This is a genomic window from Actinoallomurus iriomotensis (assembly GCF_030269445.1).
Taxonomy (GTDB): Bacteria; Actinomycetota; Actinomycetes; order Streptosporangiales; family Streptosporangiaceae; genus Actinoallomurus; species Actinoallomurus iriomotensis.
The window spans coordinates 168,892-223,202 of sequence record NZ_BSTJ01000017.1 but is presented as its reverse complement, the minus strand read 5'-3'; the positions used below and the strand labels follow the sequence as shown (position 1 = coordinate 223,202).

The following is a 54,311-nucleotide window of genomic DNA, read 5'->3' as shown; positions in this document are numbered from 1 at the left end:
CCGGCGGGCAGCCGAACATCTCGTTGAAGACCAGCAGCGGCAGCACGCGCGCATAGTCGGCGACCAGGTCGCCGGCGCCCCGGCCCGCGAAGCGGCCGATGAGGATCTCGGCGCTCTTCTCGACGTACCCGCGCAGCGCGAACAGGTCGACGCGGTCCAGGCTGTCGGTGACGGCCAGCCGCAGCCGGCTGTGGGCGGCGCCGTCGGCGTGCCGGCAGTTCGGGCGGTACATCATCAGTGGCAGCACCGGGCAGTCCTCCGGCACCGTCTGCTGCCAGCCGCGCGGGTCCTTGCGGAACGTCGTCGGGTCGCGCAGCACCCGCAGGGCCTCGTTGTACCCGGTGACGAGGGACGCGGGCACGCCCGGGGACAGGTCGACCGGCACGATGGGGCCTCGCGCGCGCAGGCGCTCGTACACGGCGGGTGCCTCGTCGGCCAGCTGGTACAGCGGGTACCGGTCGCCGTGCGCGGGGCAGCCCGGCGGCGGGGTGCCGGCCGGTGACGGATCGCCGGTCACGCGGACTCCCGCTTCTTGCTCTCGATCAGGTACTCGACGAGCGAGATCAGCGCCTGGGTCGAGGACGCCGGGTCGCGCGCGTCGCACCTGACGAGGGGCGTGGTCGGCAGCAGGTCGAGTGCGTCGCGCAGCTCTTCCTCCGGGAACATCGGCGCGCCGTCGAACTCGTTGATCGCCACGGCGTACGGCAGGCCGCGCTCCTCCAGGAGCGTCATCACGTCGAAGGATTCCTCGATGCGACGCGTGTCGGCGAGCACCAGCGCGCCGAGGGCGCCGCGTGCCAGATCGTGCCACAGCGCCTTGAAGCGCTCCTGGCCCGGCGCGCCGAACAGGTACAGCACGAGGTCGTCGCTGAGCGTGAGGCGGCCGAAGTCCATGGCGACCGTGGTGGTGGTCTTCTCCGGCACACCGGTCAGGTCGTCGACGGCCTCGCCGACCTGCGTCATCTGCTCCTCGGTGCGCAGCGGTTTGATCTCCGACAGCGCTCCGACGAGCGTGGTCTTGCCGACCGCGAAGTGCCCAACGATCAGGATCTTCACGGAGTGGCGCACGCTCTCGCGCACGTACAGACGGTCAGAGACGAGCGCGGAGCCCATCCAATACCTCCCTGAGCAGATGGTCCGACGGCTCGGCGGGCTCGGCAGCGGACGCGCGGGTCACGATGTGCCCGCTGTCCACGAGGTCGGACAGCAGAACCTTGGTAACGCTGACGGGCAGTGCGAGATGGGCGGCGACCTCGGCGACCGAGAGTGCGCCGCCCTGACACAGCTCCATCACCTTGCGTTTCTCCGGGCTCAGCCCGGCGACCTGGGTACGGCTCGCGATCACGAGAGTGACCAGGTCGAAGATGTTGCGGGTCGGGTGCGCGCGGCCTCCCGTGACGACGTGGGGCCGGACCAGCGCACGGTCGTGCCGCGGCGGGCTCACCGGACGCCGCCCAGATCACCTCTCGGCGGGGTGGTGAGCTCCTTGCCCAGACGCTGCACGAGCTCCTGCAGCCGGAAGGACACGGCCTCCATGTCGACGTTCTCGGTGGCCGAGACGGCCAGGTACGCGCCCGGGCCCGCGGCGACGAGGAAGACGTACCCGTCGTCGAACTCGGTGACCGTCTGCCGCCACGTGGTCTCCGCCTGGCTGCAGAACTCCGCCGTGCTCCGGGCGAGCGACTGCAGGCCCGCCATGCCGGCGGCGTGGCGTTCGGCGTTGTCCACGCTGATCCGCTCGGAGTGGGCCATCAGCAGTCCGTCGGCGGAGAGCAGCACGGCGTGGCGCGTCTCCGGCATCTTCAGGGCATCGTCGAGCATCCAGCCGAGCTTGTTGGTCGCGGCGTCGTTCATTCCGGCGATTTCCCTTCGGAGTCATGCGAGACGGTGGCGCGGCCGGACCTGGTGCCGCGCTGCCAGGCGCCCAGCCCGGCGGCGGTCTGCCGGGCCGGACGGACGGGTTCACCGGGCGGTACCGAACCCGGCTGCGGGGCCGGCCGCCCTGGCGCGGCCGCCGGAGCCGGCGGGGCCGCGTTCGTGTTGTGGTCGGCCGTGGACACGCGGCGCCGGCGCGGCAGGCCGCCCGCGGTCAGCGACGGCTGCTGCTCCACCGGGGCGCCGGAGGGCTCAGGCACCGGCTCACGCCGGGCCGGCGCGGGCGCGGGCGCGGGCGCCGCGACCGCGGCCTTGGGGCGGTCCTCGATGCGGGTCAGCAGCCCCGTGGGCAGGAAGACCACGGCCCGCACGCCGCCGTACGGCGAGCGCGTGTCCACCGAAACGTGGAAGCCGTACCGGGCCGCGAGCACGCCGATGACGGCGAACCCGACCTGCGGCGGGTCGCCGAGCCGGTTGATGTCCACCGTTTCCTGACCGGCGAGGAGGCGTTCGGCCCGCTTCAGCTCCTCGGTGGTCATCGCGACGCCCGCGTCGTCGATGACGATCGCCATCCCGTTGTGCGCCGGCTGGAAGTTCACCTCGACCGGGGTGTTCGGCTGCGAGTGCCGCGCCGCGTTGTCGAGCAGCTCGGCGAGGGCGAGCACGACCGGCTCGACCGCGCGGCTGACGACGGCGTCACTCACCTGGGAGTGGACCTGGACCCGGAGGTAGTCACGGATCCGGGAGGTGGCGCCGCGTACGACGTCGGTGAGCGGTGAGGCGGACCGCTGCAGGCCCGGCCAGGATCCGCAGAGCACGGCGCTGACCTGGGCGCGGCGGCCGAGCTGCGCGTTCATGTGGTCGATCTTGAGCAGGCCCTCGAGCACGTCCGGGTCGTCGTGCTGGGCCTGCATCCGGGAGATCGCCAGTTGCTGTTCGTTGGCCAGGCTCTGCACGCCGCGCATCATCGCCTTCAGCGTGGCCTTGGCGGACTCGTCGGCGCGCGCCTTGGCCCGGCCGCCGGCCTCGGAGAACATCTCGATGACCTTGTCCAGATGCCGCCCGTACGGGACGTCGCGCAGCCGGGGGTTCAGCGGGCCCGGAACGTCGACCGGCCGGCCGTTCAGGGACTGGACCAGGGCGGGCAGGCGCGCGGTGACCAGGTGTGCGATCTCGTTCTCCCGGACGCCCACACCGCTTTCGAGCAGGCCGATCCGGTTGCGCAGGCGCTTGGTGGTCTGCCGCTGGCGTACCAGCATGGCCACGACGACGAATGTGACCACGGCGAGACAACACACCGCTGCCACCAACAGTTGTTGCTCCATCAGATCCTCGCGGGCGGTGAGACTCAAGACAGGAACGGTTGTCGGGCCGGATCGGTTACGGGGTCGCTCCGCCGGTCCGGGTGGGAAGACACCCATGCCGCCCGGTCCGGACGAAAGCGCACTGTTCTGGTCACATCCGCGTGATCTTACGACCCCGGCGAGCAACGTTGGGGCCATTCCGCCCACTTGGGTGGCGTCTCCCCCTATATAGGGAGGTCGGCCCCGGGGCGATGCCGGGTGACGGTCGGCGGCGAATCCGCCGGGGTAAATAGATTCACGTGCACCATCGGGAGGCCGAGAACCTCTTCCGCTCACCGTGGCGACCGGGTCACATGTGGCGATTGACCCCGATCCTGTACATCGTCGCCATCGTGGTGGCCGACGCCCTTCTGCCCGCCAACGTCCACCTCGGCCCGCTGCTGGCGGTGGCCCCGGCCCTGACCGCCATGGTCGCCGGCCCGTGGACGACCGCCTTCTCGGGGCTGCTGGCGCTGCTGGCGCTGCTGTTCGCCGGGCGGCTGCGCGGCGGGCTGAGCACCCTCAACCACCAGGTGCAGATCAGCGCACTCGTGCTGATCACGTGTTTCCTGGTGGTCTACTGCCTGCTCCGCGACCGGCGCCAGCGGGAGCTCGCGCAGGTCCGGTCGGTGTCGGAGGCCGCGCAGCGCGTCGTGCTCCGCCCGATGCCGGCCCGGATCGGGCCGCTGCGCGTCGCCTCGGTCTACATCGCCGCGGCGGCCGAGGCCCGCATCGGCGGAGACCTGTACGCCGTCGCCCGCACCGACGGCGCGAGCCGCCTGCTCATCGGCGACGTACGCGGGAAGGGGCTGGCGGCGATCAGCGACGCCGCGGCCGTGCTGTGCGCGTTCCGCGAGGCCGCGCACCGGTGTGTCGGCCTCCCCGCGCTCGTCGGCAATCTGGAGGAGAGCGTCACCCGCAACCTCGCCGAACTCGGCGGCACGGACTCTCCGCACGCCGTGGAGTTCTTCATCACCGCCGCGGTGGCCGAGGTGCCCGACGACGAGCCGGTGGTACGCCTGATCAGCCGGGGTCACCCGCCACCACTGGTGCTGCGCGGACGGCGGGTGCTCAAACCACGGTTCCAGGACCCCGCACCGCCGCTGGGGATGACCGAGCTGATCGCGAGTGACCACTCCGTGGAGACCCTGCCGTTCCGCCCCGGGGACCTGCTCGTGCTCTACACCGACGGGGTCATCGAGGCCCGGAACCGATCCGGCGCGTTCTACCCGCTCGCGGAGCGTCTCGAGTCATGGCAGGACGGCGATCCGGAGGCACTGGTCCACCACCTCCGCACCGATCTCCTCGCGTACGTGGGCGGCCGCCTGCCCGACGACGCCGCCGTGGTCGTGGTCGAACGCGCCGACCAGACACCGGACGTCGGGCCCTTCCCCGACCTGTCCACCTACTGACCTCCGCCGCCGCGATGAGTTCCGGCCGGGTCGGGAGTCTGTACCGGTGACCGTCCCAGGACGTCGGGCGCCGCCGCCCGGCACGAGACACCACGGAGAACACCATGACGATCACGCCGGACGACCCGACCACCGCGCTGCCCGGCCGCCCGCCCGTCGTCGACCTGGCCACCTGGCAGGCCGCCCGCGACGAGCTCCTGGTCCGCGAGAAGGCCCACACCCGCCAGGGCGACGCCCTGGCGGCGGCCCGCCGCCGGCTGCCGATGGTGGAGTTCGACGGGACGGTGGAGGTCGTCGGGCCCGACGGCCCGGTCCCGTTCCTGGACCTGTTCCAGGGCCGCGACGAACTCGTGGTCTACAAGCACATGTGGCACGACGGCGCGCCGCACCAGGGGCAGTGCGAGGGCTGCACCAACATCGCCTGGCACCTGAAGGACGCGGTCTACCTCAACGCCCGCGGCGTCTCGTTCGCCATCGTGACCACGGGCCGGTGGGAGGAGGTGGCCCCCTACGTCGAGTTCATGGGCTACACCCAGCCCTGGTACTCGGTGCGCGACGTGGACGCGCCGATCGGTGGGGACATGGGATACCTCACCTGCTTCCTGCGCGACGGCGACCGCGCGTTCCTCACCTACTCCACGACGGGCCGGGGCAACGAGGCGGTCGCCGGGTTCTTCAGCCTGCTCGACATGACGCCGTACGGCCGCCGCGAGGCCTGGGAGGACCAGCCCGAGGGACGGCCCGAGGGACGGCACGCGTGCTGGTACTGGCGCTCGGACGCGGACGGGAACGCCACCTGGGGCCCGACCAGCCGCCCCGTCCCCCAGTGGACCCGCCCCGGTGCGACCCCGGTCCAGACCCTCGGCCGGAGCGACCACGACCACTGACGCGACGGCGCGGAAGGGGTCAGGGGCGTTCGGCGCGGAGGGCGGCGAGAGTGTTCCAGGCGCGGGTCGCCAACTGGAGGTTGAAGTACGTGTCCGGGTCGGCCAGGTCGTGGCCGGAGATCTCGCGGATCCGGCGCAGGCGATACTTCAGCGTGCTGCGGTGGATCGCCAGCGCCGACGTCGTCGCCTCGTAGCTGCGCCCGCACTCCAGATAGCGGCTCAGCGTCCCCACCAGCCCCGACCCCTTGCGGGCGTCGTAGTCCAGCAGGTTCCCGAGCCACTCGCGGACGAAGCCCTCGACCGTCGCGGGCTCGCCCACGTCCGCGAGCAGCCGGTACACCCCCAGCCGGTCGAACTCCGTGGCCTGGTGATCGCCCGTGACGGCGGTCTGGAGCCGCAGCGCCAGCCGGGCCTCGTGGTAGGAGCGCGGCAGGTCCAGCGGCCGGTCGTACGCCCCGCCGACGCCGATCCGGCACAGGCCGCCGCCCAGTTCCCGGCGTACGGCCTCGCGGAAGCGCGACCACGGCCGGTCGGTGTCGGACAGCACGACCACCTCCCGGCCCCGTACGGCGAACAGCGAACCGACCCCCGTGTCCCGCATCGCGGCGGCGACGGCGCGCCCGAACCCCTCGTCGGCCGGGCCCACGACGACGATCACCCGGTGCGGCCGCCGCAGGTCGTAGCCGAGGGCGTCGGCGCGGGCCAGCACGGTCTCCTCGCTCGCGCCGGACAGGAGTTCCTCGACCAGGTCACGCCCGAGGCGCAGTTCGGCCTCGGCGACGTTGTGCAGGTGGGCGAGTTCGAGGCCGAGGACGGTCGCGGCGTGCTGGAGGGCGACGCGTTCGGAGCGGCCGGCCGACTCGCCCGGGTCGATCAGGGCGAGCAGGCCGAGAACGTCGTCGCGCGGGCCGGCCGTGACGACGAGACGGTCCTGGCGCCGCAGGGGCCGGGACGAGCGCAGCGCCTCGTTCAGTGTCCGCTCGCGCGACTCCCACGGCTCCTTCGGATACGGGTCGGGGCGGCGCGGCCCGGCCCAGGCCCGCAGGTTCCCGTACCGGTCCTCGACGGCGATCGGGTACCCGGTCAGCTCGTGCAGTGCGATCGCGATGCCCTCGGGCCCCTCGCCCGCCGCCGCGACGCGGGTGAGGCGCTCGTGCACGGTCGTGCTGAACTCCAGTTCGGCGACGGTCTCGGCGAGCGCGGCGTTGGCGGCCCGCAGCCGTTCGGCGTCGGCCCGCTGGCAGGCCCGCTGCCGGGCGCCGGCGATCGCGATCCCCGCCTGCTGGGCCAGCACCCGCAGCAGGAACTGTTCCGCCGAGGACGGTTCGCCGCCGGCGCTCGCCACCAGGTAGCCGAGATGACCGTCGAGGCTGCGCAGTGGGAACGCCCACGCCCACCCGCGTCCGAGCACCGCCACCGGCCCACCGGCCACGCTCAGCACCGCGAACTGCGTCTCCAGATCTCCCCGGGCGTCGGAGGTGGCGTGCACGCCCGGCACCGCCTGCCAGCCGCCGTCGGTGAGGTGGACGCCCTCCAGCCGGCACTGTCCGAGCGAGGGTACGGCCGTGGCCGCCAGCCCGAGGATGTGGTCCTGATCGTCGCTCTCGCTCATCACCATGGACAGGGCGAGGAGTGACCGCATGCCGGACAGTTGATCCTGCGGGGACGGGCCGGGCGGCGACTCCGGGATAATCGGCATCGCGACGCACCCCCCGTCCGTCGCGTGGCGGCGCGGCGGGTCCGGTCGCAACCCCAGAAAGCGCGATGACCAGCCATTTCCCCCCTCTTACCAGCATAGGTACCCAGTTTGTGCACCACCGGCCCCCAGGACCGGGATCACTGATCGTTTCGGCCCTCGGGGACACCCGTCAGGTCGGAGTACGCGGGGGCACGTGACGCCCGGACCGTACGGGCGCGCGGTTTTGGCCCCGCGGTGACCTGTCGGGGCCCTGGGCGCGCACCGGACGCTGAAGCCATGACGGCTACCGTGTCCCGTGATCCGGACCCCGCGGCGAGGACGATGCGCGGCCGGAGGCACGAATGGGCCACGGTGCTCGGGCTGCTGCGGGCGGCGGAGTCCGGGCGGCCGGGAACCCTCCTGGTGGAGGGCGAGCCGGGTACGGGCAAGAGCCTGCTGATGGATCAGGCGGTGCGCGAGGCCGCGTCGCGTGGGCTGATAACGGTCGCCGGCCGGGCACGGGAGTTCGGCTCGCCCGCGCCCGCCGAGCCGCTGCTGGCCGCCTTCGGCGAGCGGTCGCCGCCGGAGCCGTGGATCGAGCGGCTGCGGTCGGCCCTGGACCGGCGTGCCCGCGTGGGTCCCGTGCTGGTGGCGCTCGACGATCTGCAGTGGGCCGACCCGGACACGTTCGCCGCCCTGGAGCCCCTCGCGTCGCGGCGCACCCGGCACGCCGTGGCCTGGCTGCTGGTCCGGTGTACGGGCGCGGGCCCCGACGCCGCGGCCCGCCTGTTCGACCGCAGGGAGCGCGACGGCGCCGAGCGCCGCCGCCTCGGCCCGGTCGGCGACGACGCGGCGACCGAGATCGCGATCGACCTTTTGGGGGCGGTGCCCGACGCCGCACTGCTGGCCTCCGCCGCCGAGGCGGGCGGCAACCCCTTCCTCATCACCGAACTCCTGACCGGCCTTCGCGACGAGGGTGCGATCAGGGTCTCCGGCGGCCGCGCGCGCCTCTCCTCCGCGCGGCTGCCGGATCGAGTCCGCACCGGCGTGGCCCGCCGGGTCGGCGGACTCAGCCCCAGGACGCGCCACCTGCTGACAGTGAGCGCCGTCCTGGGGCGTTCCTTCTGCCCGGAGGACGTGGCCGAGATCCTCGGCACGACCCCGGCGGCGCTCGTACCCGGCCTGGAGGAACTGCTGGAGGCCGGGCTGCTGGCCGCCGCGCCGGCGGTTCTGCGCTTCCGGCACGAGCTGATCCGCCGCGTGGTCGTCGAGACGGTGCCGCCGCCGGTACGGCAGGCCCTGCACCGCCAGATCGGCGAGTTGCTGGCCGGGCGCGAGGACTCGGTGGCCTCGGCCGCCGCCCACCTCATCCGCGGCGTACGGCCGGGAGACGCGCGGGCCCTGGCCCGGCTCGACGAGGTGATCGCCTTCGTACTGCCGAGGTCGCCGAGGAACGCGGCGACGCTCGCCATGCACGCCCTGGAACTCACCGGCCCGGCCGAACCCGCACGGCCCGAGCGCACCCTCACCGCGGTCCGCGCCCTCACCGCCACGGACCGGCTGGATGAGGCCGCCCGGCTCGCGCGTGCCGCGTTCGACCGGCCGATGCCCGCGTCGGCCTGCGCGCGGCTGCACTGCGTGCTGGCGGAGATCCTGAGCCTGCGGGGACGCGACGACGAGGCGGCCGAAGAGGCGTCGGCGGCACTCGCCGAGCCCGGCCTGCCCGGCGGCCTGCGCGACGACGCCGAACTGGCTCTCCTCAACGCCAACGCGGGCTCCGGCACCCGCGAGCGCGCGCAGGCGATCGTCTCCTCCAAGGGCGAGCACGGCGACGCCCTGGTCGCCGGGGCCTTCATCACGCTCGCGCTGACCGAGTGGGACGCGGGCCGGCTGACGTCCGGCCTGGCGCTCGCCGAGGAGGCCGTACGCCGCGCGGTCGCCGCGGACACGCGCCGGGTCCATCCCCGGCTGGTCCTCGCCATGCTTCTCACCGACGCGCAGCGGCACGACACGGCGCGGACCGTCATGACGAGTGCCGGCGACGACACGCTGGGGCCGCTCGCGTGGTCGGCGGCGCCGGCCGTGCTGGCCGCTCGGGCGCACCTGGCGGCGGGCCGGTTCCACGAGGCGATCGCCGCCGCGGAGACGTGCCTGTCCTCGGCGGGCGGCCCGCGGCTGCTCGTGGCGTCCGCGCGGTCGGTGCTCGTCACGGCGTCGCTACGGGCCGGGAACGTGGGCGCCGCCCACGAGCACACGGCGGCGCACCGGACCGCCCGCGCCGCGCCGGGTTATCCGCACACCGCGCTCGCGCTGGCGGCGGCCCAGGTCACCGAGGCGCGGGAGGGAGCGGGACGGCTGGCCGGCGACTTCGGCGCGCTGTGCGAGCAGGTCCTGCGGCACCGCTGGACGCTGGTCGCCGATCCCGCGGCGGCGGCGTGGCTGGTCCGTACGGCGCCCGCCGTGGACGCCCGGCCCGCGGCCGAGGCCGTGGTCACCGCCGTGGAGCGCCTCGCCGCCGACAACCCGGCCTTCCCCGCGATCCGCGCCGCCGCGGACCACGCGCGGGGCCTGCTGGACGGCTCACCGGCGGCGCTGGGACGGGCCGCCGCGGACCACCTGGACCCGTGGGCACGGGCGTCGGCAACGGAGGACCTGGCCGTACTGGTCGCCGCGGACGAGGAGACCGCCGAGGCGAGACGCCGCGCGGTGGCCGCGTTCGACACGGCCCTGTCCGCGTACGAGACGATGGAGGCCGTCCGTGACGCGGCCCGGGTCCGCCGCCGGCTGCGGCGCCTGGGCGTACGCCGCCGGCACTGGAGCAGCACCGACCGCCCGGTCTCCGGCTGGGCGAGCCTCACCGACACCGAACGCGCCGTGTCGGAGCTGGTCGCCCAGGGCCTGACGAACCGTCAGGTGGCCGACCAGCTGTTCATGAGCGCGCACACGGTGGCGTTCCACCTGCGCCACGTGTTCCGCAAGCTGAACATCGGCTCCCGCGTGGAACTGGCCCGCCTCACCCTCCAGCGCAGCGCGTGAGACCTCGTCGTCAGGGCCGGCCTTCGGGGCGTCCCTTGGCGACCAGCACCTGTGCCGGTCGCAGCTGCCGCGCTCCCTCGCCGTACCCCGGCGCCAGCACCCGTACGACCGTGCCGTCCGGCGCGTCGGAGGGCACGACGGTGACCGCGTGGTGGCGCGCCGGATCGAACCGCGCGCCCATGTCCTCCTGGCGGGGGTAGCCGAGGCGGGCGATCACGTCGCGGGCCTGGTCGAGGACCGCGCGGACGCCCTGGATGACGGCGCCGGGCTCGGCGTCGGCGTGGTCGAGGGCGCGTTCGAGGTCGTCCAGGACCGGCAGCCACCGCGCGGTGGTACGGGCGCGTTCGGCGTCGCGTTCCTCCTGCAGGGCACGGACGGTGCGTTTGCGGAAGTTGTCCAGGTCTGCCAGCGCCCGCCGCCACCGGTCCTCCAGCTCGGAGATCTTGGCGGCGTGATCGTCCTGGGCCGGCGCGGCCTCCGGCTCCTCGGGGCCCGGCGTCTCCGTGTCGGGCCCGGCCCGGGCTTCGGGCTCCGATGCGCCGGCCTCCTGCGGCCAGGCGCCCTCCCCGCGGTCGTCGGCCTGCGGCGCGGTCTCGCCGCCCGGGTCACGTGGCCAGGCACGCGGCTCCTCCGGCACCGGCCCGGTGTCCTTCATCGGAGCCATGATCCTGCCTCCCTGACGGCCCGGCGACGACTCTCCTGCAACCGACGCTCGTCGCATGGGCGCGCGGGCACATCCTCAGACCTGGTAGCCCGGCCCTGTCTCAGCCGGTGAGCGCGGCGGCGAGGAGCGCGGCCGGGCCGTCGGTCAGGCCGCCGTGCAGCAGTTCGACGCGGTGGACGAGCCGGGGCACCGGGACCCCGGCCGCCACGCCGTCCAGCGCCGGTTCCGGCAGCAGCGCCAGCCCGTGCCCGGCGAGCGCGAGGGCGATCAGGCCGCGTACGTCGGTGCCCTCGTAGCGCAGTGAGGGCCGGAACCCGTCCGAGCCGCTCGCGGCACGCAGCCGGTCGAGGGGCATCGCGGCCTCGGGGGCGTCGATCCAGCGGGCGTCGGCCAGGTCGGCCAGGCGGAGCCCGCGCCGGCCCTCCAGCGGATGGCCGGGCGGCAGCAGGACGGCCAGCGGAGCCTGGGCCACCGCGACGGCGCTCAGCGGGCCCACGTCCGGCAGGGGCAGCGGGTCGGTCGGGGCCGCGACGCCGTCGACGAGGCCGAGGTCCAGGGTGCCGTCGGCGACCCGCGCCGCGATCTCGGTGCGTTCGAGCACCCGGACGGTCGGGGACACGAGCGGTCGCCGGGACCGTACCGCCGCCAGCGCGCCCGCGAGCCCGCCGCCGAGCGCCAGCGCGGAGGCGCCCACGACGAGGTGTTCGGCGGGCGCGGCGACGAGACGGGTGACGTCGGCGCGCGCGGCGGCGAGACGCAGGAGCAGCGGCTCGGCGTGTTCGAGCAGCCGGGCGCCCGCGTCGGTGAGCGCGACCGGGCGGCGGCGCAGCAGCGGCGTCCGCAGGTCGGTCTCGAGCGCGGCGACGTGCTGGGAGACGGCCGACTGCGTGTAGCCGAGCTCGGTCGCCGCGGCGGTGAACGAGCCGTGCCGGGCCACCGCCACGAACGTGCGGAGCAGGTGCGTGTCCACGCCACATAAGTATCACTGATGACAAGTCACGAGATCATCGTTGGCGCTGAACTCGCTCTCGCGTCCAGGATGACCGCATGGACACCTTCACCCCGCGGATCGCCCTGGTCGGTGACCGCTCCCCGAACGTACGGGCGCACGTCCGGATCCCCACGCTGCTCGCGGCGCTCGCGGAGCGCGACCGCCTGGTCCTGGACGCGTACTGGATCCCGACCGAAGAGGCCGACGGCGCGGTGGACGGCTTCGACGCGATCTGGCTGGTGCCGGGCAGCCCGTACCGCAGCCTGGCCGGCGCGGTCGCCGCCGCCCGTACCGCACGGGAGCGGAACATCCCGTTCCTGGGTACATGCGGGGGTTTCCAGCACGCCCTCCTGGAGTACGCGCGGAACGTCTGCGGGCTCGCCTCGGCCGACCACGCCGAGTACCCGTCCGCCACCGGCGACCCGCTGATCACGCCGCTGGCCTGCTCGCTCGTCGGGCACGAGGGCGTCGTACGGGTGGCGGACGGCTCGCTGGCCCGGCGGATCCTGGGCGCCGAGCACACGGTCGAGCGGTACCACTGCTCGTACGGGCTGAGCCAGGCGTTCCTCGACGTGCTGCGCGAGCGCGGGATGCGGTTCAGCGGCGCCGACGAGAACGGCGAGGTACGGATCGCCGAGCTGCCGGGTCACCCGTTCCATCTGGCCACGCTGTTTCAGCCCGAGCTGGCGGGCGACGGCAGCCGCCCCCACCCGATCATCAGGGCCTTCGCCGCCGCCGCGCACGCCACCCGCACCGTGACGGCCTGACCCGCCGGGCGAACGTGCCGTCCGTTTTCCGCCAGCGGACGTCTTCTCCCTGCCGCACAGTGGAAGGGTGATGACCGACGACAGTGGACGGAACGTGGACGCGGCGGACTGGACGGCGCTCGCCGAGGAGCTGGACACGCACGGCTGCGCGCTCACGCCGCGGCTGCTCACGCCGGAACAGTGCCGCGACATCGCCGCCCTGTACGACCGGGAGGAGCTGTTCCGGACCACGATCGACATGGCCCGGCACCGGTTCGGCTCCGGCGAGTACCGGTACTTCACCCACGACCTGCCGGATCCGATCGCCGGCCTGCGCGAGGCCTTCTACCCTCATCTGCTGCCCATCGCCCGTGACTGGGCGGCCCGCCTCGGCCGTCCCGCGCCCTGGCCCGACGACCTCGCCGAATGGCTGGCGCTGTGCCACGAGGCCGGGCAGGCCCGGTCGGCGCAGATCCTGCTGCGCTATCACGCGGGCGACTGGAACGCCCTGCACCGCGACGTGTTCGGCGACATGTTGTTCCCGCTCCAGGTCGTGATCGGCCTCGACGAACACGGCACCGACTACACCGGCGGCGAGTTCCTCCTGGTCGAACAGCGTCCCCGCGCCCAGTCCCGCGGCACGGTACGGGTCCTCGAACAGGGCCACGGCCTGATCTTCACCACCCGCGACCGCCCCGTCCGCACCAAGCGCGGCTGGTCGGCCGGCGCCGTACGCCACGGCGTCAGCACCGTACGGACGGGCCGCCGCCGCGCCCTCGGCCTGGTCTTCCACGACGCCACCTGACCCATGTCCGCTGCTCGCGTCTACACGTTGATCGCCACGGACGGACGTCCCTACCGCAGCCTCACACCGGGCACGCTCGGCGGCCACCGGCAGCAGCGGATGTACGGGCGGCTGGACTGCCCTTCGGCGCTGAGAGCCATCGCGCGCGGTGGCTATGTCCGGCATCGGGTGTTCTTCGCCGACGAGGCCACCGCCGCCGCGGCCGGCTACCGGCCATGCGCCGTCTGTCTGCCCGAGGAGTACGCGCGATGGAAGGCGAACACATGACTCTCCGGTACGAACGCGGGCCGTCCCGCTCGCCGTTGGTCGCCGCGGCCGAGGTGGCCGCGTACGGTGAACCGTCGCCGCCGTCCCGCCACACCGACGCGGAGCTCGCCGCTCTCATCGGGCTGCTGACGGGGCGGATCCAGACCGTCGTGGTGGGTCACGGCCGCGATGACGCCTCCCGAACGGCCGCCCGGGCCTTCGCCGCCGCCTGGCAGCGGCCGGGCAGGGAGATCATCACCACGGTGGACTGGCCGGAGACGGCCGCGTCCTGGCTGCGGTCCGCCCGGCGGCTGACCGCTCCGGCACCGGACGCGTGGGTGGTGGTCGCCGCCCCGCTCGGCTTCGCCCAGCTGAGCCGCCGCCTGCGGTACAGCACCGGCTGGGACCCGCGGCGAACCTTCGCCTTCGCCTCACTCCACGACGCCCGCCTGCCCGCGCTGGCCGGCCCGGAGACGGTGTGCGGGCTGCGCGGCGCCACCGCCGACGGTGGCTTCTGGGAGATCCGCCCCCGGTGAGCGCACACGCCGCCGGAAATCCGGATGCGCGGCGGCCCCGATCGCGTCCACCATGGAGCATGGGCTGGAACATCACGGGTGATCTGGACGCCTACCTCACCGAGGCCGGCGACTTCCTACGCGCCGACCCGGTGGAGAACACCGTGCCCCTGGGCGTGGTCGAGACCCTGCGGGCGAAAGGCGCGGACGTCTTCGGCGAGGGGCCGCTGTTCGGCTGGTGGCGCCCGGACGCGGGCGTACGGGGCACGCTCCTGCAGACCGGCACCTTCCCGCTGCAGCTGAGCGCGGTGCCGGACCAGGCGGCCGCCGTGCTCGCCGACGCACTGGCCGACCGTGGCGTCGTCCTGCCCGGGGTCAGCGGCCACCCGTCGGCGGCCCGCGCGTTCGCCGACATCTGGGAGAAGCGGACGGATGCGGTCGCGGAGGTGCACATGCGCCAGCGCCTGTTCCGCCTGGATCGGCTGGAGCCGCCGGACCCGCGCCCGGACGGTCTGCCACGCGTCGCCACCGGCGCCGACCACGGCCTCGTGTTCGACTGGTTCAGGGCGTTCGAGGAGGAGGCGTCGGCCGGCGGCCTGACGAACGCCGCGCTGATCGACGACCGCATCGGCTACGACGGGGTGCTCCTGTGGGAGGTGGACGGCCGCCCGGTGACGCTGGCGGCCCGTACGCGCGTGGTGTCGGGGATGGCGCGGATCGGCCCGGTCTACACGCCGCCCGAACACCGCCGGCGCGGGTACGGAGCCGCGGTCACCGCGGCCCTGGCCCGGGCGACGCTGGACGCCGGCGCCTCGCACGTCGTGCTGTTCACCGACCTGGCCAACCCGACGAGCAACGGCGTCTACCAGCGCATCGGCTTCCGCCCGGTCAGCGACCGGCTGATCCTCAACTTCCGCCCGGGAGCCTGAGAACGCCGAAGCCCTCCCCCGCCGGGGCCCCCCATTTCTATTGTCGGGCGCTCGGGTCGGCGGGAGAAAGGTCCTTGGTACGGCCTGTGGATAACCGCCGGAGGGCTATGGTCGGGGTTTCCCCCTCTGAAAGGCCTTCCGATGTTGCGTATCGCCGGAATTCTCCTTGCCGGGACCGGGGCGGCCCACTTCGCCGCTCCGCAGGTGTTCGACCCGATCTCCAAGGCCGCCTTCCCCGACGACACCCGCCAGTGGACCTACCGCAACGGTGCGATCGAGGTCGCGCTCGGGCTGGCCCTGACGACGAAGAGGACGCGGCTCCTGGGCCTGGCGGGCACCGCCGGGTACGCCGGCTGGCTGGCGAGCCGGGTCCGCGCCAACCGCGGCGCGTCACAGTAGGCCGGCCTCGTACACCAGGATCGCCGCCTGGACGCGGTTGGTCAGCCCGAGTTTGGCGAGCGCACGGCTGACGTGCGTCTTCACCGTGGCCTCCCGCATCGTGAGCTCGCGGCCGATCTCGGCGTTGGACAGGTCGCGGGCGACCGCGCGTACGACCTGACGTTCCCGTGTGGTGAGGACGGCGAAGCGTTCGTGGGCCGCCTCGGCGTGTGACGGACCCCGCTCGACGAACGACCCGATCAGCCGCCTGGTCACGGTGGGGGCCAGCATCGCGTTGCCGGCCGCGACCGTGCGGACGGCGGAGGCCAGGTCGCGCGGCGGAGTGTCCTTCAGCAGAAATCCGACGGCGCCGGCCCGCAGTGCCCGGTGTACGTGTTCATCCAGGTCGAACGTGGTGAGCATGATCACCTTGGGCGGGTCGTCCCGGCGCACGATCCGCTCGGCGGCGGTCAGCCCGTCCATGCCGGGCATCCGGACGTCCATCAGCACGACGTCGGCGCGGAGCCGCTCGACCGCGGCCACGGCCTCGGTGCCGTCCCGCGCCTCGCCCACCACGACGATGTCGCCCGCCGCCTCCAGGATCAGGCGCAGTCCGGACCGTACGAGCGCCTCGTCGTCGACGACCAGCACCCTGATCACCCGGCACCTCCCCCGGCCGGCAGCCTGGCGATCATCCCGAACCCGCCGTCCGGCCGCGGGCACGCCTCGAACTCGCCTCCCAGCAGGCCGACGCGCTCCCGCAGTCCGCTCAGGCCCAGGCCCGCGCCGGGGAGCGGCTCTCGCGACCCCTCGCCGGGGCCGTTGCGCACCGCCACCTCGATCTCGTCCGGAAGATAGCGCAGGACGACCTCGGTGGACGCGCCGCCTGCGTGCTTGTGCACGTTGGTCAGGGCCTCCTGGACGACACGGTAGGCGGTCCGCTCGACCAGGTCCGGGAGCGCCCGGACCGTGCCCTCGTCGCGCCGGGTGACGTCGATGCCCAGGCTCCTGGTCTGGTCGAGCAGCCGGTCGAGATCGGTCAGCGTCGGCTGGGGCACCGTGGCCGCACCCGCGTACGGCGAACGGAGCACCCCAAGGACGTTCCGCAGGTCGCTGAGCGCCTCGCGGCCGATGCCGCGGATCAGGGCGGCCGCCTCGGCGGTGCGCTCGTCGCCGGCGCCGACCTCCAGCGCCCCCGCGTGCAGCACCATCAGGGAGACGCGGTGGGCGACGACGTCGTGCATCTCCCGGGCGATCCGCGTCCGTTCCTGCGCCCGCGCCTGCTCGGCGCGGGCGGCCTGCTCACGCTCCAGCCGCCGGGCGCGCTCGCGCAGCGCGTCGACGGCGAGCCGCCGCGCGTTCACCCACAGACCCGTGGCCAGCGGCAGGCACACGAGTACGGCCAGCAGGATCGCGAGGTTGGGGAAGGTCGCGGTCGCGAGATACCGGGGTCCGCCGACCGCGACCCCGGTCCCGATCGACATTCCGGTGACCGCGAGCGTCGCCAGGCCGAAGGGCACCACGCGCGCCCGCCGCAGGTTCGTACCGGCGTAGTACGCGGCGACCATCACCGCGGGCCAGAGCGCCAGCCACACCCAGCCCACCGCCGCCAGCACGAACACGGGCCATCGCCGGCGCCGGGCGAGACCGGCCGCGACTCCGGACGCCACGCAGGTCGCGATGGCCAGGAACCGGACCCACACGGCCGCCGGACCGGCCGCCGCCGGGAAGAGCTCGCCGAGGAAGCCCTCGACCGACACCACGGACAGCAGGCAGACGGCCGCGCCGAGGATCCACGGGAGGGCCGGATCGATCAGGCGGTCGATCCGCCTCAGCCGCTCGATCGTCCGGTGTCGCTCCATGGCCCGAGCGTACGGGCGGCGAGTCGCCCCGACCCACGACGATCGTCGTACCGGCCGCCAACGAAAGTCGTAGCCGGCCGATCAACGACCGGCGGACGTGATCGTCGTCGCATCGGCTGGAGGCTGCGGTCCATGCGGAAATCCATCATCGGCGGCCTGCTGGCCGCCACCCTCCTCACCTGCACCGCCGCCACCCCGGCGGCCGCGGAACCCGAGCTCGGCCTGCCCCGGCCGACCGGCCCTCGCCCGGTCGGCGTCACGACGTTGCAGCTGGTCGACTCCTCGCGTACGGACCCGTGGGTGCCGGTGTCGGGCGCGCGCCGGCTGATGGTGTCGCTCTGGTACCCGGCGTCGGCGGCAGGGGGCACGCGCGCCGCGTACATGACCCCGCAGGAGTCGGCGCTGCTGCTCAAGGGAGAGGGCATCACCACCGTGGCGCCCGACACGCTGAGCCGGACCCGCACCGACGCGTACACCGACGCCACGCCGACCCGCGGCCGGCATCCGCTGGTCGTGCTCTCCCCGGGGTTCTCCCTGCCGCGCTCGTCCCTCACCTCGCTGGGCGAGGACCTGGCGAGCCGGGGCTACGCGGTCGCCGCGGTCGACCACACCTACGAGAACTTCGGTGAGACCTTCCCCGACGGCCACACCACCACGTGTGTCGTGTGCGAGGCCGACCCGACGCCCGCCCTGGCGCGGAAGCTGGCCGCCGGCCGGGCCGCCGACGTGTCGTTCGTCCTCGACCGGCTCACCGGCTCGCACCCCGCGTGGAAGGGCGGCGTCTCCTCCTCGCGGATCGGCATGGCCGGGCACTCCCTCGGCGGAGACTCCACGGCCGTGACCATGGCGGCCGACCGGCGGGTACGGGCCGGGATCGACATGGACGGCACGATCAACACGCCCGTCACCGGGCTGTCCCGCCCGTTCCTGCTCATGGGGACCGCGGCCGGGCACACGCCGTCGTCCAAGGACGCGACCTGGAACGACGCGTGGCGGCACCTGACCGGGTGGCGACGCTGGATCACCGTCGCCGGCACGCAGCACTCCTCCTTCACCGACCTGCATCCGCTCGCCGACGAGCTCGGCCTCGACTTCGGCACGGACATCTCCGGGACCCGCGCGGTGCAGATCACGCGGGCCTACGTCGGGGCCTTCTTCGACCGCCACCTCCGGAACCGGCCCGAGCCCCTGCTGGACGGGCCCTCGCCGGCCTGTCCGGAGGTGACCTTCTGGAACTGACGCGGGAGAGCGGCGGCCCCTCGCGCGGGGGCCGCCGCCGCCGGTCAGCGGCCGAAGACCATCAGCGCGGAGCCGCGGTCGTTCGGGTACGGGGTGAAGGCGTAGCCGGTCTGCGTGTAGAGCAGGCCGTGCGAGACGACCGCGCCGCCGCCGCCGGACAGGGCGCCGCCCCGGCCCGGCAGGCCGTTGACGCCCTGGACGTCCCGCATCGTGTCGTAGCTCCACAGGACCCGGCCGGTGTCCGCCGAGTAGGCGCGCATCTTGCCGTCCATGCCGCCCTCCCAGACGAGGCCGGGCGTCGTGGTCACCGCCGGGGTGAAGCCGCGCTGGCAGATGTCCGGGTACTTCGCCGCACCGCCCGTCGTGCAGCCGTCCGCCGGGCTCGGCGCCTGCCACAGCACGTGCCCGGTGGCCGGGTCCAGCGCGAACAGCGTGCCCGGGTCGGCCATGTACGTCGCGACGTACAGCCGGTGCCCGTCGTAGCTCGAACCCCACTGGATGCCGGACAGGCCGCCGTTCGGCATCGGCGTGGACAGTTGCCGCCGCCAGACCGCCTTGCCCGTACGGGCGTCGAGCACGTGGTACACGCCGACCTTCTGGCCGATGCCGACCAGGCGCCGCCCGCCCATGGTGAACAGGTTCGGCGCGGCGCCGAGGTCGAAGTCCAGCGCGGTGCCGTCCGGGAGGTTCGGGCAGTACTTCTGGTCCGCCGGGTCCTGGCTGCCGCACTCGGCCCGCCAGGTGTCGACGTCGGTCATCTTCCTGGTCCAGCGGGCCCGCCCGGTACGGGTGTCCAGCGCCAGTACGGAGTCGAAGTGCCCGCCGCTGCCGGTGTAGTTCTGGCCGGTGCCGACGTACACGGTGTGCGTCTCCGGGTCGACCGCCGGGCTGCTCCAGACCCCGCCGCCGGACGGCGCGTACCTCGGCAGACCGTTCGGCCAGGTGCCGTCCCGCTTGGGCTTGGGCACGGTGTAGTAGCGCCAGGCGACCTTCCCGGTACGGGCGTCGAGGGCGTCGAGGTGCCCCCGGAAGGTGCAGCAGGCGTGGTCCTTACCGGCGACGTTCTCGCCGCTGGACACCCCGACGTACACCCGGCCGTCGAAGACGATCGGCGAGCTGGTGACGACCGCGCCGGGTGTCGCGTCGAGCCGCGTCACCCAGTCGAGCCGCCCGCTGCGCCGGTCCACCGCGTACAGGTAGCCGCGGATGTCGCCGAAGTAGACCCGGCCGCCGGAGACCGCCGGGCCGTCCTGTACCTGCGTGCCGCCGGTGCCGACCGTGGTCAGGTCGAAGGTCCACCGCGCGCCGCCGGTACGGGCGTCGCGGGCGTACATCTTGCCGTCCGGGCCGCCGAAGTAGACCGTGCCGCCGGAGACCGCGGGCTGGCTGCGTGGCGTGCCGGCCTCCTTCGGGTACGCGAAGGCCCACCTCAACTTCAGCCCGCCGACATTGGCCGGCGTGATGGCGTGTTCGGCCGAATTGAACCGCGACCCGAGCCGGTCGCCCTGCCAGGTCGGCCAGTCGCCGTTCGCCCGCGGCACGGCGGCGCCCGCCGGCGGCACCATCGCGGTCAACGGCATGACAAGAGACACCACGATCGGTATCGCCATTCGCCGGCGCCCTCGCGCTCCGCGCATCCCATCTCCTCCCGGTGCCCGCGCCCACCGCGGGCTCCCGGCCAGACTGGCGAACGCGCACCGGGCTCCACATCGACCAGACGGTCACACCCGATCAACCGAAAGTCCGGAGATGAACAGCCGATCGGATGCCCGTTCCTGGTCAGCGGTTCATGCCGGTCCACCGCGAGACGTCCACCTTGAGGAAGGCGGCCTCGCGGTCGAGGGTGGCGATCACGGTGTTGGCGGTGACGAGCACGCCGAACAGGACCGCGAGCGTACGGTGCCCGAGCACGTCCAGGCAGATCATCGCCGAGCCGAAGACGAGCGCCTTCACCGCGAGGACCCCGGCGAGCGGCAGTGCCACCCGGGCCTTCGGCGCGGCGAACAGCCCCCACACGACCGCCGCCGCCAGCGGCGTGCCGATGCCCAGAATCAGGTGCAGGGCGAGCCCGCTCCCGACGGTCGCGCCCCACCAGGCGAGCATCGCCAGCGCGAGCAGTTCGAAGAGGAACGCCAGCCCCTCGTTCACCAGGTGCGCCGGGCCGGTGGCGACGAGGTCGCCCCCGGTGAGCCGCCGCCAGCGCGGGATCTCGCTGTAGATGGTGCCGATGACCAGCGCCCAGACCAGCAGCGCCACCGGCACCGGCCAGGCCGCCCAGGACGCGGTGACCGCGGCGAGGAGTTGCAGCACGACCAGCGCGACCGTGACCCAGCCGGGCACGGCGACCGGAACCTGGGTCTTGTCGCCGGGCGTGGCGAACACGGCAGGGAGCCCGATCAGGAGCAGCAGCGCCACACCGGCGAGGACCGGCGAGTGGGAGGCCAGCGCCCAGGGCGTCGCCACCCAGGCGACGGCCTCCGCGGCGAACCGCGGGGCCGCCGAACGTTCGGTACCGACCGGCGCCTCGGGCGCGCCGGTCTCTCGCGTGGAAGCCAGTGCTCTCTCCCGTACATCCCGATGCCACCAGGTACGCCCCAGTGTGCCCTGCCCCCGATCGCTCCTGCCAGAGCACCCTCTGTGGGCCGGAAGGTCACATCGCGGGGGGTTTCGCGCGGCGCAGCAGGTATGCGGCCGATCCGATCGAGCCGACCACGGTGACCAGGATGATGGTCGAGGCGACTCCGGCTCCCGAGCTCTTACAGGCGCCGTCCGGGGAGCAGGTACTGGACCCACGACTCCAGAAGAAGAAAAGCCAGACGGCGACGGCCAGCCCTCCGGGGAAGATCAGGGTGCCGATCAGCTTGTCGAGGGTCGTCCAACGAGCGGAGGCCCACAGAAGCACCACCCCGATCACCCAGCCGAGGCCGGGTAGGACGATGCCGCCGATCAGCAGGAGGATGACCGCCACGAGCTCGAAGGCACCCACCCCGCGTCGCCCCGTGGCCGCCGCCTGAGGTGAGGGCTCCGCCTCGGCGCCCGCCTCGCGGACGATGTCCTCCGGCGTGCCGAGGCGGTCGAGGACGGTGCGTACGGTCGCCTCGTCCTGGTGCCGCTCCTGGGACAGCGTGATCTCGATGTGGGCCTTGATCTCGGCGAGCAGCTCCGCTCGCTGGGCCGACGGCAGCGTGCGAGCCGCCGTCTCGAGGCGGCCGAGGTAGTCCTCGATCAGTTCGTCCGTAGCCGTCATCGCTTTCAATTTCCCTTCCCTATGAAGTACTTCACGGCGTCGCTGAATCGGTCCCACTCCCCGGCGAAAACGTTCAGCGCCTGGCGCCCGGCCGAGGTGAGCCGGTAGTAGCGCCGCGGCGGACCGGTGGTGGACTCCTGCCATGTCGTTTCGACCAGTCCCTGCCGGCGCAGCCGGGACAGCAAGGGGTAGATGGTCCCTTCGCTGGTGACCATCCCGTCGACCTCGCCGAGAAGGCGGATGATCTCGACGCTGTAGCGCTGCTCGTCGCGCAACAGCGCCAGCACGCAGTAGGGCAGCGCGCCCCTACGCATCTGCGTGAGGAGGTTCAATGCATCACCCTGTTCCATGCCACGCATGGTACCTGCCTCGGCATGGGTTGTCGATGGAGGCAGGACGATCGGGTATTCGACCAGATGAAAAGTAGCTCAATAAATAGCTGTTAATCGCTCCATAACGCGCGAAATTGCAGCGCAGGACCAACTCTTCGCAGCTCAGTGGGCCGATTGACGCGAGCGGTCGCGGGAATTGAATTCATGCGCGCCGGCTCCGCGGCCGCATTTCCCGGCCACGGCCCCGCACGTCACCGCGGGTGAAGGGAGCAGATGGTGTCCATCCTCACCCGGCGGGCGGGCCTCGCCGTGCTGGCCGCGCTCGCGTTCGTCTCCGTGCCGGTCCGCGGCGTCGGCTCTGCGGACGCCGGCGTCGATCCCCTCGCGGGCCTGCCGGTCAAGCGGGCGTGCCCGGACACGTCCAAGCCGGGCATGGTGACCTGCCTCGCGCTCGTGCGCACCGATGTGAGGCCGCAGCACGGCATCCAGCCGCAGCACGCGCCCACCGGGCTCGGCGCGCGCGAGCTGCGCGACGCCTACCGGCTGCCGACCGCGACCGCCGGCAAGGGCCAGACGGTCGCCATCATCAACGTCTTCGACGACCCGAAGGCCGAGTCCGACCTCGCCGTCTACCGCGCGCAGTACGGCCTGCCGCCGTGCACCACCGCGAACGGCTGCTTCCGCAAGGTCAACGCCGACGGCAGCACCCGGCTGCCCCACGCCGACACCAGCTGGGCCGAGGAGATGTCCCTTGACCTCGACATGGTCTCGGCGGCCTGCCCCAACTGCAGGATCCTCCTCGTCGAGGCCGACGAGCCCTCGATCCCCGGCCTGGGCCAGGGCGTCGACACCGCCGTACGCCTCGGCGCGAAGTACATCTCCAACAGCTACGGCGGCGCGGAGTCGGCCTCGGCGGCCGCCTCCGACTTCCAGCACTTCGACCACCCGGGCGTGGCGATCACCGCGGCCTCCGGCGACAGCGGCTACGGCGTGCTGTTCCCGGCCACGGCCCCGCACGTCACCGCGGTCGGCGGCACGACACTCAGCCGGGCGTCCAACGCGCGGGGCTGGGACGAGACGGCGTGGAGCGGTTCGGGCTCCGGCTGCTCGACGCAGGCACCCAAGCCGCCGTGGCAGAAGGACACCGGCTGTTCGCGCCGCACCGTCGCCGACGTCGCGGCGGTCGCCGACCCGCACACGGGCGTCGCGGTGTACGACACGTTCGGGTTCGGCGGCTGGCAGGTCGTCGGCGGCACCAGCGCGGCGGCGCCGATCATCGCCGGGGCGTACGCCCTGGCCGCGTCGCTGCCGGGCACCGGGTACGCGGCCGCGGTCCCGTACGCCCATCCGGACGAGCTGCACGACATCGTCCAGGGCAGCACCGGCACCTGCACTCCGGCGTACCTCTGCACCGCGGGCCCCGGTTACGACGGCCCGACCGGGCTCGGCACACCCGACGGCGTGGACGCCTTCCGCGCCGGCCGGGCCGAGGCGAGCCGGGTTCGCGAGGCGGGCGTGTCCTGGTTGGCCCTGGCGGCCGCCCGCCCCGGCCCCGGCGCCCCCGCACCGCGCGCCGTCGCGGACCACGCCGTCACGGGCGGCGCTCCGGCACGTACGGCGGCCGCGGCCCTGCGGCCGCTCGTCAACGGCGGTTTCGAGACCGGCTCGCTGGCCGGCTGGACGTCCGCGGGCGTGGTGACCGGCGTGACCAAGGACCATCCGCACAGCGGAAGGTACGCGGCGCTGCTCGGTTACCCCGACGATCCGAAGAAGGGCGACTCCGTCATCCGGCAGAACTTCACCGCCGTGCGCGGCAACCGCAGGCTGTCGTTCTGGTACAACGTCAGCTGCCCGGACAAGGTGCGCTACGACTGGGTGACCGTCTCGCTGCGCGACGACACGACCGGCGTCACCAGTACGGTGTTGCCCCGCACCTGCACGTACTACAACACGTGGGAGAAGGCCGAGGCTCCGGTCGTCGGCGGCCACGCGTACACCCTGACGCTGCTGAGCCACGACGACGGCTACTTCGGCGACCCGACGTCGGCCAAGTTCGACGACGTGACGCTGTCCTGACGCTCACGGGTGCAGGGGCAGCCCTTTGAGGGTCTTGTCCAGGGGGTTCTTCGGCCCGAACACGGCGAGGCCGACCAGCGCCAGCTCCTCGGCCGGCACGGCGCGGACGGCGGCGCGGTTGGCCTCGTCGTGCCCGGTCTTGAACATGTCCTCGGTGAAGACGGCGACGTCCAGGGAGCGGTTCACGGCCGCGCCGCGCACCCGGCCGAGCGCCTCGGCGCCGGCGGCGTAGACGAGCACGGGCTGGCGGAACATCGACAGGTATCCGGTGCCGGAGCCGTCCTCGTACGGCTCGCCGATGACCTCGGGGTGGTTCGCGGCGACCGCGCCGGCCAGGAACGCGGTCACATTGAGTTTCTGCCAGACGGCCAGATCCTCCCGGACGACAATGCCGATCTTGGTGTCGAATCGCATGGCCCGATCCTGGCGCGGCCGCCCGCCGGGGGTCTTGAACGCTCGTGCGCCGGTCACGGGCGACAATGGAGCGGTGCCACGCGATTGGTCCCGTTACTGGCACTCGGGTGATCGGCCGCTGGAGGCCATGCACGCCCACTTCGAGCGGCATGTCTACCACCGGCACAGCCACGAGTCCTACTCCTTCGGCGTCACGGAGAGCGGCGCCCAGTCGTTCACCTGCCGCGGCGGGGCGCACACCAGCGCGAGCGGCATGGTGATGGCGTTCAATCCCGACGACCCGCACGACGGTCACGCCGCCGACGGGCTCGGTTTCACCTACCGCATGGTGCACATCGGGCCGGATCTCGTCCGCGACGTGCTCTCCGACCGGGGAGGACGCCCCGCCGGTCTGCCGCTGTTCGCCGAGCCGGTGATCGACGATCCGGCCGCCGCGCGGCACGTCGACGCCCTGCACCGCGCGCTGGTCGGCGGTGCGCCGGCCCTGCGGCGCGACGAACTGCTCGCGGCCACGGTCGCGTGCCTCACCCGCCGCGCCACCGGGTGGCGGCCCGAACGGCCCACCGCCGCCGAGCCGACGGTCGCCGCGCTCGCGCGGGACGTCATCCACGACACGTATCTGGAGGACGTCACCGCCGACGACCTCGCGGCCGCGACCGGCCGTACCCGCTACGCGGTCTACCGCGCGTTCCGGTCGGCGTACGGGATGGCGCCGAGCGACTACCAGCGGCAGCTGCGGCTACGGGCGGCCCGGCGGCTGATCGCCGCCGGCGAGCCGCTGAGCGACGTCGCGGCCCGTACGGGGTTCGCCGACCAGGCCCATTTCACGCGCTGGTTCACCCGCTACTACGGCGTCACGCCCGGCGGCTATCGGCTCGCGCGCCTCAGGACGGGGTGAAGCCGGGCAGCAGGACGGGCAGCCGCTCGGCGCCCTCCGCCGTCACCGTCACGTCCCGGCCGCCGGCCGGCGCGACGAGCCCCTGGTCGAGGAAGGCGTCGAGCACGGAGCGGCCGAGCGCCCCGCCGAGGTGCGGAAGCCGCCACGTACGGTCCAGGCAGGCGGTGGCGAGCTTGCGGCGGCCCGGATCGACCGCCGCGAGGTCGACGCCGAGCTCGCCGAAGAGCGTGGGGTCGGGCCCCAGGCTCCGGCCGTCGTCCGTCAGCGCGCCCCGCCGGACGAGCGCGCCGAACACCGCGACGCCGAGCCGCCCGGCGAGGTGGTCGTAGCAGGTCCGCGTCGCGTCGGCGGTGGCACCGGCACGCCGCGGCCCCGCCTCCGGGTCGGCGTGCGCGTACCGGGACAGCGCGGTGAGCACGTCACCGAGGCCGGGGGCGGCCGCGCGGTAGACCGCGTGCCGTCCGGTGTGCTCGACCTCGACGAGCCCGGCCGTACGCAGCCGCGCCAGGTGGTTGCCCAGGCGGGGCGCTGTCACGCCGAGCGCGTCGGCGAGCTGGCTGAGCGTGTGCGGGCCCTCGATGGCGAGGAGCTGCAGGGCGGTGAGCCGGATCGGATCGGCGAGCTCCCGCGCGAGCGCGGTCACCGCGCTGGTCACCGGGTGCCGAGGATCGACCCAATCCGACATGCCGGCCAGGCTATCACCATTCATGGAACCGTGAATGGTGCTTGCGCCGTCGTCGCGTACCGACCTACATTCACCTTTCAGGCTTCTCTGAAAGGTGGCGCGGTGGCAACGATGGCGCTCTCGGCGGTACGGCCGGGGCTGCGGCGGCTGCTCTGGGGACGCGGGATCTCGGCACTGGGTGACGGCCTGTGGTTCACCATCTGGGCGCTGTACTTCACCCGGATCCTGCGGCTGTCCCCGAGCACCGTCGGCCTGGCCATGACGCTGGCCGGCGGCGCCGGGCTCGCCCTGGCCGTGCCGATCGGGGCGCTCGCCGACCGGTACGGTCCGCGCGGCGTGCTCGTCGCGATCACCGTCGTACGGGCGGCGGCGATGGCCGGATACCTGGTCATCCACGGCACCTGGGCGTTCCTCGCGGTGACCGTCCTGTTCACCGCGCCGGCCAACGGCGCCACCGCGGCGCGGACCGCGATGGTGGCCGGGCTGGTCCCCGGCGACGCCGAGCGGATGCGGACCCTGGCCGGGCAACGCGTCGCCCAGCACGTCGGGTACGCCGTCGGCGCCGGACTCGGCGCGCTGGTCCTGTCGGCCGACCGGCCCGGCGGCTATCTGGCGGCGATCGCGGGCGACGCGGCCAGCTTCCTCGTACTGGCGGCCGTGACCGCGACCGTGCCCGCGGTGGCGCCGGTCGCCCGCTCCCGTACGACCGGCGCGCGGCTGGTCCTGCGCGACCGCCCGTACCTGGCCGTCGCCGGGGCCACGGCGGTGCTGTCCCTGTGCTGGGCGATGCTGTCCACGGGCCTCCCGCTGTGGATCTCCCGTACGGGCCGGCTCCCGCTGTCGCTGAGCGGCGCGGTCGTGGTGATCAGCTCGGTCGGGATCGCCGTTCTCCAGGTGCCGGCCGCCCGGCTGGCGCGCGGCGTCGGCGCCTCCGCCCGTACGGCGGTGTGGTCGGGCGTCGCGCTGGCGGTGAGCTGTGTGCTGCTGGCGACGACGTCCGCCGGGCCGGTCCTGGTCGCCGCGTCGGTCGTCATCGTCGCGTCGCTCTTCCACGTGGCCGGTGAGCTGGGGTTCGTCGCGGCGAGCTGGGGGCTGTCGATCCCCCTGATGCCCGAACACGCACGCGGGGCGTACCAGGGAGCGTCGGAGGGGGCCACCGCGACGGTGCAGATGTTCGCGCCCGCGGTGTTCACGCTGACGCTCACCGGGCTCGGGGCGGCGGGCTGGCTCCTCGTCGCCGCGGTGTTCGTCGCGTGCTCCGCACCCCTGCCGGCACTCGCCCGCTGGGCCGAGCGAACCCGACGCGAGCCGCGACACACCATCTGACCAGCCCGAACATCGGTGATCGCGCCCCCTCTCTTCGCTACCGTCGCGATCAAGGCCTCCGCGAGCCGCGGGGGAGCGAAAGGAGCCCTCGTGCGAGTCGTGGTCATCGGAGCGGGCATCGTGGGCGCCGCCGTCGCGGCCGGACTGACCCGCCGCGGCGCGCGGGTCACGGTGCTGGAGGAGCGCTTCGCCGGCGCCGGCACCACCGGCGCGTCATTCGGCCTGGTCACCGCGGATCACACGGAGTCGGAGCCGTACCACACGCTGGCCCACGCGGCCGTCCACGCCCACCACGCGCTGGGCAGCGACGCGTTCGTGCCGACCGGGCACCTGGTGTGGGCGACGGAGCGAGCGGGCCTGGAGGAGCTGAACCGGCGGGTGGACTGGCTCGCGGGCCGCGACTACGCCGTCGAGTGGATCACCGCCGCGCGGGCCGCCGAGCTGGAACCGGGCCTGGTCCCGCGGCCGGACGGCACCGAGTACGCGCTGTTCCCGGAGGAGGCCCACGTCTTCCCGGCCCGGCTGCTCGGCCGCCTGCTGGCCGAGGCGCGCGCGGGCGGCGCCGACGTCGAGACCGGCGTCGCCGTACGGGAGATCCGGTCGAACGGGTCGGGCGCGAACGTCGTGCTCGCCGACGGCGACGTGCGGACCGCCGACTACGTGGTGAGCTGCGCGGGCCGCTGGACCGGCATGCTGCTGGACGTCGCGACGCTCGATTCGCGCATGCCGGGCGCGCACACGGGCGGCTTCCTGGCGAGCACGACACCGGTGACGGCCCCGCTGTCGCGCGTCCTGTCGACGGACCGCCTGAGCGTACGCCCGGACGGCGGGGGCCGCCTGCTGCTGCGCGCCCCGGACCTGGACGCGGCCGCGGACCCGGCGGTGCCACCGCCGCCCCGGATCGGCGCGGAACTGCTGTCCCGCCTGCCGGAACTGCTGACCGGCACCGACGGCGCCCACGTGGAACAGGTACGCGTCGCCCAGCACGCGGGCCCGTGCCGAGGCCGCACGGCGGCGGGCTTCGTGGACCACGCGTACCGCGTGTACGCGGCGGTGACCCGCGACGGCATCACCCTCGCCCCGCTGCTGGCCGACCTGGTCGCCGGCGAACTGCACGGCACGGAGTCCGCCCTGCTGAGCCCGTTCCGCCCCGGCGCCGAGGTCCTCGCGTTCCCCGGCTAGCCATCCCGACCGGGGCGGGCAGGGAGGACGTCGTTGGAGGCTCGCTACCGCCCGGTCGCGCAGTAGGCGTCCACGGCCGTGTCCCACTGAGCGGTCACGCCAGGCTCATTGTCCGTGACCAGGCTCACGTGGTATTCGTTCTGGGCCACCACGACCTGACGTTCGCCGTCCGCGCTGCTGATCCAGGTGCTCACGTAGCCGAGCACCTCGCCGGTGTGGGTGAACACCTCGCCGCACTTCTTGGTGTCGACCCGCCCCACGCCGAGCGCGTAGTTGGTGAAGCCGCCCACCGTCTCGAGTTCCTGCTGCTGCGCCGGGGGCAGCAGGCGGCCGGAGAACAGGGCCCGGTCGAAGTCCGCCAGGTCGTCCATCGTGGACACGATCGCGCCCGCCGGCCCGAACGCCGAGACGTTGGAGAAGGAGATGTCCCGGACCCATTCGTAGCCGTGCAGCCAGTTCCCGTACAGCTTGGGGTCGTCGGTCGGGAAGGTGGTGTTCTTGAGGCCGAGCGGGTCGATGATCCGGTTCTTCACCTCGGTCGCCGGGTCGTTCCCGGTCACCGCCTTGATGACCATGCCGGCGAGAATGTAGTTCGTGTTCGAGTAGGCGAACTTGTCCAGCGGCGGATTCGAGATGGCGATGTCGACCAGTTTCCGCGGATCCCAGTGCTTGCCGTTGTTCAGATCCGCGATGTATTCGTTGCGGAACGCCGTGTCCGAGATGTAGTCGGGCAGGCGGCTGGTGTGGTTGAGCAACTGCCTGATGGTGATCTTCTTGCCGTCGTTGCCGTTCTTGTTCACCACGCCGGGCAGCCACCGGTCCACGGTGTCGTCGAGCGACAGTTTGTGCTCGGCCTCCAGTTGCAGCAGCACGGTGGAGGTGAACTGCTTGGTGTTGCTGCCGATGCGGAACTGCGCCTTCGGGTCCGCCGGCACCCGCATGAACATGTCTCCCCAGCCCGCATGGGCGTACTCGACCGTGTCGCCGTCGCGGACCATGCCGATGACACCGGGCAGGTTGTCGTCCGACCGCGCTTTCGTCACGCCCGCCTGGAGCACCTCGCCCGGCGTCTGCGCCTCGGCCCGCGCGGCGGTCACACCGGCGGCGCCGGTGATCAATATGGAAAGGGCGATGACCGCCCGGGTACCGGCTCTCCAGAATTTCACCTGCGCCAACCTCCGAAATCGGCCGCTCATAAGCCGCAGTAAAGTTAGCGGCGACCGATTAAATCGGAATGAAATGATGGTTTCAGTGGCGCTGAGTCACCCTCTCCGAAGTCCACGGGACGTATGTCGGGTACGTGGCTGGGCCACACGGGCGCGCATGATGAGTGCGGCGACGTAGTACGTGCACGGCCCGGATCCCGTGTTGGCGTAGCCGTGGGTGACGTCGGCGGCGAAGTAGGCCGAGTCGCCCTCGTTCAGGTCGACGGGCGTGTCGGCGATGGTCAGCCGGAGGGTGCCGGACTCGACGACGACGTACTCGTGGGAGCCCGGGGCGTACGCCGGGAAGCGGCCGGCGTCGCAGTCCGGAGGCAGGGTCGTGCGGATCCACTCGAAGTTCACTCCGGGCACGACCGGCGACAGGACGGTCCGCCGCCATCCTCCCGGCTCGTCGACGCTGTCCTGGTCGGCGGCGCGGCGCACGATGATCCGGGTGTCCTCGGGCTCGGCGACGAGGTCGGCCAGAGACACACCGAGGCCGTCCGCGATGCGGGCCAGGACCACGATCGTCGGGGCCTTCTGCCCGCGCTCCACCGACGACAGCATGCCCACGCTCACGTCGGCCGCCTCGGCCAGCTGCTGAAGAGTCAGGCCCCGGTCGTGTCGCAGCCCCTGGATGCGCACGCCCAACGCCACAAGCATTTCTCTATAATAGCTACGAATTTCACTATAGAGAAACGAGCATGCCGTGGCAGTCCCCGAAGCGGTCATTCGCCCCGCCGTTCCCGCTGATCTGGAGGCCGTGGCCGAGATCTACGCGCACTACGTCTCCGAGACCGTGATCACCTTCGACCAGACCCCGCCGACCGTCGCCGATTGGCAGGGGCGGCTCGACGACCTCGCCGGCCGGGGGCTGCCCTTCCTGGTCGCCGACCTCAACGACGAGGTCGTCGGGTATGCCTACGCCGGCCCGTGGCGCCCCAAGCCGGCCTACCGGTACACGGTGGAGGACTCGATCTATCTCGCCTCGGACCGGACGGGCCGGGGGCTGGGCGGAGCGCTGCTCGGCACGCTGCTGCCCCGATGCGCCCAGGCGGGCATGCGCCAGATGATCGCGGTCATCGCGGACACCGGGAACGGCGCCTCCACCGCCCTGCACGAGCGTTTCGGCTTCGCGCCCGCGGGCCGGCTGACCGGCGTCGGACACAAGCACGGCCGCTCGATCGACACGCTGCTCATGCAGCGGGCCCTGACCACGGATTAGGTCCAGGACTCACGGCCGCGGCTCCGCGACCACGCGCAAAAGGCCCGACGCCCGCACGCTCGGGCCCGTCGCCGTCGACCAGGTCCGGCCGAGACCGTAGCCGCGCACGGCACGGGAGCGACCACAATGGAGGCGTGGGCATCCTGATCGAGGTCGCGCCCGACCTGCGGCTGTTCCTGGCGTCCCGGCACCGGGACGGGCGGGTCGACGCCGCCGTCGACGGCACGTCCTCGCTGGGGCACGTGGTCGAGTCGCTCGGCGTCCCCCTGCCGGAGGTCGGCACGCTGCTCCTGGACGGCGGCCCCGTCGCCGCGTCGCATCGACCCGTCGACGGGGAGCACGTCACCGTACTCGCCGTCTCGCGGCCGCAGCCGACGCCCGATCCGCCCCGGTTCCTGCTCGACGTTCACCTCGGCACCGTCGCCCGGCGGCTACGGCTCGTCGGGGTCGACGCCGCGTACGGCAACGATCTCGACGACGACACCCTCATCGACATGGCCAACGAGCAGCGCAGGATCCTGCTCACCCAGGATCGTGGCATCCTCCGCCGCCGCAAGCTGTGGTTCGGCGCCTTCGTACGCGGGAGCCGGCCCGATGAGCAGTTCGACGACCTTCTCGACCGGTTCGCCCCGCCGCTGCGTCCGTGGACGCGCTGCACCGCCTGCAACGGCCGGCTCGCCCCCGTCGCCAAAGAGGAGATCGAGCACCGCCTCGAACCCGGCACCCGCCGCTGCCACGACGAGTTCGCCCGCTGTCAGGCCTGCGACCGGCTCTACTGGAAGGGCGCGCACCACGAACGGCTGAGGGAGATCGTCAGCGACGCCCGTCGGATGCGCCACGCGTGACCGAGGGGAAGACGCGTCAGCGTGGGTCCCCTGCGGGGATGCGTGCGCGTACGAGGAAGCCGCCGTTCGCCTGCCGGTCGGCGCTGAACTCGCCGCCCAGGGCGTCGACCCGCTCACGGAGCCCGGCGAGGCCTCGCCCGCTTCCGCCAGGAGATGCGGTCCGTGCGCCGGAGCCGTCGGTGCCGACCCGCACGGTGATCTCCTTCTCGCCGTAGCACAGGTGGACCGTGGTGCGGCTGCCGTGAGCGTACTTGAGGGCGTTGGTCAGTGCTTCTTGCACCACCCGGTAGGCCACGAACTCGGCGCTGCCGACCGATTCTGCCCGTTCGCCCTCTTCGGTGAACTCCACGGGCTGCCCGGCCCGGCGGGTCTGTTCCACGAGCGTGTGCAGGTCGCCGACGGATGGGGTGTCGACGGGGGTGTCGTGGTCGGGGTTGAGCAGGTCGAGCAGGTGCCGCAGGTCGGAGATGGCCCGGCGGCCGGTGTCGGTGATGGTGCTCAGGGTCGCGTCGAGGCGGTCGGGCGCGGCGGTCAGATAGCGTGCCGCCTCGGCCTGCACGACCATCGCCGTCACGTGGTGGGTCACGACGTCGTGCAGCTCGCGGGCGATGCGGGTGCGTTCGGCGGTACGAGTCGCCTCGGCCACGCGTAGGCGCTGTTCGGCCTCGGCGGCCCGGGTCGCGCGCAGCCAGGATCCGACCCCCCACACCAGGACCAGCGAGACGTAGAACAGCGCGAATCCGTCCACCTTCTCGGTCCCGCCGAGCAGGTGGAGCGCGACCGCCAGCGACACGAAGCCCAGGCTGAACACGACCGCGGTGACGCGCCGCCGACGTTCCAGATGGGCGCCCACGCTCAGCAGCGCGATGGGCAGCGCGGTGCCCGCCACCTCGTGGTAACCGCGGAGCTGGTCGAGGGCGAAACCGATCGACACCAGGGCCAGGCAGGCGGCCGGCCATCGGCGGCGTACGGCGAGCGGGAGGCCCTCGATGGCGACCGCCGCGAGGGTCAGGGCGTCGAAGGGGCGGGTCGCCAGCCCACCGAGCTGTGTCCCGAAGCCGTGGAACGCCGGAAACAGCGACGCGGCGAACAAGAACAGCGCGAACGGGAAATCCCGGACCGTGACGTCACACCGTCGCCACAGATCCGGGATCCGCCGGTAGTCGATCACTGAGCGACCGTAGCGGTCGTGGCCGCCCGGGCGCCGCGCCGGCGGGGAACGAGGTTGCCGCGCCGGCGGGCCACCCACAGGAACACGATCGTCAGCAGCACGCCGAACGTGACCGCTGACCCGCTCGCCTCCGGCCCGAACTGGCCGCCGGTGATCAGCGCCGGACCCGACGTCACGCCGTGCAGCAGCCCGTCGTTCTGGCCGTTGCCGGAGACCTCCGTGCCGAAGATGGCGGCCTCGGCGAAGTTCCACCCGAAGTGCAGGCCGATCGGCACCCACAGGTTGCGGGTGGCGACGTACGCGGCCGCCAGCGTGCCGCCGGCCTCGATCGCGATGGCGATCGCACCCCACAGAGTGGCGTCCGGGTTGAGCAGGTGGTACGCGCCGAACAGCACGCTGGTCACCACCAGCGCCACCCAGGTGCCGGTGCGTCCCTCGATGATCCGGAACAGCACGCCGCGGAACATCAGCTCCTCGGTCACCGCGGCGGCGGCCATGTAGCCGAACAACCCGACCGGGCCGGTCACCGACCCGAACCCGTCGACCCGGTAGGCCCCGTTGAAGGCGATGTTCCCGATGACGGCGCCGAACCACGCGACGCCGATGAGCACCCCCAGGCCGACGCGAGCGGTGGCGCCCTTGACGGCCACCTCCACCGGCTGGCGGCGCTCGGACCACCGCACCACCTTGGCGTACACGAACAGCGCGAGCACGGCCGTCGCGAGACCGACGACCAGGCACAGAACAGCATTGTCCTGCACCGCGGCCACGAGCTGGCCGCCGATGAAAGCGACCACCATGACGGGCAGCAGCTGCTTCAACAATCGCATGACGATTCCTTCGCGATTTTTCTTTGCGGATTCCGCGGCTGGGAGCGCCGCGGCGATATGGAAACGCTAGGGATTCGCTGGCCGAAAATCGTCACCGTGCGGTGGACAGTCGCTTGTAGCTCGCACGGGGGACAAGCCGCGCCTCCAGGTGTCCACCGTGCGGTGACGATTCCCGGGCCGTCGGATCAATAGCGTTCTCCACATCGCTTTCTCACTGGAGGAAAATATGAATCCCACGTTCAAGGCATCCGCCGTGATGGCACTGTGCTGCGCCGTGACCGGCACGGGGCTGGTCGGCTGCAAAGACGTCTCAGACGCGCATACGAAATCATCTGTAACGAAAATCGACGGCCGGACGGTGAACGTCTCCTGCTCGGGCAAACCGATGAAACACAAGCCCGTCATCGTCTTGATGCCCGGGCTGGGCGATGGGCTGGAGAAGATGGCCGGCATCCAGAAGACCCTGAGCGAGAAGAACCGTGTCTGCTCCTACGACCGGCTCGGCGAAGGCGCGAGCGACCAGCCGGACGGCCCGCAGACCTTCGCCGGCAGCGGGAAGATCCTCACCGGGGTCATCGACCGGGTCGCCGGTCACCGGCCGGTCGTGCTGGCCGGGCACTCGCTGGGCGGGATGATCGCCGCCAGGTACGCCCCCGGCCACCGGGACAGGGTCAAGGGCGTGGTCCTGATGGACGCCACATCACCGACCTCGGTCGCCGACGTCACCAACGCGATCCCCGAGTCCGCCACCGGCCCGGCGGCCGAACTGCGCGCGCAGACCCTCCAGGTCGACCGGGGCGACAACCCGGAGAAGCTCCTCATCACCGACGGGAAGGTCCGCTCGGCCGGCGACATCCCGGTAGCGGTGATCCAGCATGGGAAGAAGTACCTCGCGGCCTTCCCCGAGTACGGACCCCGCCTGGAGGAAGACTGGGCCAAGGGTCAGCGCGAATGGCTCGCGATCTCCCACCACAGCAAGCTGATCACGGCCACGAACAGCGAACACTACATCTACGTCGACCAGCCCGACCTCGCCGTCAAGACCATTCAGCGCGTCACCTCCGAAGCCGCGCGCTGAGCGGTTGAACCGCCGGGCGTTCCCTTCCGTATGCCGAAGAAGGGGTTGGTCTGCGTCACCACAGCGGAGGAGAACGAGGCATTGCTGTCGGATCAGTCGACGAGCGCACGAGCCGAATGGCAGTCCTGCCGGGCGAGGACCCGCTGTACGCGCGGCGCCCGGTACGTCACCGGGGCGGACATCGTCCGGATCTCCCGTACGCTCGCCCTCGAACCGTGGAAATTCACGCAGACCGCGCCCGCCACGGTCGGCGACCCCACCGGCATCGTCCTCGACAAGGGCCGCCGCCGCGTCACCCTCAAGCTCGCCAACGCCGCCCACGGATGCGTCTTCTCGATCCGTACGCCCAGCGGCGCCGCCTGCTGCGGCCTCGGAGACGTCGCCCCCGTCGCGTGCCGGATGTTCCCGATCGATCCGAAGGACGGCGTTCCGACGGTACGTCCCGAACGCACCTGCGACTGCCATGAGTGGAAGCTGGAGGATCTGGACCGGGGGGCGGTGGTCAAGGCCATGAGCACCTGGACGGCCGACCGTGACCACTGGTTCGAACTCGTGGAGCGGTGGAACGCGCTGGCGGCCGACTCCGACGAGGAGTCCGACATCAAGGATTTTCAGCGCTACCTGCTCGAAGCACAGAGCGCCCGCGAGGCCGGCGCGGGATGGCCCGAGGATGTGACGGCATGAGCAGCGGTCCCAACGTCGCCGGATGCGCCGGTTGCGCCGCCAGGTGCTGCCGCAAGTACCAGGTCGGGATAACCCCCAGGGATGTCCGGGTACTCGCCGAGGGCACCGCCATGCATCCCAGCGACTTCGTCCGGCTGCTGGACACCGACAAGGAGGGCTTCCGCCTCCGGCCGGGCGGACCCGCGAAAAAGCTCTACCTGCAACGATCGGCGGACGACAGCGGCTGCGTGTTCCTCATGGAGATCGCCTCCGGCGAGGCCCGCTGCGGCGTGTACGCCCACCGTCCGCTCGTGTGCAGCACCTTCCCCATGAGCCTGCGGGGCGGCGTGGTGACGGTCCGGGAGAACGTCGTCTGCGGCCCCGACTCCTGGAACCTGTTCGCGATGGACCTCCCCAACAGCCGACGTGAACTCACCCTCGACAACGCGGCCCGCGCCGAACACCGAGAGATCATCCGGGTCTGGAACAAGCGGATCGACGCCTCCGGCCGGGAAGCGACACCTTACGATCTCTACGACTTCCTGCTGAGGTACACCCCCGAAACGGCGGCGCAAGCTCAAGAAGACTGAACGCCGCCACGCATTACGACCCTGATCTCGACACAGTCGGAGTTGTTGCCCTGCGAACGACTCGACTTACGCCAGCCGTCAGACTCGGTCATGTCATTGCCTCCATGGCGGTTTCCATCAGACGCCGAGACAGTTTTACGGGGAGCGCCTGGTCTCCGATGCGATCGTAATTGACCATCATCCGTTCCACACCCTTCGCCCCCCTGTCGAGCCTCCCACCGCCCTGGGCTTCGAGGTACGCGACCGTGTCGCTCTCCGTCTCGATGACCTCGAAAGATCCGTCCAGTCCAAGGTGCTCGCCGACATCGATGGGCACCACGCGGATACTCACGTTCGGTCGCTCGCCCGCCTCCAAGAGGTACGCGAGTTGCGCACGCATGACCGCTTTGCCACCCACAGGTCGGGACAGGATTCCCTCATCCAGCAGGACGGACAGCCGCGGAGGCGGGTCACGGTCCAACACGTGTTGCCGTTCCATACGCATTTTGACCGCCGCGTCCACATCCGGCACGCCGCCGGCGATCAGGAACGCCCGTGCGTAGTCGGGTGTCTGGAGCAGGCCAGGAACCACGAGCGCCTCGTAGGCGCGAATGATCTTGGCGCGGCGCTCGTACCGCAAGAACTGCAGGAACCAGCCCGAATCATGTTGCTGGTTCGCGTGGGTGACCAGGCGTTCGAAGTGGCCGCACGTGTCCCACGCGCTGTCTAATTTTCGGGCGTGCTCGATATCCAGTGGGCGGAGGCCCGATTCGTAGTTGTGTACAGCGGATCGGCGCACATTCAGGATGCGGCCCACATCGGCCTGCGACATGCCGTGCGCGAGGCGATATCTCCTTAGGTCGAAGGCCACCCAGTCATGAAGTGATCCCAAGGGATCCAGCTCGTCGGCGAGCGCCATGCGACACCTCCCCGTACACGATTTTTTTGTGTACGACACAGGCTACACATTGAATGTCACGCTCGTCGGTAATTCCACTTCACAGCGGAGATGGGCGATCCCATGAACGCACACATATCGGAAAGGCCGGTTGCGGCCGTGGAGTTCGGCGACGACGGCGTCCGGACTCTTCGTCAAAGACGCCACCGCGCCCGGTGAGGCGCGTACGTGGGTCGCGGCGTATTTCCTCGCCCACGGCCGGGCCGACGTCATTCCCGACGCACGGATCCTCGTGAGCGAGCTGGTGACCAACGCGCTACGAGAAGAGGCGTTGTTCGAGGTCAACGGCGGTGCCGCCATCGGTTTGACGATCACCCGGGGCCCGCTCGCGTACCGCGTCGGCGTGTACGACGGCAACCCCGATCCCCCGCCGGCACCTCCGGAATTTCCCGCTCTGGACGCCGAGGCGGGGCGCGGCCTGGTGCTGGTCGCCGCGATCGCGACGCAGTGGGGCTCGACGCCCGCCACCGACCCCGCGACCGGCCGCCAGGGCAAATACGTGTGGTTCGAACTGCCGCGCACGGCGTCCGATGAGTAAGGACATGGCGCCCCACTTCGACGATCTGCTCACGCCACGTGAGGCGGCGGCGCTGCTGGGCGTACGGACCACCACGCTCGCCCGGTGGGCAAGGGACGGGATCATCAAGCCCGCCGTCCACACCCCCGGCGGCCATCGCCGCTATCGGCGCGGCGAGGTACTGACCCTACGGACCGACAACACCACCGAACGACGGATCGACGAAGACGCGGCCCGGCTCTACGACCAAGGCTGGCCGATTCGCCGGGTGGCCGCCGAGTTCGGCGTGAGCTACGGCATGATGCGCCGCATCCTCATCAGGCAGACGGCGCTGCGAAGTCATGCACGGCCTCGTCATAGTGCCGCTGAGCCGCCATGACCTCGGGGGTGTGTGCCGAGATCCAGCGGACCAGTTGGGCGAACGGGCGGGACAGGCCCCGGCCCAGCTCGGTCAGCTCATAGCTGACCTGTGGCGGGGTGGTCGGCTCCACGGTGCGCTCGACCATCCCGTCGCGGACCAGGGTCCGGAGCTTCGCGGAGAGCATCTTCTCGCTGATGCCCTCGATGCGCTCGCGCAGTTCGAAGAAGCGCATCGGCCCAGGCGTCAAGGCGGCGAGGATCAGCGGCACCCATCGTCCGGTGACATGTTCCATCACCTCCCGCCCAGGGCAGGCGCTGTGAAACGTGTCACTGATCCACCGGGCGTCGCTCTCGTCCACCTGCTCACCTACCGCGGTCGCATGGGCTTACCAAAAGGTACGTACTTACAAAGGGTAAGCCCAGAACCTAATGTCTCCCGCGTCTTCGTACGACGAGCAGGGAGAGGCAAGATGAACAGCAAGCGGGTAGCGCTGGTCAGCGGAGCCGGCCGGGGAATCGGGGCCGCGACCGCGCGCGAGTTGGGCCGGCTCGGCTATCACGTGATCGTCAACTATCTGCGCGACGCCGAGTCCGCGAAGCTGGTGGTCGAGCAGATCGGCGACGCGCAGGCGATCTCGGCCGACGTGACCGACGAGGCTCAGGTCACCGCGCTGGTGGACCGGGTGGTCGCCGAGCACGGGCGGATCGACGTGCTGGTGGGCAACGCCAACACCGTGGCACCGCCGTTCGGCCCGCTGGAGCACGTCCCGTGGGAGGCGTTCGAGGCCAAGGTGAGCGGCGAGCTGGCCGGGCTCTACCACCTGACCCGGCGCGTGCTGCCGGTCATGCGCCGGCGGCGGTCCGGCCGGATCGTCTACGTCTCCGCCACCGCGGCCGAGCTGATCATCGGCAGTGCCGCCCACTCCACGGCCAAGGCCGCCGTGAACGCTTTCGTCCTGCAGGTCGCCGGCGAGGCCATACGGGACGGCGTCACCGTCAACGCCGTCGCCCCGGGCGCGGTCGGTACCGATGCCACCGCTGAGGTGTTCACCGACGGCATCCGGCGCCACTTCGGCGACCGGTCCGTGACCGGCACAATGCTGCGGCCGCAGGACCTGGCTCGCCCGATCGCCGCGCTCGTGGACGGCGCGTTCGCCGCGGTCACCGGCCAGGTGATCCCCGTCGATGGCGGATACCCTCTGCTGAGCCAGTTGCTGGACGGCCTGCCGGCCCGGTTCCGCGATGACGCGGTCAGTCGCTGAACTTCAGGTGTGAGCCGGTGATCCGCAGGGCGATCCCCTTCGAGGACACTTTCAGGCTCTTGAACTTCAGGCCCATCGGCAGGCCCGTCACCGGGACCGTGAAGTCGAGGTCGTCGCCCAGGTCCGACAGCGGGAAGCCCTCCACCGACACCGCGTGCACCCGTATGCCGTTGCCGACCTTCGTGACCTGGGCCGTCGCGGTCGCGGTCGCGACCTCCAGGTCCACGTCCGCCTTGACCGTGTCGGGGCCCGCGGCGGTCAGTGACAGGTCGGGTTGGCCGGCGGCCTTGGTCAGTGCGCCGAACGACACCGTCGCCGTGCCGTCCACGCTGCCGATCGTGCCCGAGCGGAAGCCCGAGTCCACCCGTACGTCGCGGGCGTCGCCGTCGATGGTGCTGATCGTCAGCGGACCCTCCCGTACGTCGTGGGCGGTCATGCGGGCGTGCGGGAAGTGGCGGCGCAGCACCTGGGTCAGGAACGGGAAGCCGTAGATCGTGACGTCGGGGCGGGCGCCGAAGCCCTCCTTCTGCACCTCGGAGGCGATCCGGCGCTCGGCGTACGCCGCCGCGACGCGGTCGCCGGCGACGGCGATCCCGGCCAGCACCAGAATGACGATCACCAATACCACGGGCCAGCGGCGCCTCCTCCGTCTCGCGGGGAGGTCCGGGCGCGTCGAATCCGACGAGAATGTGCTCATCGCGGTCTCGCACTGCGGGCCAGCATGTCATTCACCCAATTTCACCGATGGCCTGCCGTCAATAGCCAAAATATGCCACGCGGGAAAGATGGGCGTTCGAGGTTATTGCTCTACACTGCGGTGCTATGACGGTCGAGGGCTCCGTCTCATCCGTGGCTCCCCCGGCGCTCGTCGTGCGGACCACGGGGACGGTCCGTACGCTCCAGCCCGGTGGGTCCTATCAGGTCGGCCGCGATCCGGCCGCCGACATCACTGTGGACGATGCCCGGGTGTCGTGGCGGCACGGTGTGCTGCGCACCGATGACAACGGCTGGATCTTCGAGGACCTGGGCAGCACCAACGGCACGTTCGTTGGCGGCCACCGGATCCGGCGCGCGGGCATCGAGGGCGAGATCCTCCTCTCGCTGGGCCACGTGACGAGCGGTGTCCAGTTGGCCTGCTCGGTTCCGCCGATGATGGACCAGCGGACCGGCGTCGACCGTGAGCCGACCTCGATCATCCAGGTACGGACCCGGCGGCTGCGGATCGGCCGCGCGCCCGACAACGACATCGTGCTGCCCGATCTGATCGTCTCCCGGTACCACGCGGAACTGCGTGAGGTCGCCGGCGGCCAGCACGAGATCGTCGATCTGGGCGGCCATAACGGCACCTTCGTCAATGGGCGACGCGTCACTTCGGCGGTGCTGAACAATACTGACATCGTCGGTATCGGACGCGCCACTTTTCGCCTGGTCGGGAATGAACTAAGGGAATTCGACGACACCGGCGACGTCTCGCTGATCGCCCAGGATCTCGTCGTACGGACCGCCAAGGGCAAGGTCCTGCTCGACCACGTGAGCTTCCCGATCCCGGAGCGGTGCCTCGTCGGCGTCATCGGTCCGAGCGGCGCGGGCAAGTCCACCCTGCTCGGCGCGGTGACCGGCACGCGTCCGGCCACCGAGGGCAGCGTCCAGTACGACCACCGCGACCTCTACACGCACTATCCGGAGCTGCGGCACCGCATCGGCCTGGTTCCGCAGGAGGACATCCTGCACACCCAGCTGCCCACGCGGCGGGCGCTGCGGTACGCCGCGGAGCTGCGGTTCCCCGGCGACACCAGCGGGGCCGAACGCGACCGCCGCGTGGATGAGGTGCTGGAGGAGCTGGGCCTGACGCCGCACGCGCAGACGCGCGTCGACCGGCTGTCCGGCGGCCAGCGCAAACGCGTGAGCGTGGCGCTCGAACTCCTGACCAAGCCGTCGCTGCTGTTCCTGGACGAGCCGACGTCCGGCCTGGACCCCGGGCTGGACAAGTCCGTCATGGAGATGATGCGCGACCTCGCGCACGACGGCCGCACCATCGTCGTCGTGACGCACAGCGTCGCCAACCTCGACACCTGCGACCGGCTGCTCGTCCTCGTCCCCGGCGGGCGGGTGGCCTTCTACGGGCCGCCGTCGGAGGGGCTGACGTTCTTCGGCAAGAACAGCTGGGCCGAGGTCTTCCAGGCGTTCGACCGCGAACCGGGCCGCGACTGGGCCACGGAGTTCCAGGTCTCGCCGCTGTACGCCCAGTACGTCGTGTCCGGTCTCGACGGCGGGCTGAACGGGCGGAGGCGCGACGTGTCGCCGCCGTCCAAGCCGCCACGCCGGCAGGGCCGCCTGGCCCAGCTCGGCACGCTGTGCCGCCGCTACCTGGCCGTCATCGGCTCCGAACGCAGCTACCTCGCGGTGCTCGGCATCCTGCCGGTCGTGGTCGGCGCGCTGATCCGCGCGGTGCCGGCCCAGTACGGCCTGGCCGGGCCGCCGGGCAAGAACGCCGACGCCGCCTCACTGCTGCTGACGCTGGTCATCGGCGCGGTCTTCGTCGGCGCCGCCAACGCCGTACGCGAACTGGTCAAGGAGCGCGCCATCTACCGGCGCGAACGCGCGGCGGGCCTGTCGTCAGGCGTCTACCTGCTGTCCAAGATCCTCATCCTCGGGCTGATCACCGGTGTCCAGTCCGTGCTGCTGGTCATCATCGGCATGGCGGGCCGCCGGATGCCGGCGCACGGCGCGGTGACCTCTCCGCTTCTCGAACTGATCCTCGCGATGGCCGGGCTGGCGATCGTGTCGATGGCGATGGGTCTGCTCATCTCGGCGGCGGTGAGCACGTCGGAGAAGACCATGCCGCTGCTGGTGCTGGTGTCGCTGGCGCAGGTCATCCTGTGCGGTGCGCTGGTCGCGCTGCCCGGCAAGATCGGCCTCGAACAGCTCGCCTGGCTCGCGCCCTCCCGCTGGGGCATGGCCGCCACCGCCGCGACCGTCGACCTGAACCACCTGCAGCCGCCGCTGCACGACACCCCGCCCGACTCGCTGTGGCGGCACACCCGAGCGGCGTGGATCAAGGACATGGGCGTGCTGGCCGGCCTCGGCCTGACCTTCCTCGTCATCGCCTGGTGGCGCCTCGAACGCCTGCGCCCCGGCCGCCGTACCCGGCTCTGACCGGCGGGCCGCTCAACGGCGGATCCGGGCGATCCGCACCCGCTCACCGTCCGCCGATGAACGCGGATGCGGGGACGAACAGCTCATGCCCGGTGGTGAAGCGAACGCGCACTCCGGCGGCCGTCCACTCGGACGTCCGAACCGCGAAGGTTCCGCCGAAGGTGGGTGTGATGTCGACCATGTGTCCGTAGGACAGGCTCGGATCGCTGCCGATCACAAGGTGGTACGACGTGCCGTGGAGCAGTGCCCGTTCGCGGTAGAGACCCAGGTGGTGTTCGGTCCCGTCCTTTTAGCCAGTTCCGCCCCGGCTCATGGTCAGGTCGTCGGAGGCTGCGAATCCCGGCGGCGCAGGGTGAGCAGGGCGACGTCGTCCGCCACGATCTCGCGGCCGATGAGGGACAACATCACCTCGGCGCAGACTCTCTCAGGCGGACCCGGCACGACCGCTTCGCACAACCGGCGAAGGTTCGTGTCGATCGGCACGTCCCGCCGCTCGATGAGCCCGTCGGTGTAGAAGCACAGCACGGCCCCGGCGGGGATCTCCACCGTGGCCACGTCGCGCCGCGGATCGGGATCGATCCCGATGAGGACACCGGACCGCAGATCGACCGTGTCGCTGGGGCCGTCCGGGACGGACAGGACCGGCGGCCAGTGGCCGGCCGAGGCGATCCTCGCCCACTCCAACCGCGGATGGCACACGGCGTACGCCACCGTGGCGATGGCGCCGGGTTCGAAGTGCTGCATCTTGCGGTCGAGCTTGTCCAGGACCGCCGCCGGATCGCTGGTCTCCAGCGCGTACGCCCGGAGGGCGCTGCGCATGCGGCCCATCACCACCGCGGCGTTCAGCCCGTGCCCGGCGACGTCGCCCATCACCACGCCCAGCTCGCCGGAGGGAAGGGTGAACACGTCGTACCAGTCTCCGCCGACCGTGGACGCGCCCGGGCTGTAGCGCGCCGCCATCTCGACGCCGGGAATGTGGGGAAGGGCGGTGGGTACCAGGCTTTGCTGGAGCGCACCGGCCGCGGCACGCTCCGCGCCCATCGTCAGGGACCGCGCCGCCTGCGCGGCCCGGTCGGCGGCGAGTTGCAACAGCGCGATCTCGTGGTCGGTGAAGTGCCGGGGGTTGAACTTGCCGACGTGCAGCACGCCCACCAGTTCGCCTTCGGCCACGAGGGGCACACCGAGCAGCGAGTGGAGGCCGCGCTGCACCAGCAGCGGGTTGACCACGTGCGCGGAGTCGACCGTCTGGAGCTGCACCGGCTTTCGCTCGGCCGCCACCCGCCCGGCGAAGCCCTGGCCGACCGGGACGACCACGCGCTGGCGCACCTCCTCCTCGATCCCCTTCGCCGCGGTCGCGACGAGCCGCGTTCGGGATGAGTCGACCAGCAGGACGACGGCCGTGTCGACGTCAAGGATCTCGCGAAGTCGCTCCAACAGCTCGTTGAGCAGGTCTTCACTCGTCATCAGGGACAGTGCGGTGTCGGTGATCGACTGAATCTGTCGCAGTCGATCCTCCGCCGCGGACCCGATGCCAGAAGACGTTGCCACCCGACAAGAGTAGGTGGTGCTCATACGTCCCGTTGCCTCCTGCCTGCGCCTCCGGAATCGCCGTTACTGGACCGTCGCAGTCGACTGCGGAGCGTGACGAAACAGGCGTCTCTCTGTTACCGCAGGCCACTCTGAGCGAGGGCGATCCGGAGCCGTCGCAGCCGTACCGGGTCGGCGATCACGTCCACGGCGGTCACGCGGTCGCCGTCGACCTCGACCCGCAGGACGAGCAGCAGCCGCCCACGCGGGGCGACGACGAGGCCGATCTCGCCGTCCACCAGCGCCAGGTCGGCGACGCGTGCCCTGGCCGTGTTGGTGAGCGTCTCCTCGGCGATCCGCCGCGCTCCCCGTACCTCGCCCTCGCCGCCCGGCGCGACGCGATCCGTCCGCCGTACGACGTCCGGGGCCAGCACCGCGAGCAGCGCCTCCAGGTCACCGGCGCGCGAGGCGGCGAGGAAGGCGCCCACGATCTCCCGCTGCCGTACGAGGTCGGCGGCGGGAACGGCGGGCGTGCCGTGCATCCGCCGGCGGGCGCGGCTCGCGAGTTTCTTGGCCGCGACCGTCGACCGCTCCAGGATCGCGGCGATGTCGGTGAACGGCACGGCGAACAGGTCGTGGAGGACGAACGCGACGCGTTCCGCGGGGCCGAGCGTGTCGAGCACGACGAGGAGGGCGAGCCCGACGGATTCGGCCAGCACCGCCTCGTCCTCCGGGTCGGCGCCGGGCGCGGACGACGCGACCGGCTCGGCGGTGAGCTCCTCGCCCCGGCGCCGCCGGACCCGGAGCATGTCGAGGCAGACCCGGCCGACGATCGTGGTCAGCCAGCCCGTCACGTTGGCGATCTCGCCGATGTCGGTGCGGGAGGCTCGCAGCCAGGTCTCCTGAACCGCGTCGTCGGCCTCGTCGAGCGAGCCGAGCATGCGGTACGCGACCGCCCGCAGATGGCCGCGGTCGGTGTCGAACCGCTCCGCCAGCCGTACTTCCGTCTCCATGGGTCACCTTTCCGCGCCAGGCGTCGTCATAGCGGTGACCGAAGAGAAGAGGACTGATGATCCACTACGAGAACGGCGCGGCGCGGCGCGCACCATCCTATGGGGGAGCTCGATGACCGGCTTGCTGCACCTGGACTCGAGCCATTCCGGCGACTCGGTGAGCAAGCGGCTGAGCTCGCTGTTCGCCGAGACCTGGCGGGAGCGGAACGGCGAGGCCGGGTACCGGTACCGGGACCTGGCCGCCGACCCGGTCCCGCTGATCAGCCCGGCCTACTGCGCTCTGGGCCGCCGGGTCGAACGGCACGGCTACGTCTCCCCCGCCAAGGTTCCGTCGCTGGTGGAGGGCGCGGCGGAGGAACGCGAATGGGCGCTGACACTGCCGCTGATCGAGGAGTTGCTGGCGGCGGACACCGTGCTGGTCGGCGGCCCGATGTACAACTTCTCGGCGTCGGCCTCGCTCAAGGCATGGATCGACCGGGTGACCTTTCCGGGCGCGTACGCCGACCCGGACAGCGGGGAAAGCCTGCTGCGCGGCACGAGAGTCGTCGTGGTCACCGCGCGGGGCGGGGCGTACGGGCCGGGCACGCCCCGCGAGGGGTTCGACTTCCAGGAGCCCTACCTGCGGACCTACTTCACCAACCTCGGTGTGGCCGAGGAGGATCTGGCGTTCGTGCACGCCGAGATGACCCTGGCGAGCCTCGTGCCGGACCTGGCCCATCTGCAGCCGGTCGCGGAACGCTCGCTGGCGGCGGCGCGGGCGGCGATCACCGACCTGGTGGCGCGGTCCTGATCCGCGCATTCCCCTCACGTGCTCGTCTCTCAGCGGCGTCGAGTGCGGGGGTGAGCGGTGCGAGCGCGGCCCGGAGCAGGTCCGGTAGCGAGCCGGACGGCACGACGAGCCCGCCGGCCGTGGAGGCCTCGGTGGTCGTCCCCAGCCACTGTTCGAGCGCGACGCGAACCGCGGCGGCCACGCTCGCCGCGAGCACGCGGGCGGTGTTCGGGTCGGTGTCGCCGAGGCGTTCGGCGATCGCGTCGGCAAGGGGATTTTCGACCGCGGCCGCGGCGTCGACGAACGTGTCGCGCAGCGCGGGGCGGGTGGTGATCAGGAGCAGCGCGTCGCGACCGGGTCCGCCCGTGGCGGTGTACTGATCCACGATCGCCTCGATGACGGCCTCGGCGAGGCCGTCATCGGCGGACCGGTCGGCCACCGCCTCCGCGACCCGCGCTTCCCGCTCACCGGTGACGGCGGCGACGATCGCCTGTTCTCGGCTGGAGAAGTAGTTGTTGTAGGTCCTCGGTGAGACTCCGGCGGCCTCGGCGATGTCGTCGACGCGCACGTTCTCCGGTCCACGCTCGAGAGCCAACCGGAGTGCCGCCGCGCGCAACGCCTCTCGGGTGGCCTGCTTCTTCTGCTCGCGCAACCCCGTCCGTCTCGTCGTCACCGTCCCAGCCTCCCAGCTTTGATGCGTGCACGCAAACTTGCGTGCACGCACTTTTCTTCCTAACCTGAGCCACATGATCACAGATGTCGTCATCGTCGGCGGCGGCCCGAACGGGCTGATGCTGGCCTGCGAGCTGAGCCTGGCGGGAGTCAGGCCGGTCGTGCTGGAGCGGCTGCCGGAGATGAGCGAGGAACCGAAGGCCAACGGACTGCTCGGCCAGGTCGTGAGAATGCTCGACCACCGGGGGCTGCACGAACGCCTCAGCGGCAGCCCGGAACCGCCGCAGCCGAACTCCGGGTACTTCATGTTCGGCGCGATGGGCCTGGACCTGAGCCTGCTGGAGAGCAGCCCCGTCCATGCCCTGCCGGTCCCGCAACGACGCATCGTGCAGGTCCTCCAGGAGCGCGCCGCCGAACTGGGCGTGGAGATCCGGAGGGGCCACGAGGTCGTCGGCCTGTCGCAGGACGACGACGCGGCGACCGTCGACGTCGCGGGCCCGAGCGGGGCGTACCAACTGCGCGCCCGGTTCCTGATCGGCGCGGACGGGGCACACAGCACTACCCGCAAACTCTCCGGCATCGGGTTCCCCGGCATCACCTACGACCGGATGACCGTCCGCTCAGCGCACGCGACGGTCCCGGCGGACTGGGTCGACTCCGCGACCGGTGCGCTGCACGTGCCCGGCTACGGCGCCGTTTCACCGTTCCTGCCCCACCGCACCGAGCACGGCGGGTTCTCGTACGCGCCGCTGCCCGGCCACCCTCCGTTGATCAGCGCCACCGAGTGGGGCCGCTCCGAGAGCGACACTCCGATGAGCCTCGACGAGTTGCGGGCGAGCATCCGCCGCGTGCTCGGCGTCGACGTGCCGCTCGGTCCGCCCGACGGCGAGGGGCCGCACGTGCTGCGCCGGCTCACCGGCGGCAACACCCGAGTCGCCGAACGGTTCTCCGCCGGCCGGGTGTTCCTGGTCGGTGATGCCGCCCATGTGTACGGTGCGACGGGGGGAGGACCCGGGCTCAACCTCGGTCTGCAGGACGCGGTCAATCTCGGTTGGAAGCTCGCCGCCGTGATTCGCGGCAGCGCCCCGCCTGGACTGCTGAACAGCTATGAGACGGAGCGGCGAACGGCCGCCGACCGCATGATCATGAACGCGCAGGCGCAGTCGGCCCTGATCGCTCCCGGCAGTGACGTCACCGGACTGCGCGCGTTGTTCGCCGAACTGCTCCGCGACCGGAGCACCGTGCAGCGCCTCGCGGAACTCACGGCAGGCGCCGACGTCCGCTACGACATGGGCGAACCCGGAGCGCACCCGCTGACCGGCCGGTTCGCCCCGGACATCGAACTGCACACCCCGACCGGACCGGTCCGGCTGGCCGAGCTGACCAGAACCGCACGCCCCCTGCTGCTCGACCTGACCGAAGACGCATCGCTGGCGGAGACGCCCACCCTGCGGCACGGCCAGGTCGACATCGTCACCGCACGCCCGCAGGCCCTCGCGCCCACCGCCCTGCTCCTTCGACCGGACTGCTTCGTGGCCTGGGCGTCCGCGTCACCCCGACCCGATGCCACGGAGCTGGCGGCGCTCCGGGCGGCCTTGCAGCGGTGGTTCGGGGGTGATCTCAGTGCATGCCCATCGCCATCATGACGATGAGGCCGCCCACGTGGATCACGAAGACGAAGACGAGCAGTGTCACGAACAGGAACGTCGCCGGACCGTGTTCGAAGACGCGGCCCTCCTTCAGCGGCTTCTGACTCGCCTGCCGCGCCGCGATCCGCTCCTCGAATGACATGCGGGCCATGAGTCCTCCGGGCGAATTTGTACCCTAATGATTTGTACACCAACTATCATAGGGAGCATCCCGCCGTACTCGGAGGCTTCCGTGAGTGACGTTCGCGACATCGATGACCCGCTGGCGCTCGAGCGTCAGGTGTGCTTCGCGCTGGCGGTGGCGTCGCGCAACGTCATCGCGGTCTATCGGCCGTTGCTGGAGCCGATGGGCCTGACCCACCCGCAGTACCTGGTGATGCTGGCGCTCTGGGAGCGGTCGCCGTTGTCCGTGAAGGAGCTCAGCGGGCTGCTCCAGCTCGACCCGGGCACCCTGTCTCCGCTGCTCAAGCGCCTGGAGGCCAGTGGTTACGTCCGGCGTGGCCGCGACAGCGGCGACGAGCGGGTGCTGGCCGTCACGCTGACCGACGCGGGCCGCGCGCTGCGCGCGGAGGCGGAGAAGATCCCGCCGACGATCGTGGCGCGGCTCGGCATGGAGATCACCGAGCTGGAGGACCTGCACGGCGCCCTGACCCGGCTCATCGCCGCCGCGAAGAACGCCGTACGCTGACGGGCCGGCCGCACCCGCGACCGGCCCGCCGGCGGAGCGCTCAGCTCAGGTCGCGCCGCCGGAAGCCGGCCAGCCCGGCCGCGGTCAGCAGCCCCGCGACCACGACCAGCCCCACGACCGGCATCGTCCGCATCGGCGCGCCCGGCAGCTTCGGCACGTGGGTGTACGGCGACAGGTCCATCGCCCACTGCTTGAGCTTCAGCAGCGGGCCGAGCTCGCCCAGCAGTAGGAACAGCCCGAGCAGGCCCCACGCCGCCGCGGCGAGCCGCGGCGCGAGACCGAACAGCGCCACCGTGATCCCGGCGAGGACCCAGACCGCCGGCAGCTGCACGATCGCGCTCCAGAAGATCCGCGGGAACTGGCCGCCCAGATCGTGGCTGCGCAACCCGTGGACCAGACCCACGATGACGCCTTCGAGGGCCATCAGGACCGCGGGCCCGACGACCGCGAACAGCACGTGCCCCGCCGCCCAGCCGGCCCGGCCGACCTTCGTCGCCAGAATGGGCTCGGCGAGCCGGCCGGTCTCCTCCGAGCGCAGCCGGAGCACGGCCTGCACCGCGTACGCCGAGGCGAACAGCGCCATGAGGCTCATCGCCACGTTCGTGAAGGCGTCGACCATCGCCTGCCCGCCGCCGAGCTTCTCCAGCACGTCGCGTCCGCTCTTGCCGCCGACCATGTCCTCGACGTTCGCCGTCACACCGCCGATCGCCGCGCCGTACACGACGAAGCCGGCGGCCCAGGCCAGCAGCGAGCCGCGCTGCAGTCGCCAGGCGAGCCCGAGCGGACCGGCCAGGCCGGCGCCCGCCTCGGCCGGGCCGAGCCGGTCGGGCAGCAGCCCGGCGCCAATGTCCCGTCGGCCGACGAGCGCGAACGCCGCTGCGACGCAGACGGCGGAGAACACCACCGGGATGAGGAGCACCCACCAGTCGTCTCCCGCGTACGGCCGCAGGTGGGACACCCAGCCGAACGGCGAGAGCCACAGTAGCCAGGTCGGCCCGTCGTGGCCGCCCGCGTCGCCGCCCGCGCGGATCAGATAGCACAGACCCAGGAACGCGATGGCCAGCCCGCTCGCCGTACGGGAGGTCGTGGTGAGCTGCGCGGTGACGGCCGCGACGGCGGCGAACACCAGGCCGACCGCGAACCAGCCGAGCGCGAAGGCGATCGAGCCGGCGGCGGGCAGGCCCAGGGCGACGAGGCCGATGGTCACGAGCACCGCGAGCACCAGATTGGTGGTCACCACGGTGATCAGCCCCGCGGTGAGCGCGGCGTACCGTCCGACGACGCCGGCGCTCACCAGTTCGAGACGGCCGGACTCCTCGTCGCCGCGCGTGTGGCGCACAGTGAGGAGAAGGGCCACCACGCCGACGAAGGCGGAGGCGACCCCGCCGACCTTCCACAGGCTCACCGACCCGACCGAGGCCGCGTCCTGCACCGGCCCGTACAGCGCCAGCATCGAGGGGTTCTTGTTCACCGACGCGGCGAAGTCGACGCGTTTGTGCAGGGTGTCGAAGGCGGCCCGGCTGCTGTAGGCCGTGCCGATCGCGGTGACGGCGAAGAGGTAGATCCAGAAGGGCACCGCGACGCGGTCGCGGCGGAAGGCCAGCTTGGTGAGCAGCCCCGTGCCCGCGAGCGCGTTCACTCCGCCGCCGCCGTCTCGTCCTCGTAGTGGCGGAGGAACAGCTCCTCCAGCGTCGGCGGCCGGCTGATCAGGCTCCGCACGCCCGCCTCGGTCAGCCGCGCGAGCACGCCGTCCAGCTTGGGGGTGTCGACCTCCAGGCTCACGCGCCGGCCCTCGATCTTCGCGTTGTGCACGCCGGGCAGGTCGGCCAGGCCGTTCGGCGGGTTGGCCAGCTCGACCGAGATCGAGGTGCGGGTGAGGTGGCGCAGGTCGGCCAGGGAGCCGGACTCGACCGTACGGCCCTTGCGGATGATGCTGACCCGGTCGCACAGCGCCTCGACCTCGGACAGGATGTGGCTCGACAGCAGGACGGTACGGCCGCTGTCGCGCTCCTCCTGCACGCATCGCTGGAAGACCTCTTCCATCAGCGGGTCCAGCCCGGAGGTCGGCTCGTCCAGGATGAGCAGCTCGGCGTCGGAGGCGAGCGCCGCGATCAGCGCGACCTTCTGCCGGTTCCCCTTGGAGTACGCCCGGCCCTTCTTGCGCGGGTCGAGCTCGAACCGCTTCAGCAGCTCGGCCTTCCGCTTGGCGTCCTGCCCGCCGCGCAGCCGCCCGAGCAGATCGATGACCTCGCCGCCGGACAGGTTCGGCCACAGGGTGACGTCGCCCGGGACGTACGCGATGCGGCGGTGCAGTGTGGCGACGTCGCGCCAGGGGTCACCGCCGAGCAGGCTCACCTCGCCGGCGTCGGCCTTCAGCAGACCCAGCAGGACACGGATGGTGGTCGACTTGCCGGCGCCGTTCGGGCCCAGGAAGCCGTGCACCTCGCCCGTCTGGACGGTGAGGTCCAGCCCGTCCAGCGCGCGGGTCCGGCCGAAGCTCTTCACCAGGCCGGATACGGATATGGCGTCTGTCATGTTCGTGAAGGTACACTAGTTTCACAAATTCGTGAAGCCAGTGAATCCGTATAAAGTAGTTGCGTCTACTAAGGGAGTGTGGTGTGGCAGAGCGGGATCCCGAGGCGGTACGGCAGTTCGTAGAGCGGTTCGCGTCCGCCCTGGTCGACGCCGGGTTCCAGCGCATGCCCGCACGTGTCTTCGCCGTGCTGCACGGCACCGACTCCGGCCGGCTCACGGCCTCCGAGATCGCCGAGCAGCTGCAGGTCAGCCCCGCGGCCGTGTCCGGCGCGGTGCGGTTCCTGATCCAGTTCAACATGATCCGGCGCGAACGCGAGCCGGGGTCGCGCCGTGACGTCTTCGTGGTCGAGAACGACTCCTGGTACGAGGCGATCGTCAACCGCGACGAGATCCTCCGCCGCTGGAGCAGCAGCGCCCGCGAGGGCATCGAGGTCCTCGGCGCCGACACTCCGGCCGGCCGGCGGATGGCCACCTCTCTGGCGTTCTTCGAGTTCATCACCGAAGAGCTGGAGGAGCTCATCGACAGGTGGCAGAAGGCCAAGGCCGAACGGCTGCCCGCCGAGGACTGACCTCGCCGCGGGCCGGCCCCGCGCGTGACCGGCCCGCGCGACGGGTCAGCAGTCCGGGATGACGGTGCCGTTCACGTCCTTGGCCTCGTCGTTGCCCCAGCGGGCCAGGTAGTAGGCCGAGACGTACGCGCCGCGCCCGCTCTTGCCGGGGAACGCGCGGTCCAGGTCGGTGCGCAACCACCAGTGGTTGAACTGCCGGTCGTTCCCGACCTTCGCGCCCCGTACCTTGCAGTAGACGTAGTTGCGGCCCTTGTTCAGCACGCCACGCGGCTCGGCGGTGTTCGGCCCGGCGTAGCCGGTCGCCGCCGCGAACGTCTCCACCCAGTGACGGCCCACGGCGGGCGGCGGCGGCGTTCCCCCGTTCCCGGCGATCCGTACGGCGCCGGCGTAGTCACCGCCGAGCCGCACCGGAGCCGTACGGACGTGGGTGCCCGACTCGTAGGCCTCCACCATCTGCCCGGCGCCGAGGTAGATCGCGACGTGGTGGATGTTGCCCCGGCCCCAGAACATCAGGTCGCCCGGCAGCAGCGGCCCGGCCCCCTGGCCCGGCGCGAACCGCGCGACCGCGTGGCCCGTGTGGAACTGGTCGTTCGCGACGCCGTTCAGGATGTCGCCGCCGGTCGCCCGGTAGTAGGCGTAGCGCACCAGGCCGGAGCAGTCGAAACCCCGGCGCTGCCCGTCCTGCCTGCTGTCGGGGTCGTGACCGTCGTAGTGGCCGAAGGTCGGGCCGGGCACGGATCCGTGCCCGCCGCCCCAGGAGTACCAGACCCCGATCTGGCCGCAGGCGGCGGCGACGGCGCGCTGGGCCACCGCGGAGGCGCCCGGCGCGAGCACCGCGCACGCCGGCGCGGCCGTCGGAGCCGCCGACGCGGACGGCCCGATCGCCGCCACTGAGGCGCCGATCCCGGCGGAGACGATGACAAGACGTACGAACACGAAGATCCCCCCGAATGGTCGTGTGCGATGACCGGGGAGCGGCGGGCCGCTCCCCGGTCCCCCGACCGGTCACCGTAAGGGACTCTCCGCAGGTAGAAGCGTCACCACGCCCGTACGAGGGTCAGCTTCCCGCGGCGGTCGCGGTGGTCGCGGCGACGGTGCGCTTCGTCTGGACCGCCTTGCGCAGCGCGTCGGCCACCGGGCCGGTGTAGACCGCCAGTTCGTCCAGCGTCCGGCGGTACTCGCGGCGCTCCCGCCGGGACACCACCGTCCTGACCTCGCCGCGGGCCGCGAGCGCGAGCACCGCGGCGGTGCGCGGGTCGGTGCGCGCGGGCGACTGGCGCAGCGCGCCGCGGACGGTCTCCGCGTACTGCCTGACCGCGTGCCGGTCGCGCGGCTCCACCCGGTCGGGCAGGAGCGCCCGATGCTCGATCGTCAGGTGGTGACCGGCCTCCAGCTGCTCCCGTACGGCGCGGACCGTGGCGCGCTCGTGCCGGCCGATCCAGCGATGCCACGCGCGCGGCCGGTGGGCGGCGATCTGGTCCGCCAGGTCGTCGAGCACGGGATCGCCGGTGGGCCGGGCGTCCGAGGCGGCCCGGGCCCGGCCGCCGGTGTCGGTCACCCGTTCGGTCAGGTACAGCTCGGCGAGGGCGGCGGCCCGCAGCACCATCCCGAGCTGCGAACGCGAGGTGAGCCGGTTCGTGTCGGTGTCGAAGGCCAGCAGATACATCCGCGCGGGCAGTGACTCGGGAAGCCTCATGAGCCCTCCTTCGTCGGAGAGTGATCCTGGGCCCCGTGCCTTTTGATTCGCTCGCTCCGCTCACTCATGAGCCCTCCTTCGTCGGAGAGTGATCCTGGGCACCGTGCCTTCTGATTCGCTCGCTCCGCTCACTCATGAGCCCTCCTTCGGTGGTCGGCCCGGCCGGCGCATCCGGCCGGCGTTGCCGGGCATCCGGCCAGCGTCGCTGAGGGCGCGCCGGAGCAGGAACTCGATCTGGGCGTTGGTGCTGCGCAGCTCGTCCGACGCCCAGCGCGCGAGCGCGTCGTGGACGGCGGGATCGAGGCGGAGCAGCACCTTCTTGCGCTCGCCTCGCCCCGCCGGCCGCGCGTCATCGCCGCCGTCGGGACGCGGCTCGCGGTCCGTCACTGGCAAGTCCGGAGGAGGACCGGTCCTTTGGAGCTGGGAGGGTTTTGGACCATGGAAGAGGTGGCCCGGCATAGCCGGGACAGCCCTGAACACAAAGCGTTCATAACCGTCTTTCCGTCCTGTTCTTCCGTTCATCGTTACTGAGCTTGTGGCACTGCAAAACTTCGAACGTGCGTACGAGCTACAAGGTGCGGGCCTACCCCA

At 72.0% G+C, this 54,311-nt stretch carries 62 protein-coding genes (2 of these 62 only partly in view); 28 read left to right on the top strand and 34 right to left on the bottom strand.

Going from position 1 to position 54,311, the window contains the following annotated elements; translation table 11 throughout:
• The 5 genes in view from QSK37_RS47055 to QSK37_RS47035 are tightly spaced (each overlapping or abutting the next) and all read right to left on the bottom strand, a layout consistent with a single transcriptional unit that may run on beyond the window.
• Positions 1-517 carry the beginning of a cytochrome P450 gene (locus tag QSK37_RS47055; protein WP_285635334.1) on the bottom strand. The gene continues 854 nt to the left of window position 1, outside the view, so the window shows 517 of its 1,371 coding nt (coding positions 1-517); the start codon lies at positions 515-517; the stop codon falls past the left edge of the window.
• Entirely contained in the window at positions 514-1,113 is a 600-nt protein-coding gene (locus tag QSK37_RS47050; protein ID WP_285635331.1) for a GTP-binding protein, read from the bottom strand. The genes QSK37_RS47055 and QSK37_RS47050 overlap by 4 nt, the downstream gene beginning before the upstream one ends.
• The gene (locus tag QSK37_RS47045; protein WP_285635328.1) at positions 1,091-1,444 is read right to left on the bottom strand and encodes a DUF742 domain-containing protein; all 354 of its coding nucleotides are present in this window, start codon (positions 1,442-1,444) and stop codon (positions 1,091-1,093) included. The genes QSK37_RS47050 and QSK37_RS47045 overlap by 23 nt, the downstream gene beginning before the upstream one ends.
• Positions 1,441-1,854 (bottom strand): roadblock/LC7 domain-containing protein, encoded by a 414-nt coding sequence (locus tag QSK37_RS47040; RefSeq protein WP_285574754.1) that lies wholly within the window; start codon positions 1,852-1,854, stop codon positions 1,441-1,443. The genes QSK37_RS47045 and QSK37_RS47040 overlap by 4 nt, the downstream gene beginning before the upstream one ends.
• Positions 1,851-3,227 (bottom strand): ATP-binding protein, encoded by a 1,377-nt coding sequence (locus QSK37_RS47035; protein WP_285635324.1) that lies wholly within the window; start codon positions 3,225-3,227, stop codon positions 1,851-1,853. Before QSK37_RS47035 ends, QSK37_RS47040 begins: the two co-directional genes overlap by 4 nt.
• A 314-nt stretch (positions 3,228-3,541) precedes the next feature.
• Here QSK37_RS47035 and QSK37_RS47030 point away from each other — a divergent pair, with 314 nt between their 5' ends.
• Both QSK37_RS47030 and QSK37_RS47025 read left to right on the top strand, forming a co-directional pair.
• On the top strand, positions 3,542-4,630 hold the full coding sequence (locus tag QSK37_RS47030; RefSeq protein WP_285635321.1) for a PP2C family protein-serine/threonine phosphatase: 1,089 nt from the start codon (positions 3,542-3,544) through the stop codon (positions 4,628-4,630).
• Between the two features lie 104 nt (positions 4,631-4,734).
• A complete protein-coding gene (locus QSK37_RS47025; protein WP_285635318.1) occupies positions 4,735-5,517 on the top strand; it encodes a DUF899 domain-containing protein in 783 nt (260 codons plus the stop codon).
• A gap of 19 nt (positions 5,518-5,536) precedes the next feature.
• Here QSK37_RS47025 and QSK37_RS47020 read toward each other — a convergent pair whose 3' ends face one another.
• Complete coding sequence (locus tag QSK37_RS47020) at positions 5,537-7,216, bottom strand: PucR family transcriptional regulator (protein ID WP_285635317.1); 1,680 nt, start codon at positions 7,214-7,216, stop codon at positions 5,537-5,539.
• Positions 7,217-7,492: 276 nt separating this feature from the next.
• On the opposite strand from QSK37_RS47020, the gene QSK37_RS47015 reads away from it, so the two are divergent.
• Entirely contained in the window at positions 7,493-10,231 is a 2,739-nt protein-coding gene (locus QSK37_RS47015) for a helix-turn-helix transcriptional regulator (protein WP_285635315.1), read from the top strand.
• Between the two features lie 10 nt (positions 10,232-10,241).
• Here QSK37_RS47015 and QSK37_RS47010 read toward each other — a convergent pair whose 3' ends face one another.
• Together QSK37_RS47010 and QSK37_RS47005 are read right to left on the bottom strand one after the other, a co-directional pair.
• A complete protein-coding gene (locus QSK37_RS47010; protein WP_285635313.1) occupies positions 10,242-10,895 on the bottom strand; it encodes a nucleotide exchange factor GrpE in 654 nt (217 codons plus the stop codon).
• A 100-nt stretch (positions 10,896-10,995) separates the two neighbouring features.
• On the bottom strand, positions 10,996-11,865 hold the full coding sequence (locus QSK37_RS47005) for a LysR family transcriptional regulator (protein WP_285635311.1): 870 nt from the start codon (positions 11,863-11,865) through the stop codon (positions 10,996-10,998).
• A gap of 77 nt (positions 11,866-11,942) precedes the next feature.
• On the opposite strand from QSK37_RS47005, the gene QSK37_RS47000 reads away from it, so the two are divergent.
• The 6 genes from QSK37_RS47000 to QSK37_RS46975 all read left to right on the top strand — a co-directional run bounded on the left by QSK37_RS47000 (position 11,943) and on the right by QSK37_RS46975 (position 15,526).
• On the top strand, positions 11,943-12,653 hold the full coding sequence (locus QSK37_RS47000; protein ID WP_285635309.1) for a CTP synthase C-terminal region-related (seleno)protein: 711 nt from the start codon (positions 11,943-11,945) through the stop codon (positions 12,651-12,653).
• Positions 12,654-12,723: 70 nt separating this feature from the next.
• On the top strand, positions 12,724-13,437 hold the full coding sequence (locus QSK37_RS46995) for a 2OG-Fe(II) oxygenase (protein ID WP_285635307.1): 714 nt from the start codon (positions 12,724-12,726) through the stop codon (positions 13,435-13,437).
• Positions 13,438-13,440: 3 nt separating this feature from the next.
• The gene (locus tag QSK37_RS46990) at positions 13,441-13,704 is read left to right on the top strand and encodes an Ada metal-binding domain-containing protein (protein ID WP_285635305.1); all 264 of its coding nucleotides are present in this window, start codon (positions 13,441-13,443) and stop codon (positions 13,702-13,704) included.
• Entirely contained in the window at positions 13,701-14,219 is a 519-nt protein-coding gene (locus QSK37_RS46985) for a hypothetical protein (protein ID WP_285635302.1), read from the top strand. Before QSK37_RS46990 ends, QSK37_RS46985 begins: the two co-directional genes overlap by 4 nt.
• Before the next feature lie 59 nt (positions 14,220-14,278).
• Positions 14,279-15,127, top strand: coding sequence for a GNAT family N-acetyltransferase (locus tag QSK37_RS46980; protein ID WP_285635301.1), 849 nt, complete (start codon positions 14,279-14,281; stop codon positions 15,125-15,127).
• A gap of 141 nt (positions 15,128-15,268) precedes the next feature.
• Entirely contained in the window at positions 15,269-15,526 is a 258-nt protein-coding gene (locus QSK37_RS46975) for a DoxX-related protein (RefSeq protein ID WP_285635298.1), read from the top strand.
• Here the strand turns inward: QSK37_RS46975 and QSK37_RS46970 are convergent.
• Together QSK37_RS46970 and QSK37_RS46965 are read right to left on the bottom strand one after the other, a co-directional pair.
• A complete protein-coding gene (locus tag QSK37_RS46970; protein WP_285635295.1) occupies positions 15,518-16,165 on the bottom strand; it encodes a response regulator in 648 nt (215 codons plus the stop codon). The two genes, QSK37_RS46975 and QSK37_RS46970, sit on opposite strands and share 9 nt — an antisense overlap.
• Entirely contained in the window at positions 16,162-17,367 is a 1,206-nt protein-coding gene (locus tag QSK37_RS46965) for a sensor histidine kinase (protein ID WP_285635292.1), read from the bottom strand. The genes QSK37_RS46970 and QSK37_RS46965 overlap by 4 nt, the downstream gene beginning before the upstream one ends.
• 132 nt (positions 17,368-17,499) lie before the next feature.
• Between QSK37_RS46965 and QSK37_RS46960 the strand changes: the two genes are divergently transcribed.
• Complete coding sequence (locus QSK37_RS46960) at positions 17,500-18,606, top strand: alpha/beta hydrolase family protein (RefSeq protein WP_285635289.1); 1,107 nt, start codon at positions 17,500-17,502, stop codon at positions 18,604-18,606.
• A 44-nt stretch (positions 18,607-18,650) separates the two neighbouring features.
• Here the strand turns inward: QSK37_RS46960 and QSK37_RS46955 are convergent, their stop codons facing one another.
• The 4 genes from QSK37_RS46955 to QSK37_RS46940 all read right to left on the bottom strand — a co-directional run bounded on the left by QSK37_RS46955 (position 18,651) and on the right by QSK37_RS46940 (position 22,203).
• The gene (locus QSK37_RS46955; protein ID WP_285635287.1) at positions 18,651-20,216 is read right to left on the bottom strand and encodes an outer membrane protein assembly factor BamB family protein; all 1,566 of its coding nucleotides are present in this window, start codon (positions 20,214-20,216) and stop codon (positions 18,651-18,653) included.
• A 169-nt stretch (positions 20,217-20,385) separates the two neighbouring features.
• A complete protein-coding gene (locus QSK37_RS46950; RefSeq protein ID WP_285635285.1) occupies positions 20,386-21,069 on the bottom strand; it encodes a YrdB family protein in 684 nt (227 codons plus the stop codon).
• 187 nt (positions 21,070-21,256) lie between these two features.
• Positions 21,257-21,853, bottom strand: coding sequence for an HAAS signaling domain-containing protein (locus QSK37_RS46945; RefSeq protein ID WP_285635283.1), 597 nt, complete (start codon positions 21,851-21,853; stop codon positions 21,257-21,259).
• Positions 21,854-21,858: 5 nt separating this feature from the next.
• On the bottom strand, positions 21,859-22,203 hold the full coding sequence (locus tag QSK37_RS46940) for a PadR family transcriptional regulator (RefSeq protein WP_285635281.1): 345 nt from the start codon (positions 22,201-22,203) through the stop codon (positions 21,859-21,861).
• 258 nt (positions 22,204-22,461) lie between these two features.
• Between QSK37_RS46940 and QSK37_RS46935 the strand changes: the two genes are divergently transcribed.
• Positions 22,462-24,261: a S8 family serine peptidase gene (locus QSK37_RS46935; RefSeq protein ID WP_285635279.1), complete on the top strand. Its 1,800-nt coding sequence runs from the start codon at positions 22,462-22,464 to the stop codon at positions 24,259-24,261.
• Between the two features lie 3 nt (positions 24,262-24,264).
• Here the strand turns inward: QSK37_RS46935 and QSK37_RS46930 are convergent, their stop codons facing one another.
• Positions 24,265-24,675, bottom strand: coding sequence for a DUF2000 domain-containing protein (locus QSK37_RS46930; RefSeq protein ID WP_285635277.1), 411 nt, complete (start codon positions 24,673-24,675; stop codon positions 24,265-24,267).
• 73 nt (positions 24,676-24,748) lie between these two features.
• Here QSK37_RS46930 and QSK37_RS46925 point away from each other — a divergent pair, with 73 nt between their 5' ends.
• Positions 24,749-25,573: an AraC family transcriptional regulator gene (locus tag QSK37_RS46925; RefSeq protein WP_285635275.1), complete on the top strand. Its 825-nt coding sequence runs from the start codon at positions 24,749-24,751 to the stop codon at positions 25,571-25,573.
• On the opposite strand, the gene QSK37_RS46920 is transcribed toward QSK37_RS46925, so the two are convergent.
• Complete coding sequence (locus QSK37_RS46920; RefSeq protein WP_285635273.1) at positions 25,560-26,258, bottom strand: ArsR/SmtB family transcription factor; 699 nt, start codon at positions 26,256-26,258, stop codon at positions 25,560-25,562. The genes QSK37_RS46925 and QSK37_RS46920 overlap by 14 nt on opposite strands.
• A gap of 111 nt (positions 26,259-26,369) precedes the next feature.
• Here QSK37_RS46920 and QSK37_RS46915 point away from each other — a divergent pair, with 111 nt between their 5' ends.
• Entirely contained in the window at positions 26,370-27,584 is a 1,215-nt protein-coding gene (locus tag QSK37_RS46915; RefSeq protein WP_285635363.1) for an MFS transporter, read from the top strand.
• A gap of 90 nt (positions 27,585-27,674) precedes the next feature.
• Positions 27,675-28,766, top strand: coding sequence for an NAD(P)/FAD-dependent oxidoreductase (locus tag QSK37_RS46910; RefSeq protein ID WP_285635271.1), 1,092 nt, complete (start codon positions 27,675-27,677; stop codon positions 28,764-28,766).
• Between the two features lie 44 nt (positions 28,767-28,810).
• Here QSK37_RS46910 and QSK37_RS46905 read toward each other — a convergent pair whose 3' ends face one another.
• Together QSK37_RS46905 and QSK37_RS46900 are read right to left on the bottom strand one after the other, a co-directional pair.
• On the bottom strand, positions 28,811-29,932 hold the full coding sequence (locus QSK37_RS46905; protein ID WP_285635269.1) for a serine hydrolase domain-containing protein: 1,122 nt from the start codon (positions 29,930-29,932) through the stop codon (positions 28,811-28,813).
• 96 nt (positions 29,933-30,028) lie between these two features.
• Entirely contained in the window at positions 30,029-30,631 is a 603-nt protein-coding gene (locus QSK37_RS46900) for a helix-turn-helix domain-containing protein (RefSeq protein WP_285635266.1), read from the bottom strand.
• Positions 30,632-30,677: 46 nt separating this feature from the next.
• Between QSK37_RS46900 and QSK37_RS46895 the strand changes: the two genes are divergently transcribed.
• Entirely contained in the window at positions 30,678-31,193 is a 516-nt protein-coding gene (locus QSK37_RS46895) for a GNAT family N-acetyltransferase (protein WP_285635263.1), read from the top strand.
• Positions 31,194-31,327: 134 nt separating this feature from the next.
• Complete coding sequence (locus QSK37_RS46890; RefSeq protein ID WP_349498051.1) at positions 31,328-32,038, top strand: Mut7-C RNAse domain-containing protein; 711 nt, start codon at positions 31,328-31,330, stop codon at positions 32,036-32,038.
• Positions 32,039-32,054: 16 nt separating this feature from the next.
• Here the strand turns inward: QSK37_RS46890 and QSK37_RS46885 are convergent, their stop codons facing one another.
• Both QSK37_RS46885 and QSK37_RS46880 read right to left on the bottom strand, forming a co-directional pair.
• On the bottom strand, positions 32,055-33,209 hold the full coding sequence (locus QSK37_RS46885) for a sensor histidine kinase (protein ID WP_285635260.1): 1,155 nt from the start codon (positions 33,207-33,209) through the stop codon (positions 32,055-32,057).
• The gene (locus tag QSK37_RS46880; RefSeq protein WP_285635257.1) at positions 33,206-34,039 is read right to left on the bottom strand and encodes a CPBP family intramembrane glutamic endopeptidase; all 834 of its coding nucleotides are present in this window, start codon (positions 34,037-34,039) and stop codon (positions 33,206-33,208) included. Before QSK37_RS46880 ends, QSK37_RS46885 begins: the two co-directional genes overlap by 4 nt.
• 385 nt (positions 34,040-34,424) lie before the next feature.
• Here QSK37_RS46880 and QSK37_RS46875 point away from each other — a divergent pair, with 385 nt between their 5' ends.
• The 3 genes from QSK37_RS46875 (at position 34,425) to QSK37_RS46865 (ending at position 36,370) form a co-directional block, all read left to right on the top strand.
• Positions 34,425-35,117 (top strand): alpha/beta fold hydrolase, encoded by a 693-nt coding sequence (locus QSK37_RS46875; protein ID WP_349498050.1) that lies wholly within the window; start codon positions 34,425-34,427, stop codon positions 35,115-35,117.
• A gap of 81 nt (positions 35,118-35,198) precedes the next feature.
• The gene (locus QSK37_RS46870) at positions 35,199-35,801 is read left to right on the top strand and encodes a hypothetical protein (RefSeq protein ID WP_285635251.1); all 603 of its coding nucleotides are present in this window, start codon (positions 35,199-35,201) and stop codon (positions 35,799-35,801) included.
• Positions 35,798-36,370 carry a YkgJ family cysteine cluster protein gene (locus QSK37_RS46865; protein WP_285635248.1) on the top strand — a complete coding sequence of 191 codons (573 nt, stop codon included), beginning with the start codon at positions 35,798-35,800 and terminating at the stop codon, positions 36,368-36,370. Before QSK37_RS46870 ends, QSK37_RS46865 begins: the two co-directional genes overlap by 4 nt.
• Here the strand turns inward: QSK37_RS46865 and QSK37_RS51985 are convergent.
• Entirely contained in the window at positions 36,358-36,462 is a 105-nt protein-coding gene (locus QSK37_RS51985; protein WP_432705671.1) for a DUF397 domain-containing protein, read from the bottom strand. The genes QSK37_RS46865 and QSK37_RS51985 overlap by 13 nt on opposite strands.
• A complete protein-coding gene (locus QSK37_RS46860; protein ID WP_285635245.1) occupies positions 36,459-37,268 on the bottom strand; it encodes a helix-turn-helix domain-containing protein in 810 nt (269 codons plus the stop codon). The genes QSK37_RS51985 and QSK37_RS46860 overlap by 4 nt, the downstream gene beginning before the upstream one ends.
• 130 nt (positions 37,269-37,398) lie before the next feature.
• Here QSK37_RS46860 and QSK37_RS46855 point away from each other — a divergent pair, with 130 nt between their 5' ends.
• Entirely contained in the window at positions 37,399-37,845 is a 447-nt protein-coding gene (locus QSK37_RS46855; protein ID WP_285635242.1) for an ATP-binding protein, read from the top strand.
• Entirely contained in the window at positions 37,838-38,203 is a 366-nt protein-coding gene (locus QSK37_RS51570) for a helix-turn-helix domain-containing protein (RefSeq protein WP_349498049.1), read from the top strand. The genes QSK37_RS46855 and QSK37_RS51570 overlap by 8 nt, the downstream gene beginning before the upstream one ends.
• Here QSK37_RS51570 and QSK37_RS46845 read toward each other — a convergent pair.
• The gene (locus QSK37_RS46845) at positions 38,142-38,543 is read right to left on the bottom strand and encodes a winged helix-turn-helix transcriptional regulator (RefSeq protein ID WP_285635238.1); all 402 of its coding nucleotides are present in this window, start codon (positions 38,541-38,543) and stop codon (positions 38,142-38,144) included. The two genes, QSK37_RS51570 and QSK37_RS46845, sit on opposite strands and share 62 nt — an antisense overlap.
• Positions 38,544-38,654: 111 nt before the next feature.
• Between QSK37_RS46845 and QSK37_RS46840 the strand changes: the two genes are divergently transcribed.
• On the top strand, positions 38,655-39,446 hold the full coding sequence (locus QSK37_RS46840; RefSeq protein ID WP_285635235.1) for an SDR family NAD(P)-dependent oxidoreductase: 792 nt from the start codon (positions 38,655-38,657) through the stop codon (positions 39,444-39,446).
• Here the strand turns inward: QSK37_RS46840 and QSK37_RS46835 are convergent.
• A complete protein-coding gene (locus tag QSK37_RS46835; RefSeq protein ID WP_285635233.1) occupies positions 39,436-40,065 on the bottom strand; it encodes an LmeA family phospholipid-binding protein in 630 nt (209 codons plus the stop codon). The two genes, QSK37_RS46840 and QSK37_RS46835, sit on opposite strands and share 11 nt — an antisense overlap.
• A gap of 203 nt (positions 40,066-40,268) precedes the next feature.
• Between QSK37_RS46835 and QSK37_RS46830 the strand changes: the two genes are divergently transcribed.
• A complete protein-coding gene (locus tag QSK37_RS46830; protein ID WP_285635230.1) occupies positions 40,269-42,602 on the top strand; it encodes an FHA domain-containing protein in 2,334 nt (777 codons plus the stop codon).
• A 43-nt stretch (positions 42,603-42,645) separates the two neighbouring features.
• Here QSK37_RS46830 and QSK37_RS46825 read toward each other — a convergent pair whose 3' ends face one another.
• The 3 genes from QSK37_RS46825 to QSK37_RS46815 all read right to left on the bottom strand — a co-directional run bounded on the left by QSK37_RS46825 (position 42,646) and on the right by QSK37_RS46815 (position 45,142).
• On the bottom strand, positions 42,646-42,783 hold the full coding sequence (locus QSK37_RS46825; RefSeq protein WP_285635227.1) for a hypothetical protein: 138 nt from the start codon (positions 42,781-42,783) through the stop codon (positions 42,646-42,648).
• Positions 42,784-42,917: 134 nt separating this feature from the next.
• Positions 42,918-44,150, bottom strand: a complete 1,233-nt coding sequence (locus tag QSK37_RS46820; RefSeq protein ID WP_285635224.1) for a PP2C family protein-serine/threonine phosphatase — start codon at positions 44,148-44,150, stop codon at positions 42,918-42,920.
• Positions 44,151-44,266: 116 nt separating this feature from the next.
• Positions 44,267-45,142: a sigma-70 family RNA polymerase sigma factor gene (locus tag QSK37_RS46815; protein ID WP_285635221.1), complete on the bottom strand. Its 876-nt coding sequence runs from the start codon at positions 45,140-45,142 to the stop codon at positions 44,267-44,269.
• A gap of 112 nt (positions 45,143-45,254) precedes the next feature.
• On the opposite strand from QSK37_RS46815, the gene QSK37_RS46810 reads away from it, so the two are divergent.
• A complete protein-coding gene (locus QSK37_RS46810) occupies positions 45,255-45,932 on the top strand; it encodes an FMN-dependent NADH-azoreductase (protein ID WP_285635218.1) in 678 nt (225 codons plus the stop codon).
• On the opposite strand, the gene QSK37_RS46805 is transcribed toward QSK37_RS46810, so the two are convergent.
• Positions 45,907-46,584 (bottom strand): TetR/AcrR family transcriptional regulator, encoded by a 678-nt coding sequence (locus QSK37_RS46805; protein ID WP_285635215.1) that lies wholly within the window; start codon positions 46,582-46,584, stop codon positions 45,907-45,909. The genes QSK37_RS46810 and QSK37_RS46805 overlap by 26 nt on opposite strands.
• Before the next feature lie 73 nt (positions 46,585-46,657).
• Between QSK37_RS46805 and QSK37_RS46800 the strand changes: the two genes are divergently transcribed.
• On the top strand, positions 46,658-48,229 hold the full coding sequence (locus QSK37_RS46800; RefSeq protein WP_285635211.1) for an FAD-dependent monooxygenase: 1,572 nt from the start codon (positions 46,658-46,660) through the stop codon (positions 48,227-48,229).
• On the opposite strand, the gene QSK37_RS46795 is transcribed toward QSK37_RS46800, so the two are convergent.
• Complete coding sequence (locus QSK37_RS46795) at positions 48,204-48,383, bottom strand: hypothetical protein (protein ID WP_285574641.1); 180 nt, start codon at positions 48,381-48,383, stop codon at positions 48,204-48,206. The genes QSK37_RS46800 and QSK37_RS46795 overlap by 26 nt on opposite strands.
• Before the next feature lie 81 nt (positions 48,384-48,464).
• Here QSK37_RS46795 and QSK37_RS46790 point away from each other — a divergent pair, with 81 nt between their 5' ends.
• Positions 48,465-48,920 carry a MarR family winged helix-turn-helix transcriptional regulator gene (locus QSK37_RS46790; protein WP_285635208.1) on the top strand — a complete coding sequence of 152 codons (456 nt, stop codon included), beginning with the start codon at positions 48,465-48,467 and terminating at the stop codon, positions 48,918-48,920.
• Positions 48,921-48,960: 40 nt separating this feature from the next.
• Here the strand turns inward: QSK37_RS46790 and QSK37_RS46785 are convergent, their stop codons facing one another.
• A complete protein-coding gene (locus QSK37_RS46785; protein ID WP_285635205.1) occupies positions 48,961-50,559 on the bottom strand; it encodes an ABC transporter permease in 1,599 nt (532 codons plus the stop codon).
• Complete coding sequence (locus QSK37_RS46780; protein ID WP_285635202.1) at positions 50,556-51,455, bottom strand: ABC transporter ATP-binding protein; 900 nt, start codon at positions 51,453-51,455, stop codon at positions 50,556-50,558. The genes QSK37_RS46785 and QSK37_RS46780 overlap by 4 nt, the downstream gene beginning before the upstream one ends.
• An 83-nt stretch (positions 51,456-51,538) precedes the next feature.
• Between QSK37_RS46780 and QSK37_RS46775 the strand changes: the two genes are divergently transcribed.
• Complete coding sequence (locus QSK37_RS46775; protein WP_285635199.1) at positions 51,539-52,024, top strand: GbsR/MarR family transcriptional regulator; 486 nt, start codon at positions 51,539-51,541, stop codon at positions 52,022-52,024.
• A gap of 45 nt (positions 52,025-52,069) precedes the next feature.
• Here the strand turns inward: QSK37_RS46775 and QSK37_RS46770 are convergent, their stop codons facing one another.
• The 3 genes from QSK37_RS46770 to QSK37_RS46760 all read right to left on the bottom strand — a co-directional run bounded on the left by QSK37_RS46770 (position 52,070) and on the right by QSK37_RS46760 (position 54,107).
• Positions 52,070-52,960: a C40 family peptidase gene (locus QSK37_RS46770; protein ID WP_285635196.1), complete on the bottom strand. Its 891-nt coding sequence runs from the start codon at positions 52,958-52,960 to the stop codon at positions 52,070-52,072.
• A 121-nt stretch (positions 52,961-53,081) separates the two neighbouring features.
• Positions 53,082-53,720 carry a GOLPH3/VPS74 family protein gene (locus QSK37_RS46765; RefSeq protein WP_285635193.1) on the bottom strand — a complete coding sequence of 213 codons (639 nt, stop codon included), beginning with the start codon at positions 53,718-53,720 and terminating at the stop codon, positions 53,082-53,084.
• A gap of 132 nt (positions 53,721-53,852) precedes the next feature.
• On the bottom strand, positions 53,853-54,107 hold the full coding sequence (locus QSK37_RS46760) for a type II toxin-antitoxin system antitoxin (protein WP_285635190.1): 255 nt from the start codon (positions 54,105-54,107) through the stop codon (positions 53,853-53,855).
• A gap of 170 nt (positions 54,108-54,277) precedes the next feature.
• Between QSK37_RS46760 and QSK37_RS46755 the strand changes: the two genes are divergently transcribed.
• Positions 54,278-54,311: the 5' end (the start) of an RNA-guided endonuclease InsQ/TnpB family protein gene (locus QSK37_RS46755; RefSeq protein ID WP_285635187.1), read on the top strand. The gene runs 1,205 nt beyond the window's last position; only the first 34 of its 1,239 coding nucleotides appear in the window; its start codon is at positions 54,278-54,280; its stop codon lies off the right edge, out of view.

Coding starts and splice junctions, on each gene's coding strand:
- QSK37_RS46880 (WP_285635257.1), bottom strand. CDS start 34,039: ATGCGATTGTTGAAGCAGCTGCTGCCCGTCATGGTGGTCGCTTTCATC.
- QSK37_RS46780 (WP_285635202.1), bottom strand. CDS start 51,455: ATGACAGACGCCATATCCGTATCCGGCCTGGTGAAGAGCTTCGGCCGG.
- QSK37_RS46875 (WP_349498050.1), top strand. CDS start 34,425: ATGAAACACAAGCCCGTCATCGTCTTGATGCCCGGGCTGGGCGATGGG.
- QSK37_RS46795 (WP_285574641.1), bottom strand. CDS start 48,383: ATGGCCCGCATGTCATTCGAGGAGCGGATCGCGGCGCGGCAGGCGAGT.
- QSK37_RS47000 (WP_285635309.1), top strand. CDS start 11,943: ATGGACACCTTCACCCCGCGGATCGCCCTGGTCGGTGACCGCTCCCCG.
- QSK37_RS46915 (WP_285635363.1), top strand. CDS start 26,370: ATGGCGCTCTCGGCGGTACGGCCGGGGCTGCGGCGGCTGCTCTGGGGA.
- QSK37_RS46840 (WP_285635235.1), top strand. CDS start 38,655: ATGAACAGCAAGCGGGTAGCGCTGGTCAGCGGAGCCGGCCGGGGAATC.
- QSK37_RS46815 (WP_285635221.1), bottom strand. CDS start 45,142: ATGGAGACGGAAGTACGGCTGGCGGAGCGGTTCGACACCGACCGCGGC.
- QSK37_RS46965 (WP_285635292.1), bottom strand. CDS start 17,367: ATGGAGCGACACCGGACGATCGAGCGGCTGAGGCGGATCGACCGCCTG.
- QSK37_RS47050 (WP_285635331.1), bottom strand. CDS start 1,113: ATGGGCTCCGCGCTCGTCTCTGACCGTCTGTACGTGCGCGAGAGCGTG.
- QSK37_RS46930 (WP_285635277.1), bottom strand. CDS start 24,675: ATGCGATTCGACACCAAGATCGGCATTGTCGTCCGGGAGGATCTGGCC.
- QSK37_RS46980 (WP_285635301.1), top strand. CDS start 14,279: ATGGGCTGGAACATCACGGGTGATCTGGACGCCTACCTCACCGAGGCC.
- QSK37_RS46920 (WP_285635273.1), bottom strand. CDS start 26,258: ATGTCGGATTGGGTCGATCCTCGGCACCCGGTGACCAGCGCGGTGACC.
- QSK37_RS47040 (WP_285574754.1), bottom strand. CDS start 1,854: ATGAACGACGCCGCGACCAACAAGCTCGGCTGGATGCTCGACGATGCC.
- QSK37_RS47020 (WP_285635317.1), bottom strand. CDS start 7,216: ATGCCGATTATCCCGGAGTCGCCGCCCGGCCCGTCCCCGCAGGATCAA.
- QSK37_RS46765 (WP_285635193.1), bottom strand. CDS start 53,720: ATGAGGCTTCCCGAGTCACTGCCCGCGCGGATGTATCTGCTGGCCTTC.
- QSK37_RS46985 (WP_285635302.1), top strand. CDS start 13,701: ATGACTCTCCGGTACGAACGCGGGCCGTCCCGCTCGCCGTTGGTCGCC.
- QSK37_RS47015 (WP_285635315.1), top strand. CDS start 7,493: ATGACGGCTACCGTGTCCCGTGATCCGGACCCCGCGGCGAGGACGATG.
- QSK37_RS46810 (WP_285635218.1), top strand. CDS start 45,255: ATGACCGGCTTGCTGCACCTGGACTCGAGCCATTCCGGCGACTCGGTG.
- QSK37_RS47010 (WP_285635313.1), bottom strand. CDS start 10,895: ATGGCTCCGATGAAGGACACCGGGCCGGTGCCGGAGGAGCCGCGTGCC.
- QSK37_RS46940 (WP_285635281.1), bottom strand. CDS start 22,203: ATGGAACAGGGTGATGCATTGAACCTCCTCACGCAGATGCGTAGGGGC.
- QSK37_RS46995 (WP_285635307.1), top strand. CDS start 12,724: ATGACCGACGACAGTGGACGGAACGTGGACGCGGCGGACTGGACGGCG.
- QSK37_RS46800 (WP_285635211.1), top strand. CDS start 46,658: ATGATCACAGATGTCGTCATCGTCGGCGGCGGCCCGAACGGGCTGATG.
- QSK37_RS46825 (WP_285635227.1), bottom strand. CDS start 42,783: ATGGTCGACATCACACCCACCTTCGGCGGAACCTTCGCGGTTCGGACG.
- QSK37_RS46865 (WP_285635248.1), top strand. CDS start 35,798: ATGAGCAGCGGTCCCAACGTCGCCGGATGCGCCGGTTGCGCCGCCAGG.
- QSK37_RS46900 (WP_285635266.1), bottom strand. CDS start 30,631: ATGCTTGTGGCGTTGGGCGTGCGCATCCAGGGGCTGCGACACGACCGG.
- QSK37_RS47025 (WP_285635318.1), top strand. CDS start 4,735: ATGACGATCACGCCGGACGACCCGACCACCGCGCTGCCCGGCCGCCCG.
- QSK37_RS46955 (WP_285635287.1), bottom strand. CDS start 20,216: ATGGCGATACCGATCGTGGTGTCTCTTGTCATGCCGTTGACCGCGATG.
- QSK37_RS46975 (WP_285635298.1), top strand. CDS start 15,269: ATGTTGCGTATCGCCGGAATTCTCCTTGCCGGGACCGGGGCGGCCCAC.
- QSK37_RS51985 (WP_432705671.1), bottom strand. CDS start 36,462: ATGACCGAGTCTGACGGCTGGCGTAAGTCGAGTCGTTCGCAGGGCAAC.
- QSK37_RS46960 (WP_285635289.1), top strand. CDS start 17,500: ATGCGGAAATCCATCATCGGCGGCCTGCTGGCCGCCACCCTCCTCACC.
- QSK37_RS46990 (WP_285635305.1), top strand. CDS start 13,441: ATGTCCGCTGCTCGCGTCTACACGTTGATCGCCACGGACGGACGTCCC.
- QSK37_RS46830 (WP_285635230.1), top strand. CDS start 40,269: ATGACGGTCGAGGGCTCCGTCTCATCCGTGGCTCCCCCGGCGCTCGTC.
- QSK37_RS46860 (WP_285635245.1), bottom strand. CDS start 37,268: ATGGCGCTCGCCGACGAGCTGGATCCCTTGGGATCACTTCATGACTGG.
- QSK37_RS46945 (WP_285635283.1), bottom strand. CDS start 21,853: ATGACGGCTACGGACGAACTGATCGAGGACTACCTCGGCCGCCTCGAG.
- QSK37_RS51570 (WP_349498049.1), top strand. CDS start 37,838: ATGAGTAAGGACATGGCGCCCCACTTCGACGATCTGCTCACGCCACGT.